51 protein-coding genes (1 of these 51 only partly in view) are annotated in these 57,671 nt (G+C 64.7%); 36 read left to right on the forward strand and 15 right to left on the reverse strand.

Features of this window, described 5'->3' with window-relative positions:
* Positions 1–111 precede the first annotated feature (111 nt).
* The 5 genes from PE061_RS09600 (at position 112) to PE061_RS09620 (ending at position 7,507) form a co-directional block, all read left to right on the forward strand.
* Positions 112–999: an enoyl-CoA hydratase gene (locus tag PE061_RS09600; protein ID WP_271258857.1), complete on the forward strand. Its 888-nt coding sequence runs from the start codon at positions 112–114 to the stop codon at positions 997–999.
* Positions 1,000–1,057: 58 nt separating this feature from the next.
* Positions 1,058–2,563, forward strand: coding sequence for an amidohydrolase family protein (locus tag PE061_RS09605; protein ID WP_271258858.1), 1,506 nt, complete (start codon positions 1,058–1,060; stop codon positions 2,561–2,563).
* 100 nt (positions 2,564–2,663) lie between these two features.
* A complete protein-coding gene (locus tag PE061_RS09610) occupies positions 2,664–4,919 on the forward strand; it encodes a TonB-dependent receptor (protein ID WP_271258859.1) in 2,256 nt (751 codons plus the stop codon).
* Positions 4,920–4,961: 42 nt separating this feature from the next.
* Complete coding sequence (locus PE061_RS09615) at positions 4,962–5,849, forward strand: SMP-30/gluconolactonase/LRE family protein (RefSeq protein WP_271258860.1); 888 nt, start codon at positions 4,962–4,964, stop codon at positions 5,847–5,849.
* On the forward strand, positions 5,846–7,507 hold the full coding sequence (locus PE061_RS09620; protein ID WP_271258861.1) for an AMP-binding protein: 1,662 nt from the start codon (positions 5,846–5,848) through the stop codon (positions 7,505–7,507). Before PE061_RS09615 ends, PE061_RS09620 begins: the two co-directional genes overlap by 4 nt.
* 68 nt (positions 7,508–7,575) lie before the next feature.
* On the opposite strand, the gene PE061_RS09625 is transcribed toward PE061_RS09620, so the two are convergent.
* Positions 7,576–8,031, reverse strand: coding sequence for a hypothetical protein (locus PE061_RS09625; protein WP_336297024.1), 456 nt, complete (start codon positions 8,029–8,031; stop codon positions 7,576–7,578).
* A 378-nt stretch (positions 8,032–8,409) separates the two neighbouring features.
* On the opposite strand from PE061_RS09625, the gene PE061_RS09630 reads away from it, so the two are divergent.
* The 13 genes from PE061_RS09630 (at position 8,410) to PE061_RS09690 (ending at position 23,844) form a co-directional block, all read left to right on the forward strand.
* Positions 8,410–10,671 carry a TonB-dependent receptor gene (locus tag PE061_RS09630; protein ID WP_271258863.1) on the forward strand — a complete coding sequence of 754 codons (2,262 nt, stop codon included), beginning with the start codon at positions 8,410–8,412 and terminating at the stop codon, positions 10,669–10,671.
* 55 nt (positions 10,672–10,726) lie between these two features.
* The gene (locus tag PE061_RS09635) at positions 10,727–12,049 is read left to right on the forward strand and encodes an acyl-CoA dehydrogenase family protein (RefSeq protein ID WP_271258864.1); all 1,323 of its coding nucleotides are present in this window, start codon (positions 10,727–10,729) and stop codon (positions 12,047–12,049) included.
* Positions 12,049–12,825 (forward strand): SDR family NAD(P)-dependent oxidoreductase, encoded by a 777-nt coding sequence (locus PE061_RS09640; RefSeq protein ID WP_271258865.1) that lies wholly within the window; start codon positions 12,049–12,051, stop codon positions 12,823–12,825. The genes PE061_RS09635 and PE061_RS09640 overlap by 1 nt, the downstream gene beginning before the upstream one ends.
* Before the next feature lie 13 nt (positions 12,826–12,838).
* Positions 12,839–13,579, forward strand: a complete 741-nt coding sequence (locus PE061_RS09645; protein WP_271258866.1) for a 2-oxo acid dehydrogenase subunit E2 — start codon at positions 12,839–12,841, stop codon at positions 13,577–13,579.
* 159 nt (positions 13,580–13,738) lie between these two features.
* A complete protein-coding gene (locus PE061_RS09650) occupies positions 13,739–14,734 on the forward strand; it encodes a thiamine pyrophosphate-dependent dehydrogenase E1 component subunit alpha (RefSeq protein WP_271258867.1) in 996 nt (331 codons plus the stop codon).
* Complete coding sequence (locus PE061_RS09655; RefSeq protein WP_271258868.1) at positions 14,731–15,759, forward strand: alpha-ketoacid dehydrogenase subunit beta; 1,029 nt, start codon at positions 14,731–14,733, stop codon at positions 15,757–15,759. Before PE061_RS09650 ends, PE061_RS09655 begins: the two co-directional genes overlap by 4 nt.
* Entirely contained in the window at positions 15,749–15,991 is a 243-nt protein-coding gene (locus tag PE061_RS09660) for a lipoyl domain-containing protein (protein ID WP_271258869.1), read from the forward strand. The genes PE061_RS09655 and PE061_RS09660 overlap by 11 nt, the downstream gene beginning before the upstream one ends.
* Positions 15,988–17,382 (forward strand): aromatic ring-hydroxylating oxygenase subunit alpha, encoded by a 1,395-nt coding sequence (locus PE061_RS09665; protein ID WP_271258870.1) that lies wholly within the window; start codon positions 15,988–15,990, stop codon positions 17,380–17,382. The genes PE061_RS09660 and PE061_RS09665 overlap by 4 nt, the downstream gene beginning before the upstream one ends.
* 11 nt (positions 17,383–17,393) lie before the next feature.
* A complete protein-coding gene (locus PE061_RS09670) occupies positions 17,394–17,753 on the forward strand; it encodes a Rieske (2Fe-2S) protein (protein ID WP_271258871.1) in 360 nt (119 codons plus the stop codon).
* A gap of 21 nt (positions 17,754–17,774) precedes the next feature.
* On the forward strand, positions 17,775–19,370 hold the full coding sequence (locus PE061_RS09675) for a class I adenylate-forming enzyme family protein (protein WP_271258872.1): 1,596 nt from the start codon (positions 17,775–17,777) through the stop codon (positions 19,368–19,370).
* A gap of 203 nt (positions 19,371–19,573) precedes the next feature.
* Entirely contained in the window at positions 19,574–21,775 is a 2,202-nt protein-coding gene (locus PE061_RS09680; protein WP_271258873.1) for a TonB-dependent receptor, read from the forward strand.
* Positions 21,772–23,070 carry a cytochrome P450 gene (locus PE061_RS09685; RefSeq protein ID WP_271258874.1) on the forward strand — a complete coding sequence of 433 codons (1,299 nt, stop codon included), beginning with the start codon at positions 21,772–21,774 and terminating at the stop codon, positions 23,068–23,070. The genes PE061_RS09680 and PE061_RS09685 overlap by 4 nt, the downstream gene beginning before the upstream one ends.
* A gap of 15 nt (positions 23,071–23,085) precedes the next feature.
* Positions 23,086–23,844 carry an SDR family NAD(P)-dependent oxidoreductase gene (locus PE061_RS09690; protein WP_271258875.1) on the forward strand — a complete coding sequence of 253 codons (759 nt, stop codon included), beginning with the start codon at positions 23,086–23,088 and terminating at the stop codon, positions 23,842–23,844.
* An 8-nt stretch (positions 23,845–23,852) separates the two neighbouring features.
* Here PE061_RS09690 and PE061_RS09695 read toward each other — a convergent pair whose 3' ends face one another.
* Entirely contained in the window at positions 23,853–24,749 is an 897-nt protein-coding gene (locus tag PE061_RS09695; protein WP_271258876.1) for a LysR family transcriptional regulator, read from the reverse strand.
* Positions 24,750–24,923: 174 nt separating this feature from the next.
* Here PE061_RS09695 and PE061_RS09700 point away from each other — a divergent pair, with 174 nt between their 5' ends.
* The 4 genes from PE061_RS09700 to PE061_RS09715 all read left to right on the forward strand — a co-directional run bounded on the left by PE061_RS09700 (position 24,924) and on the right by PE061_RS09715 (position 28,594).
* Positions 24,924–25,898, forward strand: a complete 975-nt coding sequence (locus tag PE061_RS09700) for a helix-turn-helix domain-containing protein (protein WP_271258877.1) — start codon at positions 24,924–24,926, stop codon at positions 25,896–25,898.
* An 83-nt stretch (positions 25,899–25,981) separates the two neighbouring features.
* Entirely contained in the window at positions 25,982–26,524 is a 543-nt protein-coding gene (locus tag PE061_RS09705; RefSeq protein ID WP_271258878.1) for a nuclear transport factor 2 family protein, read from the forward strand.
* Between the two features lie 4 nt (positions 26,525–26,528).
* On the forward strand, positions 26,529–27,335 hold the full coding sequence (locus PE061_RS09710) for an SDR family NAD(P)-dependent oxidoreductase (protein ID WP_271258879.1): 807 nt from the start codon (positions 26,529–26,531) through the stop codon (positions 27,333–27,335).
* A gap of 65 nt (positions 27,336–27,400) precedes the next feature.
* The gene (locus PE061_RS09715; protein ID WP_271258880.1) at positions 27,401–28,594 is read left to right on the forward strand and encodes an MFS transporter; all 1,194 of its coding nucleotides are present in this window, start codon (positions 27,401–27,403) and stop codon (positions 28,592–28,594) included.
* A 35-nt stretch (positions 28,595–28,629) separates the two neighbouring features.
* Here PE061_RS09715 and PE061_RS09720 read toward each other — a convergent pair whose 3' ends face one another.
* Together PE061_RS09720 and PE061_RS09725 are read right to left on the reverse strand one after the other, a co-directional pair.
* The gene (locus PE061_RS09720) at positions 28,630–29,274 is read right to left on the reverse strand and encodes a peroxiredoxin-like family protein (RefSeq protein WP_271258881.1); all 645 of its coding nucleotides are present in this window, start codon (positions 29,272–29,274) and stop codon (positions 28,630–28,632) included.
* Between the two features lie 148 nt (positions 29,275–29,422).
* A complete protein-coding gene (locus PE061_RS09725; protein WP_271258882.1) occupies positions 29,423–30,259 on the reverse strand; it encodes a LysR substrate-binding domain-containing protein in 837 nt (278 codons plus the stop codon).
* Positions 30,260–30,544: 285 nt separating this feature from the next.
* Here PE061_RS09725 and PE061_RS09730 point away from each other — a divergent pair, with 285 nt between their 5' ends.
* Genes PE061_RS09730 through PE061_RS09755 form a run of 6 tightly spaced genes read left to right on the forward strand, consistent with a single transcriptional unit; the run spans position 30,545 to position 36,090 of the window.
* Entirely contained in the window at positions 30,545–31,327 is a 783-nt protein-coding gene (locus PE061_RS09730; protein ID WP_271258883.1) for an ABC transporter permease, read from the forward strand.
* 2 nt (positions 31,328–31,329) lie between these two features.
* Positions 31,330–32,133, forward strand: coding sequence for an ABC transporter ATP-binding protein (locus PE061_RS09735; protein WP_271258884.1), 804 nt, complete (start codon positions 31,330–31,332; stop codon positions 32,131–32,133).
* Positions 32,130–32,744 carry a cysteine dioxygenase gene (locus PE061_RS09740; RefSeq protein WP_271258885.1) on the forward strand — a complete coding sequence of 205 codons (615 nt, stop codon included), beginning with the start codon at positions 32,130–32,132 and terminating at the stop codon, positions 32,742–32,744. The genes PE061_RS09735 and PE061_RS09740 overlap by 4 nt, the downstream gene beginning before the upstream one ends.
* Positions 32,741–33,973 carry a rhodanese-like domain-containing protein gene (locus PE061_RS09745; RefSeq protein ID WP_271258886.1) on the forward strand — a complete coding sequence of 411 codons (1,233 nt, stop codon included), beginning with the start codon at positions 32,741–32,743 and terminating at the stop codon, positions 33,971–33,973. Before PE061_RS09740 ends, PE061_RS09745 begins: the two co-directional genes overlap by 4 nt.
* Positions 33,974–33,995: 22 nt before the next feature.
* Positions 33,996–35,084 (forward strand): LLM class flavin-dependent oxidoreductase, encoded by a 1,089-nt coding sequence (locus PE061_RS09750; protein WP_271258887.1) that lies wholly within the window; start codon positions 33,996–33,998, stop codon positions 35,082–35,084.
* A gap of 1 nt (position 35,085) precedes the next feature.
* Positions 35,086–36,090 (forward strand): ABC transporter substrate-binding protein, encoded by a 1,005-nt coding sequence (locus tag PE061_RS09755; RefSeq protein ID WP_271258888.1) that lies wholly within the window; start codon positions 35,086–35,088, stop codon positions 36,088–36,090.
* A gap of 45 nt (positions 36,091–36,135) precedes the next feature.
* Here the strand turns inward: PE061_RS09755 and PE061_RS09760 are convergent, their stop codons facing one another.
* Positions 36,136–36,996, reverse strand: a complete 861-nt coding sequence (locus PE061_RS09760; RefSeq protein WP_271258889.1) for a TauD/TfdA dioxygenase family protein — start codon at positions 36,994–36,996, stop codon at positions 36,136–36,138.
* A gap of 227 nt (positions 36,997–37,223) precedes the next feature.
* Between PE061_RS09760 and PE061_RS09765 the strand changes: the two genes are divergently transcribed.
* The 4 genes from PE061_RS09765 (at position 37,224) to PE061_RS09780 (ending at position 43,427) form a co-directional block, all read left to right on the forward strand.
* The gene (locus PE061_RS09765) at positions 37,224–38,276 is read left to right on the forward strand and encodes an aldo/keto reductase (protein WP_271258890.1); all 1,053 of its coding nucleotides are present in this window, start codon (positions 37,224–37,226) and stop codon (positions 38,274–38,276) included.
* A 118-nt stretch (positions 38,277–38,394) separates the two neighbouring features.
* On the forward strand, positions 38,395–39,732 hold the full coding sequence (locus PE061_RS09770) for an LLM class flavin-dependent oxidoreductase (RefSeq protein ID WP_271258891.1): 1,338 nt from the start codon (positions 38,395–38,397) through the stop codon (positions 39,730–39,732).
* A gap of 203 nt (positions 39,733–39,935) precedes the next feature.
* Entirely contained in the window at positions 39,936–40,607 is a 672-nt protein-coding gene (locus tag PE061_RS09775) for an RBBP9/YdeN family alpha/beta hydrolase (protein WP_271258892.1), read from the forward strand.
* Positions 40,608–40,883: 276 nt separating this feature from the next.
* Positions 40,884–43,427, forward strand: a complete 2,544-nt coding sequence (locus PE061_RS09780) for a TonB-dependent receptor plug domain-containing protein (protein WP_271258893.1) — start codon at positions 40,884–40,886, stop codon at positions 43,425–43,427.
* Positions 43,428–43,449: 22 nt separating this feature from the next.
* Here the strand turns inward: PE061_RS09780 and PE061_RS09785 are convergent, their stop codons facing one another.
* The 9 genes from PE061_RS09785 to PE061_RS09825 all read right to left on the reverse strand — a co-directional run bounded on the left by PE061_RS09785 (position 43,450) and on the right by PE061_RS09825 (position 53,622).
* Entirely contained in the window at positions 43,450–44,235 is a 786-nt protein-coding gene (locus PE061_RS09785; RefSeq protein ID WP_271258894.1) for a sulfite exporter TauE/SafE family protein, read from the reverse strand.
* Positions 44,232–45,608, reverse strand: coding sequence for an ATP-grasp domain-containing protein (locus PE061_RS09790; protein WP_271258895.1), 1,377 nt, complete (start codon positions 45,606–45,608; stop codon positions 44,232–44,234). Before PE061_RS09790 ends, PE061_RS09785 begins: the two co-directional genes overlap by 4 nt.
* A gap of 132 nt (positions 45,609–45,740) precedes the next feature.
* Positions 45,741–48,185 (reverse strand): TonB-dependent receptor, encoded by a 2,445-nt coding sequence (locus tag PE061_RS09795; protein ID WP_271258896.1) that lies wholly within the window; start codon positions 48,183–48,185, stop codon positions 45,741–45,743.
* Between the two features lie 81 nt (positions 48,186–48,266).
* Positions 48,267–48,431, reverse strand: a complete 165-nt coding sequence (locus tag PE061_RS09800; protein ID WP_271258897.1) for a YezD family protein — start codon at positions 48,429–48,431, stop codon at positions 48,267–48,269.
* Positions 48,428–49,480 carry a sulfate/molybdate ABC transporter ATP-binding protein gene (locus tag PE061_RS09805; RefSeq protein ID WP_271258898.1) on the reverse strand — a complete coding sequence of 351 codons (1,053 nt, stop codon included), beginning with the start codon at positions 49,478–49,480 and terminating at the stop codon, positions 48,428–48,430. Before PE061_RS09805 ends, PE061_RS09800 begins: the two co-directional genes overlap by 4 nt.
* Positions 49,477–50,310: a sulfate ABC transporter permease subunit CysW gene (gene cysW / locus PE061_RS09810; protein ID WP_271258899.1), complete on the reverse strand. Its 834-nt coding sequence runs from the start codon at positions 50,308–50,310 to the stop codon at positions 49,477–49,479. Before cysW ends, PE061_RS09805 begins: the two co-directional genes overlap by 4 nt.
* A complete protein-coding gene (cysT, locus tag PE061_RS09815) occupies positions 50,307–51,176 on the reverse strand; it encodes a sulfate ABC transporter permease subunit CysT (RefSeq protein WP_271258900.1) in 870 nt (289 codons plus the stop codon). Before cysT ends, cysW begins: the two co-directional genes overlap by 4 nt.
* A gap of 4 nt (positions 51,177–51,180) precedes the next feature.
* On the reverse strand, positions 51,181–52,203 hold the full coding sequence (locus PE061_RS09820) for a sulfate ABC transporter substrate-binding protein (protein ID WP_271258901.1): 1,023 nt from the start codon (positions 52,201–52,203) through the stop codon (positions 51,181–51,183).
* A gap of 384 nt (positions 52,204–52,587) precedes the next feature.
* Positions 52,588–53,622: a YeiH family protein gene (locus PE061_RS09825; RefSeq protein ID WP_271258902.1), complete on the reverse strand. Its 1,035-nt coding sequence runs from the start codon at positions 53,620–53,622 to the stop codon at positions 52,588–52,590.
* Positions 53,623–53,694: 72 nt separating this feature from the next.
* Here PE061_RS09825 and PE061_RS09830 point away from each other — a divergent pair, with 72 nt between their 5' ends.
* Complete coding sequence (locus PE061_RS09830; protein ID WP_271258903.1) at positions 53,695–54,600, forward strand: LysR family transcriptional regulator; 906 nt, start codon at positions 53,695–53,697, stop codon at positions 54,598–54,600.
* Positions 54,601–54,608: 8 nt separating this feature from the next.
* On the opposite strand, the gene PE061_RS09835 is transcribed toward PE061_RS09830, so the two are convergent.
* Positions 54,609–55,232, reverse strand: coding sequence for a TetR/AcrR family transcriptional regulator (locus PE061_RS09835; RefSeq protein ID WP_271258904.1), 624 nt, complete (start codon positions 55,230–55,232; stop codon positions 54,609–54,611).
* A 94-nt stretch (positions 55,233–55,326) separates the two neighbouring features.
* Between PE061_RS09835 and PE061_RS09840 the strand changes: the two genes are divergently transcribed.
* The 3 genes in view from PE061_RS09840 to PE061_RS09850 are tightly spaced (each overlapping or abutting the next) and all read left to right on the forward strand, a layout consistent with a single transcriptional unit that may run on beyond the window.
* Positions 55,327–56,088, forward strand: a complete 762-nt coding sequence (locus tag PE061_RS09840) for an SDR family NAD(P)-dependent oxidoreductase (protein ID WP_271258905.1) — start codon at positions 55,327–55,329, stop codon at positions 56,086–56,088.
* On the forward strand, positions 56,085–57,266 hold the full coding sequence (locus tag PE061_RS09845; RefSeq protein ID WP_271258906.1) for an acyl-CoA dehydrogenase family protein: 1,182 nt from the start codon (positions 56,085–56,087) through the stop codon (positions 57,264–57,266). Before PE061_RS09840 ends, PE061_RS09845 begins: the two co-directional genes overlap by 4 nt.
* Positions 57,256–57,671, forward strand: partial view of a phosphotransferase family protein gene (locus PE061_RS09850; RefSeq protein WP_271258907.1) — the start only. Its footprint extends 643 nt past the window's final position; only the first 416 of its 1,059 coding nucleotides appear in the window; its start codon is at positions 57,256–57,258; its stop codon lies beyond the right edge, outside the window. The genes PE061_RS09845 and PE061_RS09850 overlap by 11 nt, the downstream gene beginning before the upstream one ends.

Raw genomic sequence — 57,671 nt, forward strand, 5'->3', positions numbered from 1 at the left:
TTCCGATGTGTGGAAGGCGTGAAAATTTCGGTAGCAACGGGCTTATTTTTGATCTATGAATCATAAATCAAAAATATCAAGATCAAGACAATCCGGGTGAGGGGAATATTGGTGCAAAGCGAGTCGTCTCCCGTTGTTTATGCCGTGGACAGCGCCGGTATCGCGCGCATCACGCTCAATCGGCCCGAAACCGGCAATGCCCAGAATGTCGCGATGACCTATGCGCTGAACGCTGCGTTCATGCGTGCCGCGCACGACAATGCGGTTCGGGTGATCATCCTCCGCGGCGCCGGAAAGCATTTCTCCACCGGGCACGATCTCAAGGACCAGACTTTCGATGCCGTGGGGCGCGACTATCCGCTGACATCGACGTGGGCCGACATTGATCTCGACAGCATCGAGGGCTGGTACGGCTGGGAACGCGAGGCCTTCCTCGACATGTGCAGGCGCTGGCGGTCCATCCCCAAGCCGGTCATCGCCGAGGTGCGCGGCGCCTGCATCGGCGGCGGCCTGATGCTGGCGTGGGTCTGCGACCTGATCGTCGCGGCGGAGAACGCGTTTTTTCAGGACCCCGTGGTCGCGTTCGGCATCGGCGGTGTCGAGTACCTGTCCCACGCCTGGGAACTGGGCGCGCGGCAGGCCAAGGAAAAGCTCTTCACGACGGACCGGTGGACTGCCGAAGACGCGCTTGCGTGGGGCATGGTGAACCGCGTGGTGCCGCTGGACGCGCTAGAGCAGACGACGCTGGAACTGGCGCAGAAGATCGCAGCGAAACCCGCCTTTGCGCTGAAGATGGCCAAGGAGGCGATCAACGGCTCGCTGGACGCGCAAGGTATGCAGCAGGCGATCGATCGGGGCTTTGCCCTGCATCAGCTCGCCCACGCGCAGAATCGTCTGAAGTTCGGCGGATTGCTCGACCCCACCGGATTGCCCGAAGCGATCAAGGCGTCGGGCGAGGTGTGCGAGCTCGTCATCGGAAAGTCGACCGGCGAGGCTTGAGGGAAGCGTCGGCCGTGCGTCGGCCGGCCTGCCGAAGCGTGGAAATGGAGGCGTTGGCATGTGGCTCAGTGAGAAGCAGAAAAAGGCGCTTGTGGGTGCGGATGAAGTCGCGTCCGGATACCCGATCCCCACGCGCATGATCACCAACGGCGAGTTCATGCCGATCGAGCAGACCGAGGACCAGAAGCGTGTCGAGCGGGAAATCGAATCGCTGAGCGAAACCTTCGCTTCGAAGAACCATATGCCGCGGCGCTCCTTCCTCGTCAGCGCGGCGGGCATGGCGGCCTCGTTTCTGGCGATGAACCGCGTGTTCGGCGATTTCTTCAATGTTTCGACGGCGGAAGCCGCCGATCTGGGCGAGGCGCTCCAGGTGCGCGACCGCTACCGCGACCAGATGATCGTCGATTCGCAGCTCCATTTCGTCCGCAGCGATTTCAGGCCTTCCGAATCCCTGATTGCGCTCGGCGAATACGCGAAGAGATGGAATCCGATTCTCGAAAAGGAAGGGATCACGAACGATCGCTTCAAGCTCGACAACTTCGCCAAGGAAGTCTTCTTCGACAGCGATACCAAGATCGGCCTGATCAGCGCCGCGCCGGCCGAGCATGGCGACAACGTGTTTCTGGACAATGCGGCGCTGGCGGCGACGCGCCATGCCTTCAACCGCGTTTCGGAATCGCGCCGGATGCTCTGCCATTCGGTGATCTGGCCGGGGCAGGACGGTTGGCTGGACGCGATCGACGAGGCCATCGAGATCCACAAGCCGGACGGCTGGAAGGGGTACACGCTCGGCGATCCGTTCGTGAATTCCAAGTACCCGTGGCGGATGGACGACGAGAAGATGATGTATCCGGCCTATGAAAAGATGGTCCGGTCCGGCATCCGCACGGTCTGCGTCCACAAGGGGCTCCTGCCGGACAACTACAAGGACATTTTCGATCACTGGCACCACGCCAAGGTCGACGACGTCGGCAAGGCCGCGAAGGACTGGCCGGAGCTGACGTTCGTCATCTTCCATTCGGGCTTCCGGCCGCTGCTGAGTTCGCCGGAGCCGGAGCTTCAACGCTTCGAAAAGGAACAGCGCATCGACTGGATCACCGATCTGGCGGAGATTCCCGAGACATACGGCGTCAACAATGTCTATGCCGAACTCGGGACCACGTTCGGCAGCTGCGCCATCACCCATCCGCGGCTCGCCGCCGCGATCCTCGGCCAGCTCATCCAGAAAATGGGCTCCGACCGCGTCATCTGGGGCACGGATTCGGTCTGGTACGGTTCGCCGCAATGGCAGATCGAGGCGCTGCGCCGCATCGAGATTCCGGACGACATGCAGAACGCCCACGGCTTCGCGCCGCTGGGCGCGGCGGACGGGCCGGTGAAGCAGGCGATTTTCAGCGGCAATGCGGCGCGTGTCTTCAGGCTGGAGAACGATATTGCCGCGGACGGCGCGTGGCGGAAGGACAGGCTGAGCGCCGTCAAGGCCGACTATCTCGCGAACGGCGGAACGCCGTCCAACACGTTCTACGGATTCGTTCAGAAGCTGAGGAGCGAAGGCGCCCGCTGATCCGTATCGGGCGCTTTCGGGAATTATGGAAACGGTCGACCGGCAAGGCCGGTGAATGAAGGGCCTGACCTGCCCGAAAACCAGAGTTGGGGGAGAGACCATGAAGACTGGAACCATGCTCAAGTCCGTCGGGTATGCGGCGCTGCTCGCCGGCAGCGCCCTGTCTGCCGCCGGGCAAAGCCTCGCGCAGACGCCTGATGCCGCCGACACGGTGGGTATCGAGGATATCGTCATCACGGCGCAGCGCCGCGAGTCGAGCCTTCAGGAGACCGCCATGTCGGTGGCCTCGCTTTCCGGCGACGATCTTGCGCGGCGCTCGATTGCCGACATCGAGGCGCTCGGCCAGCTGTCGCCGAGCATGAACGTCGCCTTCTATCAGGGTGAAGCGCAGATCTTCATCCGGGGCATCGGCTATGCCGGCGTCATCGGCGGCACCGACAGTTCGACGGCGCTTCATGTGAACGGCGTGTATCTGTCCCGGTCCTCGGCCGCCGTGCCGGGCTTTTTCGATGTCGAGCGCGTGGAGACCGTGCGCGGGCCGCAGGGCACGCTCTACGGGCGGAACGCCACCGGCGGCTCGGTCAACGTGATCTCGAAGATGCCGACCGACGAATTCAGCATGGACGCATCGCTGCTGGTGGGCAATTACGACCGCTATCAGGTCTTCGCCGCGGCGGGCGGGCCGATCGTCGAGGACAGGCTGCGGGTCAGGGCCGCGGTCCAGCTCGAAGACCGCGACGGCTACACCGTCGTCACCCGCCCCGGCGGCTCGAAGGACCGGATCGAGGACAAGAGCGACCTCACCGCGCGGCTGACGATCGACTACAAGGCGTCGGACACGCTCGATTTCCTCCTGATCGGCGATTATTACAGGGCCGACGATTCCGCGATCGTGTGGTTCTACAACGGGCCGGGCGCCGCCAACAATCCGTTCTACCGCGACTATCTCGCCGACAACGGCGGCGCGCTTCCGGCGCCGAGGTCACGCCATGTCTCATCCGACATAACGCCTTTCAACAAGCTGGAAATCTGGGGTGTCAGCCTCAAGGGAACGTTGCAGCTGGGCGACTACACGCTGACGTCGCTGACGGCCTACAAGAAGACCAACCCGTACAATTTCAACGACACCGACCTGACCACGGTGAACGCCTTCACGCAGCTGAAGGAGGAAGACCACCGGCAATGGAGCCAGGAGTTCCAGCTGGTTTCTCCCGATACCGGAAACTTCAGCTGGATACTCGGTCTCTACTATTTCCATGAGAAGAACGATATCCGGAACGAGTACTTCCTGAACCACGTCGACGCCCTGTTCGAGTTCCCCGACGATCCGGAGTGCTGCCTGCTGCGCCTCAACGGCGCGACCAAGACCGATGCGTTCGCCGTGTTCGGAGAGGCCGAGTACGGCTTGACGGACCGGTTGAAGCTGGTGCTCGGCGGCCGGTACAGCACGGAGAAGCGCGACGGCAGCAACGACCTCGTCTTCGTGGACTTCCTGACGCCGGTCCTCGACAACGTGGCGCCGTTCGACGCGAAGACGTTCAATGCCTTCACGCCGAAAATCGGCCTCAACTTCCAGGCGACCGACGACGTGTTCCTCTATGCCTCGGCATCGCGCGGCTTCAAGAGCGGCGGTTTCAATGCGGGCAGCTATCAGAACACGCCGTTCGATCCCGAGAAGATCTGGGCCTACGAGGCCGGTATCAAGAGCGACCTGTTCGACCGGCGGCTGCGGATCAACGCCTCCGCCTTCTATTACGACTATACCGATCTCCAGGTGCTCGACGTCGAAGGTCAGAACACGGTGCTGCGCAATGCCGCGAAGTCGGTCATCAAGGGGGTCGAGGTGGAAGGCAAGGCGCTGCTCACGCCTGAATTCGAAATCGATTTCGGCGCGACCTATCTCGACAGCGCGTTCAAGGATACCTGCCTTGCGGATCCCAAGTATCCGCTCCCCGCGCCGCAGCCGGGATGCACGGGTCCGAACCAGCGGAATCTCGACGACTTTCCGCTGCCGCGCGCGCCGAAGTTCAAGATGGTGCTCGGGGCGCAATACACGGCCGACCTCGGCGATGCGGGCCGTGTCATCCTGCGCGGCGACTACAGCCTGCAGTCGCGCCAGTACTTCAATGCCTTCAAGCTCGAGGAAATGTCGCAGAAGAAGTTCGGCTGGCTGAAGGCGAGAGTAACCTATGTCGCCCCGTCGGAGACATGGAAGATCGCAGCCTTCGTGGACAACATCACCGATGAGAAGGTGATGACCAGCATGACCTATTGGGCCGATCTCGCCGACGGCATCACGGCGGGCGTCATGGCGCCGCCGCGGACCTACGGCGTGCAGGCGAGCCTTTCGTTCTGATCGGGCGAGCGGCGGGCAAGAGGCATCCGGAAGGGAGACTCCGTGCGGGCGGATGAAGCGATCGGCGATGAATGCGAGGGGTCGCTTCGGAGTCTGGTCGGGAATCTGGTTTTCCCTGAAGGGCCGCGCTGGCATTCGGGGCGGCTGTGGTTTTCCGACATGGAGGACATGCGCGTCAAGTCGGTCGGCCCCGGCGGCGATGTTCGCGACGAACTCGTGCTGGACGACTATCCGTCCGGCCTCGGCTGGCTGCCCGACGGCACATTGCTCATCGTGTCGGTGAAGCGCCGACAGGTGCTGGCACTGGCGAACGGTGAGGTCCGCGTCCATGCGGACCTCACCCGACATGCGCTGTCCCATGCGAACGACATGGTCGTCGACAGCAAAGGCCGCGCCTATGTCGGCAGCATGGGCTTCGACATCTGGGCCGACCCGGAATTCAAGCCCGGCAATATCTGCCTCACCGATCCGGACGGATCGGTAAGGGTCGTCGCCGACCGGTTGGCCTTTCCCAACGGAAGCGTCATCACGCCGGACGGCCGGACGCTGATCGTTGCGGAGAGTCTGGGCGGGAAGCTGACCGCCTTTCCGATCGCGGAAGACGGAACCCTCGGCGAGGCACGCGTCTGGGCCGGGATGGAAGGGGAAACGCCCGACGGCATCTGTCTGGATGCGGCCGGCGGAATCTGGGTGGCGAGCGCGATTCCCGGGCGTGTGCTGCGCTACGAGGCCAGCGGGCGGGTGACGCACCATGTCCGCTTGCCGGAAGGACGAAGCGCCTTCGCCCTCGCGCTCGGCGGGGCCGATGGGCGCGACCTGTTCCTCGCTGTATCGTCCGTCTACGGCGACACGCGCGAAGCGCGCCTGTCGAGCCGGCCGGGTGGTATCATGGTCGCTCGTGCGCCTTATCCGGGGGCGCGGCCGGAATGATTGATCCGGGCTTGAGCCATGTTGTCGGTGCTGTTGAGCCGTCGTTGATCGAGCGTCCGATCGGTGTGCTTTTGGCGGAGGCTGCGGCGCGCGATCCGGACGGCGAGGCGCTGGTGGTGCGGCACCAGGGCGTGCGGCTGACGTGGGCGGAGCTGAAGCGGCGCGCGGACGCGGTGGCGTGCGGGCTGCTGGCGGCGGGCGTGCGGCCCGGCGACCGGGTCGGCATCTGGGCGCCCAACTGCGCCGAGTGGACGATCCTCCAGTTCGCCACCGCGACCGCGGGCATGATCCTCGTGACGATCAACCCGGCCTACCGCACCAGAGAGGTCGAGTACGCGCTGAGGAAGGTCGGCTGCCGCGCGCTGGTGACGGCGGTGCGCCACAAGACGAGCGACTATGTCGCCATGCTGCGCGAACTGATGCCGGAGCTTGCGGAGGCCACGCCCGGCACGCTCCGGGCGCGGGCGCTGCCCGACCTCAGGCTCGTCGCTACCATCGGCGAGGAGACGCACGCGGGCTGCCTGCGCTTCGGCGCGCTTGAAGCCGAGGTTGATGCCGCGGCACTGGATGCGATCCCCATCGACGCGAACGACGCCGTCAACATCCAGTTCACCAGCGGCACCACGGGCTTCCCCAAGGGGGCGACGCTCACCCACCGGAACATCCTCAACAACGGCTACTTCGTCGGCGCGGGCATCGGGCTCACGAAGGCCGACCGCGTGTGCATCCCGGTGCCGCTCTACCACTGCTTCGGCATGGTGATGGGCAACCTCGCCTGCCTCGCGCACGGCGCGACGATGGTCTACCCGGCCGAGAGCTTCGACCCGATGGCGGTGCTGGAGACGGTGGCGGCGGAGCGCTGCACGGCGCTCTACGGCGTGCCCACCATGTTCATCGCCGTGCTCGGGCGGCCGGAGTTCGAGAGCTTCGACGTGTCGTCCTTGCGGACCGGCATCATGGCGGGCTCGCCGTGCCCGATCGCGACGATGCGCGAGGTGATCGCGCGGCTCGGGATGAGCCAGGTGACGATCGCCTACGGCATGACCGAGACGAGCCCGGTGAGCTTCCAGAGCGCGATGGACGACCCCATCGAGGAGCGGGTCTCGACGGTGGGCCGCGTGCAGCCGCACCTCGAGGTGAAGATCGTCGGGCCGGACGGGGAGACGCTGCCGCGGGGCGAGGCGGGCGAGCTGTGCACGCGCGGCTACTCGGTGATGCAGGGCTACTGGGACGACGCGGAGCGCACGGCCGAAGCCATCGACGAAGACGGCTGGATGCACACCGGCGACGTCGCGACGATCGACGCGAACGGCTATTGCCGGATCACGGGCCGGATCAAGGACATGGTGATCCGCGGCGGCGAGAACATCTACCCGCGCGAGATCGAGGAGTTCCTGCTCACCCATCCGCTGATCGCCGACGCGCAGGTGATCGGGGTTCCCGACGACCGCTACGGCGAGGAGCTGTGCGCGTGGATCATGACGCGCGGCGGCGCGGCGCTCAGCGAGGAGGACGTGCGCGACCACTGCCGCGGACGCATCGCCCACTACAAGGTCCCGCGCTACGTCCGCGTCGTCGAAACCTTCCCAATGACCGTCACGGGCAAGGTCCAGAAATTCGTCATGCGCAAGACAATGATCGCTGAACTCGGAAAGTAGGCTGACGGACCCGCCGCGTGTCCCTCGAATCCGCTCAGAATAGTGCTCCTGTCATCCCGAACGGCGGGTCAGCGGTGGCTCCTGCCTTTCAGGAGCGCCTGCCGCGCGAGGTCTTCCGAGGTTCGTGTGATTTCCTCATCCGTTGCGCCAGCGAACTGCATGAGTGCGAGCGTGTGGCCGCCTCCGACATAGAGCTTGGCTCTTATCGAGATGTCCTGCGCCGAGAGCGTCTTGCCGAGGTCCTCGTGCAGAACGGCCTCGACGGAGCGATGCAGCTTGTCGAGGCGGAACAGATACCGGTCCCACACGGGCGAGCGCACGCCCGTGCTCCAGTCCAGCCAGACGAGTATCAGGTCGGCGCGGTCCCTGGCGTCCTGCCCGAAGCGCAGGGCCAGCCGAAACAGCCGTTCATACACGCTTGTCCCGGAGAGAAAACACGCATCGGTGATCGTGGTCAGATGCTCGTCGACCTCCTTGAGCACGATGTCGACGAGGTCCGACCGCGTCCGGAAATAGGCGTGCACCGTGGGTATGGAGACGCCCGATATGGCGGCGACATGGGAATGCGTGACCCGCGCTATGCCGTTTTCTGCCGTTGCCTTTATCGCGCATTCAACAAGCTGGCTGCGTCTTTGATCGGGCTGTAGTCTCTTCCGCGATTTTTCCGCCTTCTTCACCGCAGTGGTGTTCCTTCTGTCGCGTTCAGCCGAGCAAGCCGACCGGTTCTCCTAGCCCAACACCGCCTCACCGTGCCAGCAAGAATACTATTGACAAAATACTCATTAACAGATGAGTATAAACTCAATAAGGTGGTTCGGTACAGGAAACGCCCCCGGCTCAATGGGCTTGGGAACAGAAAGCTTCCTGCCGTGCCGCCACGGGTTTCAGCCTTGGGGGGAGTCATGTCGTCAAAGCCCGTTCGCGGCAGCCGCTGCTGCTCTGTCGTTGTTTCGGTCCTGATCACCACGTCGGTTCTGGCCTGCAACGCCGCCTACGCTCAAAGTGCGGCGCCGTTTCCGGACAGCGCTGCAAAGCCCGCTGACGACAGCAGCCGCGATATTCCGGAGATCATCGTTACAGCGCAGCGGCGCGAGCAGGCGCTGAGCGACGTGGCGCTCTCCATTCAGGCGTTCAGCGGAGAGGCTTTGTCCAACGCGGGCATCTCGAACGCGGCCGACCTCGTCAAGCTGACGCCCGGCATCAATATCGCGGGCGCCTATGGCGGCAATGTCGTTTCCTATTCGATCCGCGGTGTCGTGCAGCAGGATTTCTCGGCGCAGGCCGAGGGGCCGATCGCGCTCTATGTTGACAACGGCTACCTCGCCCTCAACAACGTCGCGGTCGTCGGGCTGTTCGATCTCGATCGCGTGGAGGTGCTGCGGGGGCCGCAGGGCACGCTGTTCGGGCGCAACGCCACGGGCGGTCTCGTCCATGTCGTTACGCGCAAGCCGTCGCAGACGCCGAACGGCTACGTCGCACTGGAATACGGTTCGCACAATACGGTGAGGGTCGAGGCGGCCGCCGGCGCGCCGCTGGCGCCGACGGCTGCGTTTCGTGTTGCGGGCATGGTGAAGCGCAACGACGCCTACATCAAGAATCTGGCGCCCGAGGGCGACGATCTCGGCAATCTCGAATATTACGGCTTGCGGGCGCACCTGCTCGTCGAGCCTTCCGACACCTTCAACATGCTGATCTCGGGCTACCGCTCGGAAAGCCGCACATCGACATCGCCTTATTATTCCGCGTCGACGCGGGTGGTGACGAATGCGGACGGGGCTCAGGTCAACTCCGTCCGCGTCGCCGGGCCGACACTGCTCGGGACAGTCCCGACGAAGGGCGGCGGCCTCGTCGTCAATCAGGACGAGGGCTTCGACAATCTCGGCCGGAGCGCATTCTCGGGCGCGACATTGCAGCTCGAATGGGACATCGGCCCAGAGCTGACCGCGATTTCCGACTATCATGACGTGAACGTGCGCTACGACGTCGACATCGACGGCACGGAATTCCCGTTTGCCAATTCGGTGGCATCCTCGGCCGTGCGCAACTATTCGCAAGAACTGAGGCTGTCGGATTCGGGAGAGCGGGTCCGCTGGACGGCGGGCCTGTTCTACCTGCACATAGATGCGAAGATCGACCCCAACAGGACGCCCTTTCCTGCGGTGGGGCCGATCCTGATCGACGACCGCGCTTTCCTCGATACCGATTCCTATTCCGCATTCGGCCAGATCGAATTCGATCTGAGCGATCAATGGACGCTCGTCGGCGGTTTCCGTTATACGCGAGAAGAAAAGGATTATTTCTATTCAGCCGAAATCTTCGCTTCCGATGACGGCATACCGGGTCCGTTCATAGGAAAGGCGCGGCCCGACTACACGGGCGCTCGCAAGAACGACCTCGTCACGGCGCGCGCACAGGTGGAGTTCAGGCCGTCCGACGGCATGTTGTGGTATCTCGGATGGAACAGGGGCACCAAGGCGGGCAGCTTCAATGCACCCTACGCCGGGAGCACGATCATTCCCGACAGCGAGATCGCCTACAAGCCGGAAACGCTGGACGCATTCGAAACCGGGCTTCGCACGGAACTTCTCGGCGGCAGGGCGCAGATCAACGGGGCGCTGTTCTACTACGACTACAAGAACTATCAGGCTTTTCGCGTCACCGGGTTCAACACGCAGGTCTTCAACCGCGATGCGCGAACCTATGGCTTCGAGCTTGGCGGGAACGTGCGCCTTTCGGAGGCCCTGCACGTCTCGGCGGGCATAAGCTACCTCGACAACACGGTTTACGACGTAGACGTGTCCGGCGTCATCGCCGATCGCAGGGCGCCCTCCACATCCAAGTGGTCCGGGAATGCGTCCGTAACCCATCATACGTCCTTGCTGGACGGGGATCTCGCGGTGCAGGGCGATCTCCGCTACTCCGGTGCCTCATTCTATTCGATCAGCAATTTCGACAGCACGCGGATCGGATCCTTCGTCGTTGTGGATTTCAACGTGTCGTGGACCGACGGCAGCGGCGACTGGACGCTCTCGGCGATTGCCGAGAATATCCTCGACCGGAAGTACAAGACCGTCGGGTTCGATTTCAGCACGCTGTGCGGCTGTTCGGTGGAGGCCTACGGCAGGCCGCAATGGTTCGGTGCTTCGGTGAAGCGTCGTTTCTAGATCAGGCTCGCGGCACGAAACGAAAATCACGAGCTGGATAGCCGGGGACGCGGGCATGGATTTCGAACTGAACGACCGTCAGCTGCACTATCGCGACCGGGTGCGGGATTTCATGAACCGTGAAATCCGCCCCCGATACGCCGAGTATCTGGCGCAGGCCTCGTCCGAACCGCGCTGGAAGATATTGCCGGTTGTCGAAGAGCTGAAGGCATCGGCCAGGGCGGCGGGGCTTTGGAACCTGTTCATGCCGCCGTCGGATCGCAGCGATCATGCGGAAGACACGTTCGTTTTCGAAGGCGAGCAGCTCACGAACCTCGAATATGCGCTGTGCGCCGAGGAGATGGGCCGCGTCCACTGGGCATCGGAAGTTTTCAATTGCTCGGCGCCGGATACGGGCAACATGGAGGTTCTGCACCGGTACGGCACGATCGGGCAGAAGGAGCAATGGCTGCGGCCGCTGATGGACGGCCGGGTTCGTTCCGCCTTCCTGATGACCGAGCCGGACGTCGCCTCGTCGGACGCCACGAACATCGGGACGACGATCGAGCGGGACGGTGACACCTATGTCATCAACGGCAGGAAATGGTGGTCCTCCGGTGCGGGCGATCCGCGGTGCTCGCTTGCGATCCTGCTCGGCCGGACGGCCGCGGACACGGGAGTGCATCGCCGGCACAGCATGGTGATCGTGCCGATGGACGCGCAGGGCCTGACCGTCCGGCGGATGCTGTCCGTGTACGGCTACGACCATGCGCCGCACGGCCACGCGGAGATCACGCTCGACAACGTGCGCGTGCCGGTGTCGAACATGCTGCTCGGCGAGGGGCGCGGCTTCGAGATCGCGCAGGGGCGGCTCGGACCCGGCCGCATCCATCACTGTATGCGGACGATCGGGGTCGCGGAGGAGGCGCTCGACGCCATGACACGGCGCCTGCTTTCGCGGAGCGCTTTCGGCAAGCGGCTTTCCGAGCAGGGCGTGTGGGAGGAGCGTATCGCCCGCGCGCGCATTGATATCGAGATGACCCGCCTGCTTTGCCTGAAAGCGGCCGACATGATGGATCGGGCGGGCAACAAGGCGGCCCGCAACGAAATCGCGATGATCAAGGTGCAGGCGCCGTCGATGGCGCTGAGGATCATCGACGATGCCATACAGGCGCATGGCGGTGCCGGTGTGTGCGAGGATTTCAGCCTCGCCGGAGATTGGGCGAACACGCGCGCGCTGCGGCTGGCCGACGGTCCGGATGAAGTGCATCGCCGTGCGATCGCGCGCGCGGAGTTCCGCCGTCATGCCGAACTGAACCAGGGCATGGTCGCCTGCGCCAGTACGCCAGCGTCCATATTCCGGCGTGGCGGCAATCTGCCCGCAGGGGAGAGAAGATAATGGGTTTCTTTGATCTTACGGGCAAGGTCGCTGTGATCACCGGGTCATCCAGGGGGATCGGGCGTGCGATTGCCGAAAGCATGGCGACGGCAGGCGCCCGTGTCGTCATCTCGAGCCGCAGGCAGGAGGCGTGCGACGAGGCCGCGGCGGGCATCAATGCGGTTCACGGCGCCGGGACGGCGACCGGAATCGCGGCAAGCATCTCGTCCAGGACGGCTTTGCAGGAACTGGTCGAGCGGGCCCGCGCGGCCTGCGGTCATATTGATATTCTGGTCTGCAACGCGGCGTCCAATCCCTATTACGGTCCGCTTGCCGGCATCAGCGATGATCAGTTTCGCAAGACGCTGGAGAACAACATCCTCTCCAATCACTGGCTGATCCAGATGGTTGCGCCGGAAATGATCGCGCGCAGGGATGGCGCGATCATTATCGTGTCTTCGGTCGGCGGGTTCCTCGGCTCGGCCAACATCGGCGCCTACTGCATCTCGAAAGCCGCCGATTTCCAGCTTGTCCGCAATCTGGCAACGGAGCTGGGCCCGCACAACATTCGCGTGAACGCGATCGCGCCCGGCACCATTCGAACCGATTTCGCCAAGGCGCTCTGGGAGGACCCTGCGGCGGAAACGGCGCTGTGCGAAGCCACGCCCCTCGGCCGCATAGGAGAGCCCGAGGACGTTGCCGGCACGGCGGTGTTCCTCGCATCGCGTGCGGGTGCCTACATCACCGGCCAGGCGATCGTCGTCGACGGCGGCTGGACGATCGTGAAGGGAATCTGAAGGAAGCGCAACAATGCCGCTTGATCTGACGGGGCTTCCTCCGTGGCCGGAGGATGACTTCTCACAATACGGAGACGTGGAGCAGGCCACGATCGGGAAGTATCAGGCCGTCGCCGCCAGCCAGTTGCATCGCAACTGGCTGGCGATCCCGCACGTGACGCATCATGATGATCTGGATGTCACCGAGGCCGAGCAAAGACGCAGCGCGTGGAATACGCAAAACGCGCTCCGGGTCAGCCCGCTCGTACCGCTCGTCCGGGCCGTGGCGGCTGCAATTGATCGCTTCCCGATCTTCGGCAGTTCGTTGGGCACTGACGGGAAGACCCTGATCTACAAGAAATACCGTCACATCGGCATAGCGGTCGAAACGCCGAGGGGACTGCTGGTACCGGTGCTGCGGAATGTCGATGTCCGATCCCTTTCCGGGCTGGCGACGGAGATCGCATCGCTTGCAGAGAAGGCGCGAAGCCGGGGCCTGTCGATGTCCGAAATGGCCGGGGGCGTGATCACGCTCTCCTCGCTCGGCCATATCGGAGGAACCGGGTTCACGCCCATCATCAATGCCCCGCAGGTCGCGATCGTGGGTGTGACGAAACTCGTCGAGCGGCCCGTCTTCGGGAACGGGAATTCAGTGCTTCGCCGCAGTTTCCTTCCCGTTTCGCTGTCCTACGACCACCGCGTGATCAACGGCGCGGACGCGGCCCGTTTCGTGCGGGCCATCGGTGAGGAACTGAACGGGGTCACCTACGCGTGATGGGCATTTCGGTGCAAAGCACATTGATGAGCAAACACTCAATAGTGTTGACAGTCACGACGGATGCAGCCATCATTCTCGGGCAGACAACAAAAATGATTCGGGCGCGAACGGCTCGAAATATGCCTTTCCCCTTGTGGGAGAGCGGGAGGGTTTATTGTGCAAAACGCATTGCGCAAAATTGACGGCTGCGTGCTCTCGTCAATTCTGGAAAGCGCGCTCAGGATCAGATGCAATGATGAGCTCATACGGGAATCGGCGCGTTCCGGCCGCCTGAACATCATCTATTATTCGCCGCGTGGTCAGGAAATCATTCCTTCGGCGATCTCCGAGCTTTTGACCGACGACGACTACATCTGCACCATTTATCGCGGAATACATGACCAGATCGCGAAGGGCGTGCCGCCGAAGCTGATCTGGGCGGAGTATGCGGGAAGGCTGACCGGCAGCTGCAAGGGCAAGGGCGGGCCGATGCATATCACCTATCCCGAAAAAGGCGTGATGGTGACGACGGGGATCGTCGGTTCCAGCCTGCCTATTGCCAACGGCCTCGCACTGGCCTCGCAGCTGCGCGGCGATGGCCGCGTGACCGTGGCCTATTTCGGCGACGGCGCCTCCAACATCGGTGCCTTCCACGAATCCCTGAACATGGCGTCCGTGTGGAAGCTGCCGGTGATATTCGTCTGCCAGAACAATCGCTATGCCGAGCATTCCAGATTCGACGAATTCACCGCGGGCGAAAGCGTGGCGCGGCGCGGGGATGCCTATGGAATGCACGCCGTCGCGGTCGACGGCAACGATGCCGAGGCAACCTGGCACACCGCCAGAGCTGCGATCGACCGGGCAAGGAGCGGCGACGGACCGACGCTGATCGAGGCCAACACCTTTCGGTTCGAAGGGCATCTGCTCGGGGACGACAGCGCCTACATCCCGCGTCAGGAAATGGAAGCGGCGAAAGCGGCCGACCCGGTGCCGAGGCTCCGGGCGGACGTGATCGGCCGGGGCATCCTGACCGAAGCGCAGGTCGTCGAACTCGAGCGGAAGATAAGGCGCGAGGCGGAGGAAGCGCGGGAGTTCGCCCTGACGAGCGACTGGCCGTCTCTCGATGAACTTTCGTGCGACGTTCTGGCGAACAGCAGTGAGGTCGTACAATGAGCGGCGGAAGCGAAACCTCCGGGATGCCGGCGGAAATCACCGTGGGGGAGGCGCTCAATCTGGCGCTTCATGATGCGCTCGCGGCCGATCCGAACGTCTTCCTGCTGGGAGAGGACATCGGCGACGAGCAGGGGGGCGGCATTCTCGGTGTCACGCGGGGCCTGTCTACGACCTTCGGAAAGGCGCGGGTCCGCGCCACGCCGATTTCGGAGCAGGCGATCATCGGCGCGGGCATAGGCGCCGCGCTCGCCGGGTTCCGCCCCGTTGCGGAAATCATGCTGATGAACTTCGTGACCGTCGCCATGGACATGCTGGTCAACCATGCGGCGAAGCTGCGCTTCATGTCGGGCGGGCAGACCGGTGTTCCGCTCGTGGTCCGCACGATGACCGGCTCCGGCTTCGGCAATGGTGGACAGCATTCGGATTACCTGGAGGCGTGGTTCGCCCATGTTCCGGGAATGAAGGTCGTGAGCTATTCGAACCCTGCGGACGCCTATGGGCTGCTGCTTGCGTCGATCCGGGATGACGATCCCACGCTCTTCATCGAGAACCTCGGAAGCTACGCGCTGAAGGGGCCGGCGCCGCAGCGCGGTGTGCCGACGCCGCTCGGCAAGGCCGCGATCGTGAGGCCGGGCGACGATGTCACCATCATCAGCTACAGCACGATGGTTCTGCGTGCGCTCGCTGCCGCCGACTCGCTGGCCCGGCAGAATATCTCCTGCGAGGTCATCGACCTCAGGACCATCGCGCCCTACGACCTGCCGACGCTTGTCGCATCTGTCGGCCGCACAAGGCGCGCCGTGATCGTGCACGAGGCCGTCAGGAAATTCGGCGTGGGCGCCGAAATCGCCGCCGATCTCGCCGGCCGGTTTCACGGCGAACTCAAGGCGCCGATCGTGCGGCTGGGCGGAAACTACAGTGCGGTGCCGTTCTCGAAGCCGCTGGAAAGCGCCTATGCGCCCGGTCCCAAGCAGATCGAGGAGGCAGTCCTTGCAATGATCGCGGAGCATTCCGATGGCCTTTGATGTCCTGTTGCCGAAGCTCGGGTTTTCCATGGAATCCGCCGAGCTGGCGGAATGGCTCGCGCCGGACGGCGCGCTCGTCGAGGCGGGCCAGCCCCTGTTCGCGATCGAGAGCGACAAGTCCGTGAACGAGATCGAAGCGCCGGTTTCTGGGCGCCTCGCTGTCCTGGCCCAGCCGGGCGAGACCTATCCCGTTGGAACCGTGCTTGCCACGATAACCGAAGAGAACGCATGATGACGATCCATATCAAACGCCCAGCCGTCGACTATCGCTCGGGAATTCGGTCCTACAAGGATGCCGTGCCGGGTTCGCTCGCGGACAAGGCGCCCTATGTCGATCATGGCACGGGCCTGATCGACCCCGCACGCTACCGGGATCCGGCAGTCGCGGTGGTCGAATGGGAAAAGCTCTGGACGAAGGTGTGGACATTTGCAGGGTTCGCGGCGGATATCCCGAATGCCGGCGACTGGTTCAAATACGACCTTGGCGCCGAGAGCTTCGTCGTCGTCCGCGGGGATGATCTGAAGATCCGGGCCTTCTACAATGTCTGCCCGCACAGGGGAAACCAGCTGGTCCGGACGGACTTCGGAACTGCGCTCGATTGCTTCCGCTGCGCGTTTCACAGCTGGGAATTCGATACGCAAGGGCAGCTGAGAACGGTCAAGGAAGCGGAAACCTTCCGAAAGGAAGCGCTGTCGTTCGCGACCGGCCTCACCGAAGTGCGCTGCGATGTATGGGCCGGCTTCGTGTTCATAAACATGGATTCTCATTGCGAGGACCTTCAGGAATTCCTCGGGATTCTTCCCGAGCATCTGGATCGCTTCCGCCTCGACAGGATGCGGGTGCTGGAGGATTTCATTGTTCCGGTCGACTGCAACTGGAAAACGCTCGAGGAAGCCTTCCTCGAATTCTACCACGGCGATACCGTGCATCCGGAACTCGCGGCGTGCATGGAAACCTATCATTGCCAATACGACCTGTATCCGTGCGGCGTCAGCCGCATGATCCTGCCCTACGGCTATGCACCCGACAAGCTGGACGATCCGGCGGTCGTGAACGACATGCTGAAGAGCGCGCTGCGTCAGTACAAAGGGAACCCGGACGATTGGGCCGGTCTCAAGGGCTATGAATACAAGAAAGCGCTTGTCGATGCCAAGCGCAAGCTCGGCAGGACTTCCGGGTGGGATCATTTCGAGCAGCTGACCGACGACCAGCTGGTGGATGACTGGAACTATTCCTTCTTCCCGAACGTGACCCTCAACATCATGGGCGAGAACTGCCTCGTGCAGGTGTTCACGCCGCACGAAACGGACCCGATGAAGTCCTACTGGCGGAGCGTCATGATCAATCTGCCGTCGGAAGACCCGACGTTCGCGCCCATTGCGATCTCCTCGATGGGGCAGAACAAGTTCGGCGACAAGGGCTGGGACGGGACGCCGCGTCCGCCGATCGTCAGGACCTCGAACTACGAGGAAACCGGCTTCATTCTGGCGCAGGACGGGGTGCTCGTTCCGGCGGTTCAGAGGGGGATCAATTCGCGTGCGTTCAAGGGCGCGATCCTGTCCGAGCAGGAGCTGCGGATTCGGCACTATCTGGCCGAGATCGACCGATACCTCGACGCGTAAGCAACGAGGCCGTGTCTGCCTATCAGGTAGCGGCGAGGTGTGAGGAGATACGGCCGGGCACCTACCGGGCCTGTCGGCTGGATTTCACGGAGGTCCTGATCTTCAATATCGCGGGCGCGTATTTCGCTGTCGAGAATCTCTGCTCGCATCTCGGCAAACCGCTCGCCGGTGGGCGCTTCATCGGGACGCAGATCACGTGCCCGTTCCATTCGGGTGCGTTTGACGTGAGAACGGGCGCACATATGTGCTTCCCTGCGACAAAGCCGATCAGGACCTTTCCTGTGCGGACTGTCGACGGTGTGGTGGAGGTCTGTATCGACGGCGTAATTCCCGCGTCGTGTTCTGGTGCGGGCGGCGACGTTCTGGAATAGGATGGACGGATACAGCGCGAAATGGCTGAGGATATCAGGCAAACTTTCAGCATGTCCCGGCGGCTTCAGTATGGAGACCGCGTTGTAAAGGTCTTCACGGATCGTCCGCAGACGGTTTACCGGCTTCTGGCGGACAGCGCGGCACGAACGCCCGATGCGCCGGCCGTGTTCGATGCCGCGATCATCACGACATACGGTGAACTCGATCGACTGGCCGGGGCATTCGCCGGTGTTCTCGACAAGCATGGCATCCGGGCCGGGGACCGGTGTGCGATCTATCTGGGGAACTCGCTGGAATTCGTGATTGCGGTCCTCGGATGCGCTTTCGCCGGCGTGGTGTCCGTGCCGGTCGGCGCGCGGCTGCGCGCACCGGAGATCGCCTACGTCATGGAGAACTCCGGGGCGTCCGCCCTGATCCACGATGCCGCGCTGTCCGATCAGCTTCCCGATTCGTCCGCCACGCCTTCGCTGCTCGTCCTCGACGTGGGCGCCGGGCGGACAGGGCGCTTCTGGGCCGAACTGAACGCGGCCGGGTGCGATGTCTCTCCGGCTGCGGTATCCGAGGAGGATACGGCGGTTCTGATCTATACGTCGGGTACGACCGGGCGGCCCAAGGGCGTGATGCTTTCGCACGCGGGGCTTGTCCATTCGGCCCTGCACTTTGCGGAGCACCTCGGCTTCCGGTTCGGAGAACGGTTCCTCCTTGCCGTGCCCGGATCGCACATCACAGGTCTGGCGGCCGTTGTTCTCGAGGCGCTCTACCTCGGCGGTGCGATCGTGATCCAGCGCCACTTCAAGGTCGACAGGCTGCTGGACCTGATCGCCGGGTACAAGGTCAACAGCACGGTTCTGGTTCCGGCGATGTACAACCTTCTGCTCCTTCAGCCGGATTTCGGGGAGAGGGACTTGAGTTCGTGGCATACCGGCATTTTCGGTGGCGCGCCGATGCCGCCGGCGACGATTTCGGAACTCGCCCGCCGGCTTCCCCGGCTGCAGCTCGTCAATGGTTATGGCGCGACGGAGGCCAGTTCCGCGATTTCGCTCACGACGCATGAGCAGATCCGGGACAAGCCCGAGTGCGTCGGCTTTCCTGTCGCGTGTGCCGATGTGGTGATCCTCGATGACGCCGGCTGTGAGGTCCTGCCCGGCGAGGTCGGGCAACTCCACGTGGGCGGTCCGATGGTCGCGAAGGGGTACTGGAACGATGCCGCCGCAACGACGCGCGAGTTCGCGGGTGGGTACTGGCGGTCGGGCGACCTCGCGAGTGTCGATGACGAGGGCGCCATCTTCCTGCGCGGCCGTGTCAAGGACATGATCAACAGAGGCGGATACAAGATCTATCCGGTCGAGGTCGAGAACGTGATCTCGGCAATTCCGGGCGTGATCGAGTGCGCTGTCTTCGGTTATGCGGATTCGGTCCTCGGGGAGAAATCCGCGGCCGTCGTGGTGGTCGGCGACGAGGAAGAGTCGTGGAGCGAAATCGTGCGCGATCACTGCCTGAAAGTGCTTGCCGATTACAAGTGCCCGGACAACTTCCGGTTCACGGCCGAGCCGCTGCCGAAGAATGCAAACGGGAAGACCGACAAGGGAGCACTGAAGGGCCTGCACACCGCCTGATTTCCCGGCCGGCTCCGCGAACATGAAGAATGCTCCGGGGAAGGACGCACGGACATTAAAAGTGTACGCTCGCGCATTGTGATCTTTGGGTTCTCCGAGCATTCTTAGCCCACATGAAAGCCTTCAGTATGGCGGATGCCGTATTGCAAGAACACGCTTCTGTCGTGGAAGCGAAAGACATGGCTTGCTTGTGGGGAGGGACAATGATTGATCGTACGCGGGCACTGCTCCTTGGAACATTATCTTTAGCGGCACTGGTCGGCCCTGTCGCCGGTGGCTATGCCGCCGCCAACGCGCAGGAAGCGAGCGGGGAGAGGGAGACGGCAGGCACTCTCGCTGCCGTCGACAAGATCGTCGTCACTGCGACCAAGCGTGCCGAGGCATCGACCATCTACGAGACACCAATCGCCGTTTCCGCATTCGGGGCGCGTCAGCTGGAGGATGCGCATGTCGGCTCGCTGTCCGATCTTACGACGATGATACCCAATGTCGTGCTGAACGGAACGGCGGTCGTCCCCGGATTGAACAACTTCTCGATCCGGGGCATGGGCGTTTACAGCAGCATCCCTTCGACGACGCCGACGGTCGGCGTGTTCATCGACGGCGTGTATGTCGGCGCGAACGCCGGCACGGTTCTCGACAACGTATTCGATCTCGAAGGGATCGAGGTCCTGCGCGGTCCGCAGGGGCTATTGTTCGGCCGCAACGTTACGGCCGGCGCGGTTCTCGTGCGCACGACGGAACCGAAGGACGACCTCTATATCCGTGCACAGGCCGGGATCGAATCCGGGCCGAACTATACGTTCTCGACGGTGATCTCCGGGCCACTCACCGAGAACGGAGCGCTTTCGGCCAAGATCGCTGGGTACTACAACCACGATCGCGGCTATTTCCACAATCTCGGCGACGGGAACAAGAACTTCGGAAGGTCCACGACCGGCATCGTCCGTGCGGCGGTATCCTGGCGAGCCAGCGAGAATTTCCGTCATGTGCTGCGGTTCGAGGACGGGTCGCTGCGCAGCGACGGTCCGGCCGGGCAGGATCATGCTGTCTACAGTACGAAATCGTTGAAATTCGCGATCGACGAAACGGGTTTCAACAATATCGACTGGCAGAATGCCACGCTCGAAAGCCGCCTCGATGTCGGCTTCGGCGATGGACAGGTCGTCAACATCTTCGGATGGCGTGACGTCAATGCCCGCAGCCTGACGGACGTCGACGCCAGCGTCCTCACGAACTTCCATGTCGGTGAGTTCGTGAAGCAGCATCAGTTTTCCAACGAGCTCCGATACTCGGGAACATTCGGTATCATTGATGCCACGGTCGGCGCGTTCTACTATTGGGACAAGCTCAAGTACGTCGAGACGCGCGACCTCGCGCTCGGTACGGTGTTCCGGATCGGCGGCGGTGAGCAAACGTCCTCTACATGGGCGATATTCTCGAACTTCGACATTCACCTGATGGATGCGCTGACCCTGAATCTCGGTGCCCGCTATTCCGCTGAAGACAAGGAGGCATCCGTAAGAGCGCTGGCAGCGGCGAGCCCGTGCTCCGTGGTGAGCAACAGTTGCAGCAGCTTCAACTTCAACGATTCCGCGGACTGGTCCGCATTCACGCCGAAGATCGGCGTGCAGTGGAATCCTTCGGACAGCAGCCATCTCTATGCCTACTGGACGAAGGGCTTTCGCAGCGGTGGCTTCAACCTGCGCCAGACCAATCCGCTGGCGCCGCCGGGGCCATACGACCAGGAAGTCGAAAATACCTACGAGGTCGGCTGGAAGCAGAAGGCGTTCGGGAACCGGCTCCAATTCGGTGTCGCCGCGTTCCGGAACATCTACAAGAAGCTCCAGCGCGACGTTCTGTTCACGGACCCGCTGCTCGGCGCCGTGCAGACGACGCTCAACACGGCCGACGTCACGATCAATGGCGTGGAGCTGGAGGCCACGGTGCGGCCGACCGAGTCGCTGACCCTGCAGGCGAACGCCGGCTACCTCGATTCGAAGATCGACAAGCTGCGCCGGGCCTTGTCGCCCACCGGTATCATCACGCCGGACCAGTACAGGCTCGAGCTGCCGTTCCTCGCGGAATGGTCCTATGGCGGGTCCATCCGGTATGAGCGCAGCGTCGGCACCGGCCTGCTTTCTGCAAGTGTTTCTTATCAGCATGTCGATTCATCGTTCAGCGAGGATCTCAACAACCGGCCGCTGAACCCGATCAACAACGTCGACGCGGATCTCACCTACACGTTCGGAGGGACGGGTGTGACGGCATCACTTTACGGGAAGAACCTTCTCGACAAGACGACGTTCGGCCTGAACACGCTTCTCCCGTTCGCGCCGGACCAGACCTTCTCTCCGCTCAACAAGGGCCGCATTCTGGGAATCGAATTGAGGTACAGACATTGACGAACCCAGATCATGAGCATGGCGGAACGGTTCCGCCGACGATCGACATCGACCTGACCTCGATGGAGGTCATGACCTGCCCGTATGCGACATACGAAAAGCTGCGCGAGGATGCGCCTATCCATCGCACGGAGGCGGGGAAATATGTCGTGACGCGCTATGCCGAGGTGGTGGAGGTATTCACCGATCACGAGCATTTTTCGCGCGATATGGTGGGATTCTTCGATCCGGAGAGGCCCACGCGGACGGAGATTATCTGGCATTCCGCCGAGGCGCGCCGGATTTTCAGGGAAGAGGGCTGGGAATCCTGGCCGCAGGGAGCGGTTCTGTTCAGCGACCCGCCGCTTCACACCCGTTATCGCAAGTTCGTCGAACCGATGTTTTCGGTGAAGCGCATCAATGCGATGAAGCCGGAGATACAGTCCCTGATCGACACGCTGATCGACAGCTTCATTGCGCGCGGTGAAGCGGAGTTCGTGTCGGAATTCGCCGTGCCGCTTCCGATGAAAGTGATTTGCCGGATTCTGGGCTTTCCGGATGAGGACCTCGAAAAGCTCAAGTCGCTGTCGAACGCGATGGGCGATGCCATGAGTTACCTCCAGACGGAGGAAGAGCAAATCAATTGCGCGCGCAAGCTCGTCGAAGGTCAGCACTACTTTGTCGAGCAGCTTCATCGAAAGCGCAGGGAACCGGCGGATGACGTTCTTTCCGAGCTGGCGAAAGTCGCTTTCGGCGAAGAGGATGGTTTCGAGCTCCCGGAGATCCTGTCGCTGATTTCATCCATGCTGATCGGAGGAAACGAGTCGACAACCAATGCCTTGTCGTCCGGACTATGGCTGATGCTGGAGAAGCCGGATGTTCTGAACGCGCTGCGGTCGGACCCGTCGCTAATCCGGACCTTCGTTGAGGAAACGCTGCGGCTGGAATCGCCGTTCCAGTTCTTCACGCGCGCAACGCGGCACGTGTGCACCTTCGCCGGGGTCCGGTTGGAGCCCGGCGACCTCGTGGACGTCTGCCTGGGTTCGGCGAACCGCGATCCCAGGCAGTTTCCGGACCCGGATCGCCTGGACCTGAACCGGAAAGGGAGTGCAACGCATGTCGCCTTCGGCGCGGGGATTCACCGCTGCCTCGGCAACGTGCTGGCCCGTTTCGAGCTGGCGCTTGCCTTCGAGACGCTGCTCCGCAGGCTGGACAATCCCCGGCTCGCAGAACGCAATACGTTCGAGCGTATGCGGCACCCGATCTTCCGCGGGCTGAAGGAACTGCACATCACGTTCGATCCGCGGACGATGTGATCGGATAACGGTATCATGCAACGCTTCATCGGGAAAACGGTCTGGATTTCCGGGGCAGGTTCGGGGATCGGGGAGGCGACGGCGCAGCGGTTCGCCAGCGAGGGGGCGGCTGTCGTTGCCGCCGATATCGACGGTGGGCAGGCGAGGCGCGTTGCAGACGCGTTCCCGAATGCGCTTGCGCTTGCGCTGGACGTCGGCGACGGACGGCAGGTCGAGGCGGCATTTGCCGCGGCGGAGGAGCGGTTCAGACACGTCGATATTGTTTTCAACAACGCGGGCATCACGGGCGCGTTGCGGCCCGTTCATGAGCTCTCTCTCGACGAATGGGATGAAGTGGCGCGCGTGAACGGCGCCGGCATGTTTCTCGTATTGAAGCACGGCGTTGCCGCGCTGCTCCGCGCTGGCGGAGGGTCGATCATCAACACCGCATCCATTTCGGGCCTCGTCGCTTCCGCGAACAACGCCGTGCCCTACATCTACAGCAAGACCGGGATCGTCGGGATGACGCGCGCCGCTGCGTGCGACTATGCGTCCCGCAACATTCGTGTGAACGCGGTCGCGCCCGGTCAGGTGCTCACGCCTCTGGTCGAACGGCTGATCAGGGAAGCCCCGGACCCCGAAGCGGAAAGGGCGTATCGCTCCGCCCGGCACGCCATGCCCGGTTTCATCGCGCCCGAAGACATCGCGGCGGCGGTCGCCTTTCTGGCTTCGGACGACGCGCGCTGGATCACCGGCGTCACCTTGCCGGTCGACGGCGGCTATACGGCGCGCTAGCCGGGCGCTCAATCCGGCATGAAGATCTGGCGGTTTTCCGAAACGAGCTTGCGCAGCCAGCGATAGACGGCGCGGACGCGTGCTGTCTGGCTGACATCCTTGTGTGCCGCGATCCACAGCGTGCGGCGGATGCGGATGCGTTCGGGCAGCACCCGCACCAGATCGGTGCCGGCCGTCATCGCGAGGAAACAGGGCAACACGCCGATGGCGCCGCCCGCGCGTATGATTTCGAGCTGGGCGCGGACCGAGGAACTCGTGACGGCGGGCTCGAGTTCGGGATGAATATCCGGCAGGTAGCGAAGCTCCGGCGGATACAGAAGATCGTCGATATAGCCGACGAAAGGCACGTCGAGCAGTTGGGGCAGCTGCTCTATCGGGTCGTGCCGTGCGAGAAGCGCGGGTGATGCGTAAATTCCGAGCTCGCACTCGCTCAGCATTTCTCCCACGACCCGGAGCGTCTCCGGCGGGCTCAGGCTGATCCCGATATCCACCTCGCGAATGGACGGCGACAGGAAACCGGCATTCGCGATGAGTTCGACGCGAAGGCCGGGGTGGATAGCCATCAGCGCCGGGATCGCCGGCGCCACCACGCCCGAGCCCAGCCCTTCGAATGCGCTTATGCGCACGGTGCCGCGCACGGCGCTGGGCTCGTTCACGGCTTCCGTCGATTCCATCGCGGATTCGACCTTCGTGCTCGCGTCGAACAGGCGTGCGCCCGCAGCCGTCAGTTTCAGGCCTTGCGGTGAGCGGGTCATCAGCGTGGCGCGGAGCGAGGTTTCCAGCCTTGCGATGCGCCTTGCGACGGTGCTGGCATCCATGGTGAGCCGCGATGCGGCCTGTGCGAACGACCCTGCGCGTGCCGCCGCCATGAAGATGCGCAAGTCGTCCCAGTTGGCGATGCTCATCGCTCGTCCTGCAATAATGCTGTTCTGATCTTGCATTTTTGCATCACAATTTACCCCGCTCAAGTGGTAACTGTGGCGAAGTGGTAGGGCGAAATTCCAAATAAATTACAGAATCTTTTTGAGGTCTGTAAAATAAAAACAAATAAAAATCTCTGTAAGTCCAGGAGGGGGTTTATGGTAAAAGCGCCATCCTTGCATTATGACGACATAAGTTTCGAGATTTTTCAGTCTGCTCAAGGCTGGTCTGGAAAGGTCCTTGCGGGAGATGAATTCAAGTTTGCAGTGGTCCGATCCGGTAACTATTGGCTGGAATGTGCGGAGTACTTGTCAGGGCCGCTGTTTCTTACCGCCGGCGCGATCATTGGCGTCGCGGGGCGCGGGGAGATGCTTTGGCGCGACGCCGGCTCTTCGGGGCAGGAGCCGGTCGCGATGCTGGAGGCCTGTCCCCTGTCCGCCGCGGCGCCAGCCTGCGGGCTCTCCACGCGGTTGCTGTTCGGGACAGCGAGGCTTCGTGCCAATCCGCTGCTGCTGGCGTTTCCCCGTTTCTTCTATGTGTCCCCAAGCGACGCCGACACCAGCGCCTGCATAGGTTCGCTCGTCGATGTCATCGAGCGCGAGGCAGGCCATGACGCGAGCGATCAGCATGACGTCGTCCGGCGCGCGGCGGAGATCCTCCTCATCGTGCTCGCCCGGCAGGTGGCCGGGCAGCCTCATGCAGGCGCCTTGTTCCGCAACGCGGCCGCAGACCCGAAGGTGCTGCGCGCGATACGCCTCATAGAGGCGGAGGCGGCGCGCAGCTGGACCGTGGAATCGCTGGCGGCGGAGGTCGGAATGGGCCGCTCCGCGTTTGCCCTGCGCTTTCGCGAGCTGGTGGGCGACACGCCTGTGAGCTGGCTGTTCAAGACCAGGATGCGGGTCGCTTCCGATCTGATCTGTTCGCGGAAAACCTCCCTTGCGGCGGTGGCCGAGGCGATCGGCTATCAATCGGAGTCTGCATTCAGCAAGGCGTTCGTTCGCCATTTCGGCGTTACGCCCGGGCAATATCGTGCCGCGGCGAACGACAGCGGGCAGACGCGGGACCGGCCATATCGGCATTCTGCCCACCCGCTGCGCGGACGGCGCGATTTCGTGAACGCCGAAGCCAGATAGCCGGGTGGGAGCCCATCGCTTCGCAGGCCCGTCCGCTGCGGTGCCGGGTGAAACCGCCGCCCCGGAAACAAAGGAGAGAGATATTGGACAATGAACTTCGATCTTTGGCCAGCCGCGTGCAGCGGCTGGAGGACATAGAGGGCATCCGCACGCTCAAGAATGTCTACCATCTCTACATAAACGATTGTCGGTTCGAAGAGATCGGCGACCTCTTCACGGACGATGCGATCGTGGACATGGGATACATGCATCCATCGGCCGAGCCGTGCCGGGGGCAGGCCGCGATCGCGGAGTGGTATTCCACGCTCACGGGCGCGGTCGGGCTCAGCCAGCTGAAGCAGTTCACCCACAATCACACGATCGAAACCGATGGAGACGAGGCCTCCGGCTGGTCCTTTCTCGAGGCCCGATACGGCCAGGGAACGGCCAGCTACAACGTGGCGGCGAAGTATGAGGAGACCTACCGGAAGGTCGATGGACGCTGGCTCTTCAGCGCGATACGCCTGAAAATCTATTTCACGGTTCCGATGGAACTCGGCTGGGCCGCGGAGCAACGCCACCATCTCGTGCTTCGGCCGGGCGCGGAGCCGCCGGAGCCGACCGGGACGGCGAACGGACCGGTCTGAGATCATGCAGGAGACTGTTTCCGCAGGCGAAGCCGCGGCGCCGCAATCGGATTTCCGCGGTCGAACCGTTCTGATAACAGGTGCCGGCAGCGGGATCGGTCGTGCGATGGCGTTTCGCTTCGCCGGGCTGGGCGCGTCCGTCGCGGTGGTCGATGTGAATGCCGAGGCGGCGCAGCAGGTCAGCGACGAAATTGGCCATGGGGGCGGCACGACGGCGCCGTGGCAGGCCGATGTCCGCGATGCCGATACGACCGACGGTGTCTTCCGAGGCATCGAGAGTCGTTTCGGCCCGGTGGACGTTCTGGTCAACAACGCGGCAATTCGCGATCTGTCGCCTTGCCTCGATCTGCCGCTTGCCGAATGGAGCGCCGTTCTCGATATCAACCTGACCGGCGCATTTCTCTATGCGCAGGCGGCGGCGAAAAGTATGCGGCGAGGCGGGCGTGGCGGCGTTCTGTTGTCCATTGCGTCCGTCGCGGGATTGACCGCGCTGCCGAACCGCATCGCATACGTGTCGTCGAAACACGCGCTGATCGGGCTCACCAGGGCCCTCGCCTGGGAACTCGGCGCATACGGCATCCGCGCCAATGCGATCGCGCCGGGAGGCGTCGAAACGCCGATGGCTGCCGAGGTTTTCCGGCGCTTCCCGGAAAAGGCGGAAGCCATACGCAAGAGCTGCCCGGCCGGTCGGCTCGCGCAGGCAGAGGAGATCGCGGACCTGGCCGTGTTCCTCGCGTCGGACCGGGCCCGCTTCATCAACGGTGCGATCCTTCCCATCGACGGCGGCTTCACCGCGGGCAAGGACCTGTGACGACGGAGCACGCGGCGGATAGATCGGCGCTCCGACACGGCCGCCGCTTGGCGCGCCGTCACAAGATGGTCGTGCTGTGCTTCGTGGCTGTCCTCGTCTGCTATCTGGACCGGGTCAGCATATCGGTCGCGGTGGTGCCGCTACAGGCCGAGTTCGGATGGTCGGCGACGCGCACCGGCGCGGTGCTTTCCGTCTTCTTCCTCGGCTATCTGCTGTGCCAGATTCCGGCGGGCTGGGCGGCGCGGCGATACGGGGCGCGCCTCCTTCTCGGGATTTCGCTCCTGCTCTGGTCGCTGTTCACGCTCGCGACGCCCTTGGCCGCGGGCTTTTCCTTTGCCGCACTGATCGGAGTCCGCCTGCTGATGGGCATGGGCGAGGCGACGATGTTTCCGGGAGCCTACGCCCTGTTCGCCTCGTGGCTTCCGGCGACAGAAAGGTCGCGCGCCGTGGGATTGCTGTTCAGTGCAATTCCGCTCGGGACGCTGCTGGCTCTCGTCAGCTCGGGCTGGATCGCCGCGCGTTTCGGGTGGCCGTGGATTTTCTACGCTTTCGGTCTACTGGGCCTGCTCTTTGCCGCCGTCTGGTCCCGCGAAGTTGAAGACGGGCCGGGGATCAATCGCGATGACGGCGCAGCCGGCGGGTCTCCGCTTCCTATTCCGTGGCGAAGGCTGCTCGTTCAGCCTCCCGTGTGGGCCCTGATCATCAATTCCTTCTGCACGAGCTGGACGATCTATGTTCTGCTCTCGTGGACGCCGCTGTACCTGCGCGAGCAGCACGGCGTGAGCCTCGCAAACGCTGGCTTCCTTTCGGCCGCGCCCTGGCTCGTCATGTTCGTGATGATGAACGTCGCGGCATGGAGCGCGGATTCCCTGATCAACCGGGGCGTGAATGTCACGCGTGTACGCAAGCTGATGCAGGCCGGCGGTTTGTCGGGTGCCGCCATTTTCCTGCTCATGATACCAGGTGCCGACTCAATGGTGGAGGCCACGCTGCTGCTCTGCGGCGCTCTGGGCGCCAATGCCTTCACCACGGCCGGCTTCGCGCCGAATCACCTCGACCTCGCGCCGGATCATGCGCCGGTGCTGATCGGTATCACGAACACCGCGGGCACCCTGCCGGGCGTGGTCGGCGTTTTCATAACCGGCTGGTTCGTGGATACGACGGGCGGGTACGATGCCGCCTTCATTATCGCGGCACTGATCAGCATTCTGGGGAGCGTGGTATGGCTCAGGTATGCGACGGCAGAACGGATTCTCTGAGGTGCCGCCCATCGCACGTGCCCATTCGAAACCGATCAGGCGGCGATTGACTGCAATGCGAGGCGGGACAGAATCGTATCGGCTTCCGTCCTTTGCAGCCAGTCGGGGCTGACATCGACGAAAAGCACGTTTGCGTGCCGGTCGAGCAGCAGCACCGCAGGCTGCGGCAATTCCCACGTGCCCGTGCCGGTCGCGGCGCCGATCCAGTTGTCGCCCGGTTTTACGGCAGGCTTGTCCTCCGGTTCGAAGGTGATGCCGAGGCGTCGGCCGAGCGCGTTGTCGCGATCGGATGCGACGGTGAAGCCGAGATCGTGGCGCTTTCCGATGTCGAGGCGTTCCGGGACCTGCGGGCTGATGGCGACGAGGCGCACACCGTTCGCCTTCAGCGCGGGCCAGAGTTGCCGGTCGTAGTACGGAAGCGCCAGGTTGCAGGCCGGGCAGCCGGAGTAGCGGAAGAAGACGAGAACGGCGGGGCCATTTTCGAGCAAGGCGTCGCGCGTCAGGATCGTGCCGTCGGGTTCGACGAGTTCGAAGGGTGCGACGGTGTCGCCGGGCCGGACGTGGCGTGCCGGATCGTACTTGCGGACGAGCGTCTCGCGCTGGGCGATGTTGCGCTGCAATTGTTCAGGCGGCCACTCCCTTTCGCGCTGGGCGTGGAGGGCGGCAAACTGTGCGTTCAAACTTTCCGTTGTCACTTCCCGTTCCGATCGGCTCGTTGTGTCCTGGCCTGCCGGGGCCGGAGGCTGACGGGAACGCTATCGGCGAACGGCGCGCACGAGAAACGAGTAGCGGTCGCGGACCCATGATGATTTTCAATAGAAGCCGCTTTCAAAGCTGGCTGATGGTTTCCCTTGCAAGGTCCGCCAGCCGCTGCGTGACGGCATCGAGGCCGTCGGATGTCTGGAGTATGCAGGCGACCTTGGGGAGCGCGGGCATCGCGGCGTCAAGCGTCGGCAGGCTGTCGTTGATGAACAGGTGCGTGCGGCACGTGACGCCCAGCCCCGCCTTCACCGCTGCGCGGAGGGACGACAGATTGGGCGTCTCCACGGTGATGCGATACGGCCGGCCTTCGTCCTCGAGGCTCCGGATCGCGGCTTCGCGAAAGCGGCAGGGCTTTTCCAGAACGGCCAGCGGGACGACATTGCGGCGGGCGAGATCGGCGTCGCCGTACCACTGCATGGGTGCGACGGCGATGGCGTTGGGATCGTTTCCGGCGGAGAAGCCGAGCAGGATGTCGAGCTGGCGGCGCTCCATCAGCGTCTGCAATTCAGCGGTGCCTGCAACGCGCGCGAAGATCTGCGCGTCCGGGTGCAGCTCGGCAAAGCGGGCGAGGAGGCCGGTCAGCAACGTGTCGGCGAAATCCTGGACCATGCCGACGCGCGCGGGGCCCGCGAACCGCCCGGCGCTGACCGCCGCGACGGCTTCGTCGTGCAGGACCAGCACGCGGCGCGCATAGTCGAGGAGCAGTTCGCCCGCCGCCGTCAGGCTCAGCCGCCGGCCTTCGCGCAGGAACAGCGTCTGCTGCACGAGTTCCTCGAGCCGCTTGATCTGGAGGCTGAGCGCGGACTGCGTGACGAAGACCTGCTCGGAGGCATTCAGCATGGAGCCGGTGTCCACGATCGCCACGAAGCTGCGGAGCAGGTTGGTAGGCAGGTTGACCGGCATCTGGCTGGCGATTTCCGTGGCAGGGGGCGCATTTTGCGGGGGCGTATATCCCGGCCTGATCGGCAAATGTCAAGTTTTTTAGTAGAGATTTTGTCGGCCATGACAAGAGTGAATCGGGATTCATGGTAACAAGCTGTAAGACAAGGAAGAATTCTTGGATTGAGGATATCTTCCATCCCTTATGAGTTCTTCCAATAGATGGTTTTCCTGAATTCAATTGAATCAGTAGACAATATCTGGCTCCCTTCGGCTCGAATACGGAATCGTTGAGGAAGAGGTCGAAGAATGTCCCTTTTGCCGCAGGTCGGGCGGCTGATCAGCCGGGCGCGATGGCTGTCGCCTTTGCTCCTCCTCCTCCTTTGGGAAGCGGGGTCGCAGACCGGCCTGATTCCGGAGCGCACGCTGGCGGCGCCGTCAGCGGTGATCGGTACGATGTTCGATCTCGTGCGGTCCGGCGAGCTGCCTGCGAACCTGTTGGTGTCGTTCGGGCGCGCGGCGCTCGGGCTGCTGATCGGCGTCGCGCTCGGCATCGTGCTGGGCCTCGTCGCAGGGCTTTCCCGTTCCGGGGAGGTGGCGATTGATCCGCTGATGCAGATCAAGCGCACGATCCCCGCGCTGGCGCTGACGCCCCTGTTCATCGTCTGGTTCGGCATCGGGGAGACGCCGAAGATCGCGCTCATCGCGTTCGCGACGGTGTTCCCGGTCTATCTCAATCTCTACAGCGGGATTCGCAGCGTCGATGTCAGGCTGCTCGACGCGGCGCGCAGCTTCGGGCTCAGCCGCCTCGAGCAGGTCTGGCATGTCGTCCTGCCCGGCGCCTTGCCGTCGCTGCTCGTCGGGCTGCGCTACGCCCTGTCGGTTTCCATCCTGGTGCTCGTGGTGGCGGAGCAGATCAATGCCTCCGCCGGTCTCGGGTTCCTCATCAACAATGCGCGCGATTTCCTGCGCACCGACATCATCGTCGTGTGCCTGATGGTCTACGCGCTGCTCGGACTCGGAGCCGATTGGCTCGTGCGGACCCTTGAAAGCCGGGCGCTGGTCTGGCGGCCCAGTATCGTGGAGCGATGATCATGGATGCACGTCTCGGACTCGTTGCAGGCAGTTCGCTTCCCGCCGCCGATGCGGCCGCGCCGGTCGTCCGGCTCCGGAATTTCGAACGCCGTTTCGGCGAGAACACGATCATCAGCGGGCTCGATCTCGATATTGCGCCCGGTGAGTTCGTGGCGCTGCTCGGCCGCTCGGGCAGCGGGAAGACCACGCTGCTGAGGACGCTGGCGGGGCTTGACGATGTGCGGTTGCAGGACGTGAACGTACCCGCATCGCGCGCCGTCGTCTTTCAGGATGCCCGTCTGCTGCCGTGGAAACGGGTCTGGCAGAACGTCGCGCTCGGGCTGGGCGGGAAGGATGTCCGCAGTCGGGCGGAGACGGCGCTGAAGGAGGTCGACCTCGGGCACCGGCTGGATGCGTGGCCGCTCACGCTTTCGGGCGGCGAGGCGCAGCGCACGGCGCTTGCGCGCGCGCTGGTCCGGGAGCCGAAGCTGCTCCTCCTCGACGAACCGTTCGCCGCGCTCGACGCGCTCACGCGGCACAGGATGCACGACCTCGTCCTGTCGCTCTGGCGCGCGCACCAGCCCGCCGTGCTGCTCGTCACGCACGATGTCGACGAGGCGATCGCGCTCGCCGACCGTATTCTCGTCCTCGACGGCGGGCGCATCGTGGCGGCGGAGCGCATCGCCACGCCGCGCGGCGAGCGTGCGGGGCTGACGCGGGGCCTGCGCGAGCAACTGCTCGGCAAGCTCGGCAATGGAAGCCATGAAGACGGAGTGGTCCCGTTCGGCAAGGCGGCCGCGCGCGCGGCGGAGGCGCGTCGGTGAACGCCGTCACGACCATAGCGCCGGCCGTCGACATCACGCCGCTCAGGGGGTTCGTCACGAGCTTCGCCGAGCTCCTCTCCGGAACGCGCGACGAGCGGGCCATTCTCGATTCCGGGCACGCGCTCCTGCAGCGGCTCGTCTCGCGCGACGACTGGCTGCCGCCCGCCTACGCCCGGCCGAGCGCGGAACGCTATCAGCAGTATCTCCTGCACTGCGACAGCCGCGAGCGGTTCTCCGTGGTGAGCTTCGTGTGGGGGCCGGGGCAATCGACGCCGGTCCACGACCATCGCGTATGGGGCCTCGTCGGCGTGCTGCGCGGCAGCGAACGCGTGGAGCCGTTCGAACGGGACGGTACAGGGCGGCTGCGGCATCGGGGAGAAGCGGAAATCCTGAAGGCCGGATCGGTGGACAGCTTCAGCCCGAGGACCGGGGATATCCACCGCGTTTCCAACGCGCTCGCCGATCAGGTTTCCATCAGCATCCACGTGTACGGCGCCAATATCGGCGCGGTCGAGCGCGCGACCTATGCCGAGGACGGCACGGAGAAGCCGTTCATTTCCGGATACGCGAACACGACGCTTCCAAACCTCTGGGACCGTTCGCGCGGATGAGCGTGGAGCCTGTTTCGGTTCGCCGCGCGCTGCTTGCGCGGCAGGAGATCGCGATCCTCGACGTGCGCGAGGAAGCGGCCTTCGCGCGCGGGCATCCCCTGTTCGCCGCGCAGATTCCGCTCGCGCGCATCGAGGCGGAGGCGCGCTGGCGGATCCCGAAGCCCGATACGCGGATCGTCGTCTACGATGACGGCGAAGGTCTCGCGGACGAAGCGGCGGAGCGCCTGCGCGCGTTCGGCTTCGGCAATGTCGCGCGGCTTGCGGGCGGGCTCGGCGGCTGGCGCCGCGCGGGCTACGAGCTGTTCGAGGACGTCAACAGCTATTCCAAGGCGTTCGGCGAACTCGTCGAGCACCGGCGGCATACCCCGTCGCTGATCGCCGAGGAGGTGCAGGCGCTGATCCGCGAGAAGGCGGACATCGCCATCCTCGACGCGCGCCGCTTCGATGAATACCGCACGATGAGCATCCCGACCGGAGTCAGCGTGCCCGGCGCGGAGCTGGTGCTCGCCGCGGCGGCCGTGGCGCCCGATCCCGACACGACGATCATCGTCAATTGCGCCGGGCGCACGCGCAGCATCATCGGCACGCAGTCGCTGATCAACGCCGGCGTGCCGAACCCGGTCTATGCGCTCCGGAACGGCACCATCGGCTGGACGCTCGCCGGGCAGGGCCTCGAGGCCGGGCAGGAGAGGCGCGCGCCCGAAATCGACATCGCCGGCGCGGAGCAGGCGCGGATCAAGGCGCGCAACGTCGCCTACCGGGCGGGCGTGAAACGGCTGACGCCGGACGATCTCGATGCGCTGAAGGCGGATACGTCGCGAACGCTTTATCTCTACGACGTGCGCCAGCCTGCCGCCTATGAAGCCGGGCACCTGCCGGGATTCCGCAATGCGCAGGGCGGCCAGCTCGTGCAGGAGACCGATCACTACGCGCCCGTGCGCGGCGCGCGCATCGTGCTGTCCGACGATCGCGGCGCGCGCGCCGACATGACCGCCTCGTGGCTCGCGCAAATGGGGTGGGAAGTCTACGTCCTCGACGCCGACTTCGCGAATGCGACCCAGACCGGCCCGGACGGTGCGCCGCCGCCGCGCGGCCCGGAGGGGCGCTACAAGCGGCCCTACGAAGGCACGGACAACAAGGCCGCCGCGATGCAGGCCTATCTCGATTGGGAATTCGGCCTCGTCGATCAGCTCGCGCGCGACGGCACGCACGGTTTCTTCGTCATCTAGCGGACTGAAAAGGACACAGGACATGAGCGTGAAATTCATCGGCTACATCGGTTTCAACGACAGCTCGGAGCTGCACGCGGGCGTGCGCAGCCGCGTGCTCGACCGCAGCTACGTGGAAGCTGCGGCAAAGGCGCAGGAAGAGGGCGGCTTCGACCGCGTGCTGATCCCGTTCGGCTCCAACACGCCGGAAAGCCAGATCGTCGCGGCCTACGCCTCGGCGATCACGACGAAGCTCGGATTCCTCGTCGCGCACCGCCCCGGCTTCACGCAGCCGACCGTGGCGGCGCGGCAGCTCGCGACGCTCGACCAGTTGAGCGGCGGGCGCGTCGCCGTCCACATCATCACCGGCGGCGCCGACGAGGAGATGGCGCGGGACGGCGATACCGGCACCACCAAGGCGGAGCGCTACGCGCGCACGGACGAATATATCGACATCCTGCGGCAGGAATGGACGGCGGCGAAGCCGTTCGATCACAAGGGCCGCTTCTACGACGTGAAGGGCGCGTTCAGTTCGGTGAAGCCGGACAATCTGCCCGTGTTCTTCGGCGGGTCCTCGGACGAGGCGATCGACGTCGCCGGCCGCCATGCGGACGTCTATGCGCTGTGGGGCGAAACGCTGGAGCAGGTCGGCGAGATCGTCCGCCGCGTGCGGACCTCGGCGGCGCGGCACGGGCGTCATCCGGGCTTCTCGCTGTCGCTGCGGCCGGTGATCGCCGACACCGAGGAAGCGGCGTGGAAGAAGGCGCGCGAGATCGAGGACCGGGTGCGCGCCAACCGGGAGGCCGCCAGCCTGCCGACGAGCGGACACCGCCCGCCCAATGCCGGGTCGCTCAGGCTTCTGGAAACCGCGACGGGCAATCGCCGCGACGCGCGGCTCTGGACCGGCGTCGCGGCGCTGACCGGCGCGGCCGGGAACAGCACGGGCCTCGTCGGCACGCCGGAGCAGGTCGCCGATGCGCTACTCGATTATTACGACATCGGCATCGACCATTTCCTCATCCGCGGTTTCGAGCCGCTCAAGGATTCGATCCAGTACGGCCGGGACCTGATCCCGCTGGTGCGCGAGCGCGTTGCGGCGCGGGCCGCGTCGCAGACGGCCATCGCGAGCTGAGATGGCGGACGCAAGGAGCGTGAAGGGCTGGATTGTCGCTGCTGTCGCCGCGGCGCTCGTCGTCGCGGCGGGCGCGGCATTCCTGCTGCGCGGCGACGCCTCCGGCGACGTGCTGCGCGTCGCCAACCAGCGCGGCTCGACGAAATCCATGATGATCGCCGCGGGCGTGCTCCGGGATGCGCCCTACCGTGTCGAATGGTCGGAGTTCCCCGCGGCCCAGCATCTTCTGGAAGCGCTCGGAAGCGGGGCGGTCGATCTCGGTCTCGCGGGCGATGCGCCGTTCATCTTCGCCTATCAGAGCGGCAGCCCGATCAAGGCCGTCGGCGCCCAGGTCACGCAGGCGCGTCTGCCGGGCGGGCTGGCGATCGTGGTACGGAAGGAGTCGCCCGTAAACAGCTTCCGCGACCTTGCCGGCAAGCGGATCGCGACGACGCGCGGTTCCGTGGGGCATCATCTGGTGCTGGAGGCGCTCGAGCGGGAAGGGCTGGAGGCGGACGATGTGGTCACGGTCTTCCTGCCGCCCGGCGACGCCAAGGCGGCTTTCGATCGGGGCTCCATCGACGCGTGGGCGACGTGGGCGCCCTACACGACGCTCGCGATCGCCGAAGGCGCGCGCATTGTCGCGGACGGCAGCGCGTTCGGCCTCTCCGCGAGCTTCGAGATCGCCCATGTTTCGGCGATCGAACCGAAGCAGACCCTGATCGAAGATTTCCTGCGGCGCGAGGGGCAAGCGCTCGCCTGGGTGCAGGCCAATCCGGAAACCTATGCCAAGGTGCTTTCCCGGGAAACGGGCCTGCCGATCGAGATCGCCCGCGAGGTCGTGGTGCGCAACAGGCGCGCCGCGGCGCCGATCGACGCGGCGATCATACGCCATGAACAGGCCATCGCCGACCGCTTCGCGCGAAACGGTATCCTGAAGGTCGGCCGTCCCGTATCGGAGGCTTTCGACACCCGGTTCTCCGACCGGATTTTCGCGGCCGGCGAAGAGGACGCCGCACGCGACTGAGGCGTTGCGGCGGCGCGGCCGATACCGCGCCGCCGGATGCCGGCCTCAAAGGTCCGCGTAGAGCGGTTCGTCGGCGATCAGCACGCGTTCGAGAAGGCGCGGGAAGTCGCCGTAGTTGCGGACCGCGTAGTGCACGGCGGCGCGGTTGTCCCAGAACGCGACCGAATCGGGCTTCCACGAGAAGCGCACCTGGAATTCCGGGCGCTTGTACTGGCGCAGGACCTCATCCAGAAGCTCGCGGCTCTCCGAAAGTTCGAGGCCGAGGATCTGCGGCTTCTGCGTGTAATTCACCCAGAGGACCTTCTGCCCGGTTTCGCGGTGCGTGCGCACGACGGGATGCGCGACGACCGGATAGTCGTGCCCCTTCGCGTTGAGCGCGGCGCGGAAATCGTGCGTGACGTGGAGCCCTTCGAGACGGGCCTTCAGATCGTCCGGCAACGCCTCGTAAGCGAGATTGGCATCCACCCAGATCGTGTCGCCGCCCGTTTCCGGCAACGTGACGGCACGCAGCACCGCGCCCCATGTCGGGACGAGGCGCCAGCTCGTATCGGTGTGATACGCGTCTCCGGGCTTCACGTCGCGGGCGCGTTCCTTTTCGTATTTCGCGGCCTCGATCGCCGAGATCTGGTGAAGCGGCGCGATCTTCGGATCGCGCTTCGTGCTCGGGTGCGTGTAGAGTGGGCCGAATCGCGCCGCGAACGCGGCCTGGCTGGCGTTGTCGAGGCTCTGGTCGCGGAAGAAAACGACCTTGTGTTTCAGAACGGCGGCGCGAATCGCATCGCGCACCGCGTCGCTGATCGGGCGGCTGAGGTCGATGCCGCCGATCTCCGCGCCGATGGTCGGCTGGAGCGGGCGAATATCGAGTTCGACATGGGATGACGGGGGAATGGCGAGTGCTTCAGTCATGGGTTTCACCTTGCTGTGGATAGGGACGATTTCGAAGTCCATCGGCAAGGCTACGGAAGGAATTCACGGCCGTGTTATGAATAGTGGGTGGCGATCTATCAGTTTATCTGAAAGGCGCGCCATATTGGCTTTCGCGATAGGTTCATTTGCAGAATTGATACCGGCCGGTTTGCCTTTTCCGCCGCGACCTGCTTTTTCGGGGCGAACGACAGGAGCGCAGGAACCGGATGCAATATCGCCGCCTTGGAAATACCGACATCGACGTGAGTGCCATTTGTCTCGGCACGATGACATGGGGCTCCCAGAACACCGAGGCCGAGGCGCACGCGCAGATTGATCTGGCGCTCGATCGCGGCGTCAATTTCATCGACACGGCGGAGGCCTATCCGGTGACGCCGGTGAGCCGGGAAACGCAGGGGCGCACCGAGGAATTCATCGGCAGCTGGATCGCGGGCCGGAAGCGCCGCGATTCGATCGTCCTCGCGACGAAGGTTGCGGGTCCCGGACGCCCCGGCGATCCCCGCCGGTTCCGCGACGGCAACAACCGGCTCGACCGCCGCAATATCGAAGAGGCCGTGGACGCGAGCCTGCGGCGGCTGCAGACCGACTATATCGACCTCTACCAGCTGCACTGGCCGGATCGCGCGGTTCCGAGTTTCGGCCGCCGGGGCCTTGCGACGCTCGCGGATCATCCGGATACCGTCCCGATCGCGGAAACGCTCGCCGTGCTGGGCGACCTGATCAAGGCAGGCAAGATCCGCCATGTCGGCGTTTCGAACGAAACCGCGTGGGGCGTCGGCGAATACCTTCGTATCGCGCGCGAGACGGGATTGCCGCGGATCGTCTCGATCCAGAACCCGTACAATCTGCTGAACCGCCTTTTCGAAATCGGGCTTTCGGAGTTCGCGCTGCGCGAGCAGGTCGGCCTGCTCGCCTACTCCCCGCTCGCAGGCGGCCATCTCACCGGGAAATATCTCGGCGGCACGATTCCGGAAGGCTCGCGCCGCGCGGTTGCCGGGCAGTTCGTTCGCTATGAGAACGCCGCGCAGCCGGTCGCCAGCGCGCGCTACGTGGCGACGGCGCACGCGCACGGAATCGATCCGGCGCAGTTCGCGCTTGCGTTCGTGAACAGCAGGCCGTTCGTCACCTCCACGATCGTCGGCGCCACGTCGCTCGCGCAACTGGAAACCGACATCGGCAGCATCGACGTCACGCTCGATGAAAGCGCCTTCGCCGCGATCGACGCCGTGCAGCGGGATATTCCGGACCCGTGCCCCTGAGCGCTGGATGAGCGCCATATAAGGCGGCTTCATAAGCGTATCAGACATACGCGTTCGCCTTGCTCCGTGCGTGGGCATAGGCTCCGGGCAATCTTCCTCAATCCACGGAAATCGCCCCATGAGCACGTCCCGCAAGATCAAACTCGGCTTCATCCTTCACGGCGTCGGACGCACGTGGAACGACTGGCGCCACCCCGACCGCGACGTCAATGCCAGCACGAGCTTCCGCTTCTACAAGCAGCAGGCGCAGCTCGCCGAGAAAGGCAGGTTCGATTTCCTGTTCGTGGCGGACAGCCTGTCGATCAACGAGAAATCGAGCCCGCACTATCTGAACCGGATCGAACCGATCACGATCCTGTCCGCGCTCGCCGCCGTCACCGATCACATCGGCCTCGTCGGCACGCTCACGGTCAGCTATTCCGAGCCTTTCAACGTCGCGCGCCAGTTCGCCTCGCTCGATCACATCTCGGGCGGGCGCGCGGCGTGGAACGTCGTGACCTCGTGGCTCGGCGACACGGCGGCGAACTTCAGCAAGGCGGAGCACCCTGCGCACAATGTCCGCTACCGGATCGCCGCCGAATATCTCGATGTCGTGCAGGGGTTGTGGGACAGTTGGGAGGATGACGCCCACGTCGGCGACAAGGAAAGCGGCGTCTTCGTCGATCCGGACAAGCTGCACAGGCTGGACCACAAGGGCGAATTCTTCCAGGTGCGGGGACCGCTCAACATCAAGCGCTCGCCGCAGGGGCAGCCGGTGATCTTCCAGGCGGGCGCGTCCGACGACGGCCGCAACTTCGCGGCGAAGCGCGCCGAGGCGATCTTCACCCATGCGCCGACCTTCGAGGACGGCGTCGCCTACTACGGCGACGTGAAGGCGCGCGCGAAGGGCTTCGGCCGCGATCCGGAGGCGCTCTACGTCCTGCCCGGCATTTCCCCGATCATCGGCGAGACCGACGCGGATGCGGAAGCGAAATATCGGGAGCTTGCCGCGCTCGAATCGCTCGATACCGGCTTCGGGTTCCTGTCCCGCACCTTCAACGATCACGATTTCCGCCAGTACGATCTCGACGCGCCGTTCCCGGACGTGGAGCATATCGGGCTCAACAGCCAGCAGAGCGGCACCAGGCGCATTCTCGCCGAGGTCCGCGCCGGGAACCTGACGCTGCGGCAGGTGGTGGAGCGTCTTGCGACGCCGCGCGGTGCATTCGTCGGATCGCCGGAAACGGTCGCGGATACGCTCCAGCACTGGTTCGAGAACGGCGCGGCGGACGGTTTCGTCGTCTTCGAGCCGCTGCCGGGACAGCTCGACCTGTTCGTGGAGAAGGTCATCCCGATCCTTCAGCAGCGCGGGCTGTTCAGGACCGAGTACGAGGGCGCGACATTCCGGGAAAACCTCGGCCTGCCGTTTCCCGGGAACCGCTACACGCTCGCGCGCGCCGAACGCTCGGTCGCCTGATTCAAACGGCCGTACCCTGGGGCGCGCATCGCCTGCGCCCGACTTCAGGCGGGTCTTCCGGTACAGGAAGACCCGCCTTTTTTCGTGGGCTTGACCCTCTTCCGCTTGAGAAAGGCTGATGGGTTCGGATTTGTAAAATCAAATTGTCAACTATATTGATAGAGTATAGCTTTCCCGTATCAACGCAGCACGGGAGAAAGCCGATGAGCAGCAACGAACCCCATATCCTGAACGTGCCGGGGCTGAACAACTCGGGCGAGCGGCATTGGCAGACCCTTTGGGAGCGGACGCGCACGGATACGTCGCGCGCCGAGCTCGGCCTCTGGGACCAGCCGCACCGCAACAGCTGGGTGACGCGGCTCAACGCCGCGATCGAGGCTTCGCCCAAGCCGGTGATTCTCGTCGCGCACAGTCTCGGCTGCCATGCGGTCGCGTGGTGGGTGGCGTTGCAGGGGCAGAGCTACGGCTGGCCCGTGGCCGGCGCATTGCTCGTCGCGCCGCCGGATATCGAGCGCGGAAAGGAGGGGCGCTTCGCCACCTTCCGCAACCTTCCCGATGTGTTCCTGCCGTTTCCCTCGATCGTCGTGGCGAGCCGCAACGATCATTATGCGGATTTCGCCCATGCGGCCGGCCTTGCGCGCGGCTGGGGCAGCTTCCTCGTCGATGCCGGAAACTGCGGGCACATCAACGCCGATTCCGACATCGGCGAATGGCAATTCGGGCAGCGCCTTCTGGACCGGCTGATCGTGGCCGCGAAAGGCCGCGATCGGCCGGACGCACCCGTGGAGCGCCGCGCCGCCGAACGCTTCCTCGCCGCCCGGCCCCTTCGCGGGTCCGATCCGGCAGGACAGGAGACCGCGACGGTTTCCCATTAGAGCATTTTCAGGTCGGATGGAGACATCCGACGGCTCGGCAAAACGCGTCGAGGCAAAGCGACGGAGCGCCGGTTTCGAGTCCATCGGAACCGGCGCTCCGTCGTTCCCGGTGCGGGCCGCGCGGCGGTCACGGGAACCTATCAGCAACAGTCATAAAGGTTGCAGATAAACTCTATTGAATAAGTAGACTTTAAGTCTCTAGATCGGCCCGTCCTTGCGGGGCTTCGGCGGCGTGCCGCCTTTTTTCTCGACATCAATCAGGAACGTGATCCGACCATGAGACTTGTAGCTGGACTTTTGATTTCCACGGCCGTTGCCGCTGCGACGGCCGCGCAGGCGGAAGCGGCCGACAGCGGAAGCGAAGCCGAAGCGGCCGCGGCATTCGATGCGGCGGACGCCGCCGATGCCGCCGCCGAGACGATCATCGTCACGGGCACGCGCGGCTCGCGTCCGCGCACCGTGGCGGACAGCCCCGTGCCGATCGACGTCATCACCAGCGAACAGCTCATCAACACGGGCCGGACAGGCCTCAAGGACATCCTCGGGAACATCATCCCGTCGCTCACCATGCCCGCGCTCGGCGGCGGCGGCACATCGTCGAGCGCGAAGCCGATCTCGATCCGGGGCCTCAGCGGCGATTACGTGCTGGTCCTCGTCAACGGCAAGCGGCGTCACACGACCTCGCTGATCAACAACCTGTCGCGTATTTCCGGCGGCAGCACGCCGGTCGACATCGACCTCATTCCGGCGAACGCCATCGGCCGCCTCGAGGTTCTGCGCGACGGCGCGGCGGCACAATACGGCTCGGATGCGATTTCGGGCGTCATCAACTTCATCCTCGATTCGAATCCCGAAGGCGGTGAATTCACCACCACGGCCGGCAGCCACTACGAGAAGGGCGGCGAGCTGTTCCAGCAGGCGCTCAGCTACGGCACGCGCCTTGGCGGCGACGGCGGCTTCGTCCGCTTCGCGGTGGAGGCCAAGTATCACGACCGCGCCGATTCCTCGGCCGCCTACGTGCCGCACACGGTCAACCTCTATCCGCTGCTCGCCGACGGCTCCCGCGATCCGCGCGAATACACGATCGACCGTGTCCGCGCCGGGAACTACGGCCGCACCAACCGCGACTACATCGTCAACTCTTCGTACAACGCGGAATTGCCGCTGAGCGATGTCACGACGCTCTACAGCTTCTCGACGCTCAGCTACCGCGACGTGAAGGACGGGCGCGGCCAGTTCAACGCCAACAACGTCAATTCGCTGCCGGAGCTTTATCCCAACGGCTTCCTCGCCAAGCGCCGCATCTGGGAGACCGATTTCCAGGCGACGGCGGGCGTGCGCTCCGTGCTGTGGGGGCTCGATGTCGATTTCAGCTCGAGCTTCGGCAAGGATCACGTGAAGCTCGGCGCCATTGACACGCTCAATCCGTCGCTCGGGCCGAGCAGCAAGACCAGCTTCTTCATGGGCAAGCAGAAATCGAGCCTGTGGGTGAACAATCTCGATTTCAGCCGGCCGGTCGAGATCGGCCTTGCAGAACCGATCACGCTTTCGTTCGGCCTCGAGCATCGCTGGGAGCGCTTCCAGAATGTCGCCGGCGAGCCCGACAGCTACCGCGACGGCGGCTATATCATCCCGACCGGAACCACGCCGTTCGAGCTGGCCTTCGGCGGACAGCGGCCGCAGGCGAGCCTCGTCTCCTTCACGGGAACGACGCCGGCGGACGCTTTCGTGCTCACCCGCAACAATTTCGCTGGCTATGTCGACATCGAGGCGAACCTGACGAAGGACTGGTTCGTCGGCCTCGCCGGGCGTGCCGAGCATTACACGGACAGCGCGGGCGACACCGTCAGCGGCAAGGTCTCGACGCGCTACGAGATCGTGCCGGGCCTTGCGATCCGCGGCGGCGTGAACACGGGCTTCCGTGCGCCGTCGCTTGCGCAGCAGGGCTTCTCGACCTCCCAGAACACCAGCATCATCATCGACGGCGACCGCGTTCCGCAGCTCGTCAAGTTCCTGGCGCCGAACGATCCGATCGCGGGCTTCCTCGGCGCGAAACCGCTGAAGCCTGAAAAGTCGCTGAACTTCACGGCGGGCCTGACGTTCGAATCCGGTCCGTTCCGGTTCACCGTGGACGGCTACCAGATCGACATCGACGACCGTATCGTGAAGACGGAAGTGCTGAACAGCGCCGAGGCGCGCGCGATCCTGACCAGCCCCGAAGTGGTCGCGATCCTTGCTGCGCGCGGCGTGCCCGGCATCAGCAGCGGCCAGTTCTTCATCAACGGCGTCGACACGCGCACGCGCGGCGTGGATCTCGTCGGCGAATACACGTTGCAGACAGGGGCGCTCGGCACGTTCCGCTTCAACGCGGCCTACAGCTACAACAAGACGAAGATCCTGAGCGTTGCCGAGAACCCGGCGAACCTCTCCAACACGATCCTGTTCGGACGGCAGGCGCGGGCCGACCTCGTGAAGGCGACGCCGCGCGACAAGCTGGTGCTGAATACGGACTGGACCATCGGCGCCTTCCGGAGCGCGCTGCGCATAACCCGCTTCGGGAAATATACCGAGACGAGCGCCAGCCAGACATCGACGGTCGACGACCGCACCTTCGGCGCGAAGTGGATCGCCGACATCGACGTTGCCGCAGATGTCGGCAAGAACCTGACCGTGGCTGTCGGCGCCAACAACCTGTTCGACGTGTATCCGGACGCGATCGGCGTCGTGCAGGCGAATACCGGCGCCGGCCAGTACGGAAACTTCGCGCCGTTCGGTCTCAGCGGCGGCTTCTACTATGGCCGCGTCTCGGTGCGCTTCTGAGCAGGGCGCGACGCGCGTTGCCTTACAGAGGGGGAAACGCGGGCACCGGTTCGAACATCAGGGCAATGAGGCCATAGAGGCTGATCGCGATCAGGATCGCGCCGACGAGCATCAGAAGCCGTCTCGGCGCGATCCGTCCGGTGAGCCACGCCCCGATCGGGGCGGCGATGACGCCGCCGATGAGGAGGCCGGATGCGGCGGTCGTGAAGGCTGCAAGGCCGAGCGCGCCGACGAACGCCGACAGGACGGTGACGGTGACGAAGAACTCCGCGGCATTGACGGTTCCGATCGCCATGCGCGGCGTCATGCCCTGCGCGAGGAGATTGCCGGTCACAACGGGTCCCCAGCCGCCGCCCGCCGATGCGTCGAGGAAGCCGCCGACGGCGCCCAGCGGGCCGACGAAGCGCATACGGCGGAAGGTCTGCGGCCGCCGCGGCGCGCGCCAGATCAGGTACACGCCGATCGCCGCCATGTAGACGAGCATGACCGGGCGAGTGAGATGGCCGTCGACCGCGGAGAGAAACCAGACTCCGGCGAGTCCGCCGAGGATGCCGGGGATGACGAGCCGCGCGAACAGCGGCCAATCGACGTTTCGCTGGACGGCGTGGCTGAGGCCGGACACGCCGCTGACGAAACTTTCGACCGTGCGCGTGGTTGCCGATGCCGCGGCAGGCGGGAACCCCAGAAGCGTCAGGAGGGCATTCGACACCAGCCCGAACGCCATGCCGAGCGCGCTGTCCACGAGCTGCGCGACGAAACCGATGAACAGGAACGGCGCGAGGTCCGCCCAGGGAATGGCAAGACTCATCGCTCGCTCCGGCCTTTCAGCAGTTCCGAGGCGGACCTGCGGATACGGCCCGACGGCGAGGTGAGCAGGAACAGGACCGGGAAGGCGAGGGCAAGCACCGACAGGCCGCCGCTCAGCATTGCCTGCGTGCCCGCGAGCCAGGGAAGCATGGCCGCCCAGATGGAGACCGCGAGCACGACGACGAGCGTCCGTTCCTGTTCCCATTCGTCGACCGCGGCGAGATTGGTGCGGACGCGGCCTTCGAACAGGGTCCTGAGGCCGCGGTGCGTGCGGCCTTTCGCATCGACGAGCGCGGAGGGCATGGCGGCCTGCGCAAGCGACACGACGCCGGCGCCGATCAGCCGGATGCCGACCGCGCTTGCGAAGCGCCGGTAGCCCTTGCTGCGATCGCTGATGGCGCGCAGGCCGCTTCGCCCGCCGAACGCCAGCTCGGCAAGCGCCGTGCTTTCCGCGACGGGGGGCGCGGGCGAGGGCGCGCTTTGCGTGGACAGGATCCAGTCGAGCATCGCGGACGGCACATCGAGCCCGGACGCGCGTTCCAGCCCCTGGAAACCGGGGGCCGAGTTCGCCTCGCAGATGCGATAGCCGTCTTCGTCGAACAGGATGTCGATGCCCGCGATGTCGAGTTCGAGAATGTCGGCGGCCTGCACGGCGAGGTCCGCCATTTCGGGGGGCGGATTGTACGCGACGCCGACGCCGCCCAGAGAGACGTTGGACTTGAAATTGCCCGTGAGGGACCGCCGTTCCATCGCGGCGATCACGCGGCCGCCGACGACCAGAACGCGGACATCGCGGCCGTGGCTGGCGCGCACGTAATGCTGCAGGATGAAGTCGGCCTTCGCGTCCGCACTTTCGAGAAGCCCCGCCAGATCCTCGAACTGGCTGCGGTCCTCGCATTTGAGGACGCCCGCGCCGCGCGTGCCCTTCAACGTCTTCACGATGACGGGAAAGCCGAGTTCCCGTTCGACGAGGCCGATGTCCATCGGAAACGTGCCGAGGATGGTGCGCGGGATCGGGAGGCCCGCCCGGATCAGGAGCTGGAGCGAGTGGAGCTTGTCGGCAACGCGCTCGATGGCGGCGGGGCCGTTGACGAGGCGGACACTGCGCCGCTCGAAATGCCGGAGCAGGGCAAGCGTGAAATAGTCGGTCTCCGCGCCTGTGCGGCAGATGATGAAATCGGGCCGCGCCAACGGACGGTCCTGATACTTCGCCGCCCAGTCGTCGTCGGCGCCGACGACAAGCTCGAACTTGTGGGGATGCAGGATCTCGAGGCCCACATCCATCGCGTTGGCGGCTTCCTGGAAGCGGAAGATCTCCGGCACTTCCGGCAGCGCGGGATCGAGTTCACGATGGAAGAGAATCCAGCCTCGCATGTCTTTCCCTAACACGTGGCGGATCGCGCGGCCACCTGTGCCGAATGACACAACCGGCCATCGGTTCCATCACGTGGCGACGGCGCCGGAAATGCGCCTGTCCGACATGGTGCCGGACAGGCGCGGTCTTCCTCAGAATGAGACCTTGATCGTCCCGCCCCAGGTACGCGGATCGCCGGGCAGGCCGGTGATCAGGCCGGTGCTGCCGGGGCCGACGAACAACTGGTCGATATAGTCCTTGTCGAACAGGTTGCGGACCCAGACATAGGCCTCGAACCCTTCGTCGGCGCGGAAACCGGCGCGCACGTTCGACAGCAAATAGCCCTTCACCCAAGTGTAGGCCGAAGGCGTCGCGTTCGACGAGAAGTTCGAACGATAGCTGCCGTCATAGCCGAGATAAAATTCGCCATCCCGGCCGAACAGCGATGAGGGTGCGTTGACCTCCGCGCCGAAGGAGAACGCCCATTTCGACACGCCCGGCAGGCGCTGGCCAGAAATGTCGCAGTTGGCGGGGCTGAGGCCACTCGGCGTTCCCGGCGGGCTCGGTGTCTGGCCCTCACCCACGGTCGTGCCGCCCGACAACTCCGGCGCGCAGGGCGCATCGACGAACTTCACATATTTGGCGTCGGTATAGGCGCTGTTGAGATAGGCGTTGAACCGCTCGCTCGGACGGATCGAGAAATCGGCTTCGACGCCTTGGGTGCGGACCTTGCCGGCATTGGCGAGATAGCCGCGCAGCACGCCGAACTGACCGTTGTTCACATTGGCTTGATAGTCCTTGATGTCGGTGCGGAAGATCGACAGGTTGAACGTCGCCCTCCGGTCCCAGAACTCCGTCTTCAGGCCCGCTTCATAATGGTTGACCGATTCGGGCCTGATCGTCTGTGCTCCGAGTGCGGGTTGGCCGGTCGAGTCGTTGGGCACGCCATTCTGGTTGATGCCGCCCGATTTGAAGGTCTTGGCATAGGTGGCATAGACGAGGATGTCCGGCGTCACCTTGTAATTGGCGGTCAGGTCGTAGCTGAAATTCCAGTCGCTGAAGCTCGGCGCATATTCCTGCGGCCCGAAGACGTCGAGCCGCGCCCGCGACACAGGGTCGGTGAGCGCACGCGTGACGGCCGACCCGTCGCCCGCGAAGACGAGGCGCTGATAAAAGCCGTCCTTCTTGTCGTAGTTGATACGGGCGCCCGGCTGGATCGTGAACTGGTCGGTGACCTTCCAGCTGAGCTGGCCGAAGGCGGCGACGCTGGTGTTCTTCAGATACTGCGTGTTGCGGGCGGTCAGGCCGTCAAGCACCGTCGGATCGTTCGACAGTTCATTCGTCGGGTTGATCGTCCAGCGGCTGGATGCCGGGCCGTGCTGCTCGGTTCCCTGCGTGTCGATGCGCTGATGGAAGGCGAAGCCGCCGAGCACGAAGTCGAAACGATCCCCGGAATAATTGTAGCGCAGTTCCTGCGTGTACTGGTTCTGCTGCGAGGGGTTCTGCGACTTGGTGACGACCGGCAGACCGGTGAAGTCGCGGTCGTTCTCGGGCAGCCAGTCCCAATAGCGCCACGCGGTGACCGAGGTCAGCGTGCCGGGGCCGATGTCCCACTTCACCCGTAGCGCGACGCCGCCGAGTTCGTTGCCCGCGTTGAGATTGGCGTCGGTGTCGCTGAGCCGGTCGTAGGGATTTGTGCTGACCGGAACATAGTTCTGCGCCGCGGCGAGCGCATCGAACTGGCGGGCAAGCGGGCGCTGGGTCGCGCCGGTGCGGACGAAGACCGAGCCGCAGCACACCGCGTCCTGCTTGTTCCAGTCGCCCACCAGCGTCACCGACAGGGCGTCGGTGGGTTTCCACAGCAACTGGCCGCGCAGGCCGATATTGTCCTGGCTCTGGATCCAGCGGTTGGTGGTGACGTTGTAGATGGTGCCGCGACGGCTGGTCGCCGAAATGGCGACGCGCGCCGCCAGCGTGTCGGACAGCGGCCCGGAAATCGCGGCCTTGGCCTGCTTGAAATCGAGGTTGCCGATGCTGAGTTCGGCCTTACCCTCGAAATCGAAGGTCGGCTGGTTGGTCGTGATATTGAGCGCGCCGGCCGTGGTGTTCTTGCCGTAGAGCGTGCCCTGCGGACCGCGCAGGATCTCGATCTGCGCGACGTCGAGGAAGTCGAGCGTTGCCGATGCGACGCGGGCGTAATAGACGTCGTCGACATAGATGCCGACGCCCTGCTCGATCCCGTCGTTGGTCAGCCCGTAGGGCGCGCCGAGGCCGCGGATGTTGACCGCCGAGTTGCGCGGGTTCGACGAATAGAATTGCACGGTCGGCGCGAGCTGCTGAAGCCGGCCGACGTTGAAGGCACCCGTATTGTCGATCTGGTCGCCGCCTACGACCGAGATGGCGATCGGCACATCCTGCGCGGTTTCGGCGCGGCGGCGCGCAGTAACGACGATGGCGCCGTCCGCCGTCGGTTCGGCTTCAGCTTCGGCTGCCGCCGCGACGGCCTCTTCAGCGGTCCCGGCGTAGGAAGGTGCCGCGAAAGACGCGATCAGGACCGGCGCGAGCGCGGTTGAAACAAGCAATAGTCGTGTAGACATGTCGAGATTCCTCTTTTCTGGAACGTGAGAGAAACCTCCGGTTGTCCGGTCGGATTCGTTGGAACGGTTGCGGATGGATCGTCAGGCCCGGAAGCGATGCTTCTCCGTGATGTCGAGCTGGACGATCCTGGCGTCGTGCACGGTCAGCGTGATGCTGCCGTACCGGATTTGCGCGAGCGCATCGCGAATGGCCTGCAAGGCATTGTCGCCGGTGGCCACGGCCTGCCGGATCGGGTTCGTACTCATGCGTGACCCTCTCTGCTGATTGGAAAAATACGGGGGTGGCCGGGCTTCAGTGCAATCACCCGGCCGGGTTCCGGAGCTTCATCTACCGCAACATCAATCTCGAACGGGCGGTCGACCCCGATGAGTTTGCCTTCGACGCGAACGCCGGCGCCCTTGGGCCGCACCTGCACGACGAGCGCGGGAATTGCGCCAGCCTCGCTTTTCACGATGGCCGCGTCATGCGGACGGAAAAAGAGCTCGGAAGGGCCGTCGGCCCCGATCACGGGCGCATCGAGAGGCTGGCCGAGGTAGAACAGCTTGCCGTCGCGGACCTGCACGGGAACCCGGTTGGATTCTCCGACGAAATCGAAGACGAATGCCGAGGCCGGCTCATTGTAGACGTGGAGGGGCGTCGCGACCTGTTCGATGACGCCGTGGTCCATCACGACGACACGGTCGGCGAGCTCGAGCGCTTCCTCCTGATCATGCGTCACGAAGATCGACGTGAGGCCCACGCGGTCGTGCAGCTCGCGCAGCCAGCGGCGCAGGTCCTTGCGCACGCGTGCGTCGAGCGCGCCGAACGGCTCATCGAGAAGCAGCAGCTTGGGATCGACGGCGAGCGCGCGGGCGAGCGCGACGCGCTGACGCTGGCCGCCCGAAAGCTGGGCGGGATAGCGCTGCCCGAGCGATCCGAGCTGGACGAGGTCGAGAAGCTCCTGAACGCGCGCCGCGATCGCGGCCCGGCCCGGTCGCTCCCGGCGCGGCCGCACGTTCAGCCCGAACGCGATGTTCTCCGCGACGGTCATGTGCCGGAACAGCGCATAGTGCTGGAACACGAAGCCGACGTTGCGCTGCGCGACGGTGAGGCCGGTGACGTCCTCGCCGTCGAAGCACACGCGTCCGCGATCCGGGAATTCGAGCCCGGCCATGATGCGCAGCAGCGTGGTCTTGCCGGAACCCGAAGGGCCGAGCAGAGCAAGGAACTCGCCCGGGCGCGCTTCGAGGCTGACGTCGCCGAGGGCGGTGAAAGCGCCGAAGCGCTTGTGGATGTTTTCGAGCCGGATGCTCAATGCCCGGTCCCCCTGTGATGATAGTTGAAGCGCCATTCGAGCAGGCTCTTCAGCACGAGTGTGGCGAGTGCGAGCAGCGCGAGCAGCGAGGCGACGGCGAAGGCCGCGACGAAATTATATTCGTTGTAGAGAATCTCGACGTGCAGCGGCATCGTGTTGGTGAGGCCGCGGATGTGGCCCGACACGACGGATACCGCCCCGAATTCGCCCATCGCGCGGGCGTTGCAGAGCAGCACGCCGTAGAGCAGGCCCCAGCGGATGTTGGGAAGCGTGACGCGCCAGAACGTCTGCCAGCCCGATGCGCCGAGCGACAGCGCCGCCTCTTCGTCGTCGCGGCCCTGCTCGGTCATCAGCGGGATGAGTTCGCGCGCGACGAACGGGAACGTCACGAAAATGGTGGCGAGAACGATTCCCGGCACCGCGAAAACGATCTGGATGTCGTGCTCCTGGAGCCACGGCCCGAGCCAGCCGTGCGCGCCGAACAGCAGCACGAAGACGAGGCCGGAGACGACCGGAGATACCGAGAACGGCAGGTCGATGAGCGTGATCAGCAGGCTTTTGCCGGGAAAGTCGAACTTGGTGATCGCCCACGCGGCGGCGATGCCGAACACGATGTTCACCGGCACGCTGATCGCCGCGACGAGAAGCGTCAACCGGATCGCGGCGATCGCATCGGGTTCGGCGATACCGGCGAGATAGGCTGAAAAGCCCTTCTCCAACGCCTCCGCGAACACGGAGACGAGCGGCAGCAGCAGGAAAAGGCTGAGGAAGGCGAGCGCGATGCCGATCAGCAGCAGCCGCGCGGCGGGCGATTCCGTGCTGGCGGTCATGGCGCCATCCTCCGGCGGCTCCAGACCTGAAGCGCATTGATGAAGAGCAGCAGCAGGAACGAGGCGATCAGCATCACCGCCGCGATCGCCGTGGCGCCGGCGTAATTGTATTGCTCGAGCTGCGTGATGATGAGGAGCGGCGCGATCTCGGACACGAACGGCATGTTGCCGGCGATGAAGATCACGGAGCCATACTCGCCCACACCCCGCGCGAAGGCGAGCGCGAAGCCGGTGAGCAGCGCGGGAAGGATCGCGGGCAGGATGACGCGCCGGAAGGTCTGCCACCTGTCGGCGCCGAGCGATGCCGCCGCTTCCTCCACGTCGTGTCCGAGATCGGCAAGCACGGGCTCCACCGAACGCACCACGAAGGGCAGGCCGATGAAGATGAGCGCGATGACGACGCCGGCCGGCGTATAGGCGACCTTCACGCCGTAGGGCTCCAGAAACTGGCCGATCCAGCCGTTCCCGGCGTAGAGCGCCGTCAGCGCGATGCCGGCCACGGCCGTGGGCAGCGCGAACGGCAGATCGACGAGGGCGTTGACGACGCGCTTGCCCGGGAAGTCATAGCGCACGAGAATCCACGCCACGAGCAGGCCGAACACGGCATTGACGAGCGCGGCCGCGAGCGAGGCGCCGAAACTCAGCCGATACGCCGCAAGCGCGCGCGGGGACAGGCCGACATCGACGAAGCCGTCGAGGCCGAGCCCGGCGCTGCGGATGAACACGGTGCTGAGCGGGATCAGCACGATGAGGCTCAGCCACGCGATCGTGAACCCGAACGTCAGTCCGAAGCCGGGAATGACCTCGGCCGCGCGCGGCGGCGGCCCGGCCGGCAGGGGAATGGCGGGAGACATCGTCGAAGACATGGGTTCAGCGCTTGATCTTCGCGAAGATCCGGTCGAACACACCGTCGTCCTTGAAATATCTGTCCTGCGCCGACTGCCAGCCGCCGAACGCCTCGTCGACAGTGACGAGGTTCAGCTTCGGGAAGACGTCCGCATACTTGGCGGCGGCCTGCGCATCGCGCGGCCGGTAGAAGTTCCTGCCGATCAGTTCCTGCGCCTCGGGCGTGTAGAGGAATTGCAGATAGGCCTCGGCGACCTCGGCCGTACCGTGCCGCTTCACGTTGCCGTCGAGCAGCGCGACCGAAGGCTCGGCCAGAATCGAGATCGACGGCACGACGATGTCGAACTTGCCCGCACCGAGTTCCTTCTGGGCGAGAAGCGCCTCGTTCTCCCAGGACAGCAGCACGTCGCCGATGCCGCGCTCGACGAACGTCGTCGTGGAGCCGCGGGCGCCGGAATCGAGCACCGGCACATGGCGGTAGAGGTCCGTCACATAGTCTTCCGCGGCGGCATCCGATCCGCCGGCCTTGCGGCCGTAGGCCCAGGCGGCGAGGAAATTCCAGCGCGCGCCGCCGCTCGTCTTCGGGTTGGGCGTGATGACCGAGATGCCCGGCCTCACGAGATCGCCCCAGTCCTTGATGCCCTTCGGATTGCCGGCGCGCACGAGAAAGACGATCGTCGACGTGTAGGGCGCGCTGTTGTTCGGAAGCCGTTGCTGCCAGGCCTTCGAAAGCACGTTGCTGCGGGCCGCAATCTCGTCGACGTCATACGCGAGCGCCAGCGTCACGACATCGGCCGCGAGCCCGTCGATCACGGCGCGCGCCTGCTTGCCGGAGCCGCCGTGGCTCATGTTGATCGTCACGTTCTTGCCGGTGTCTTCCTTCCATCGGCGCGCGAACGCCGCGTTGATGTCGCGGTAGAGTTCACGCGTGGGGTCGTAGGAGACGTTCAGGATCTCCGTGCCGCCTGCCGGTTTCTGCCCGCCGTTGCCGCAGGCGCCGAGCGCGAGCGCCGCCGCGGCGGCGAGCAAAAAGGCTCTGCTTTTCATGGATATGTCCCTCTTTCGCTATTCAGTCGGGTGCGGAATTTCAGTGCCTGCTCACGCCTGCCGGCGCCGGTGACGCCTGCAGCGTGAACAGGGCGGTTGCCGAGAGGCGTTCGCCGGGCACAAGCAGAATGCTCGGTTCCAGACCGTTCAAGGAATGCACCGGCGTCTCCTAATTTCAATCAATTGGGTAGACTATATAGTCAACAAATAGAGTAGACAATACGATTCGTGCAGCGGTGGACGGTCGCGATGACGGCGCGCGAGGATCACATGCCCTTTCGTCGCGAAGTGATGACGTCCGCGCCCGGCGGGCATGACGCGACGATATGGAGCGGGCACGCCTTGCAACCGCAGGACTTCGGGCGCGCGCATGTGGAAGCGCCGCTACATCAACCCGATCGTCCACAGCATCAGAAGCGCGAGCCCGCACAGCAGGCACAGCGACAGCACGACCACGGCGATGATCCGAAATCCCGCCTGTGCGATTTTGCCGAAATCGACGCCGAGCCCGAGGCCCGCCATCGCCAGTACCGCGAGGATGCCGGATGCCTCGTGCGCGGCGGCGGCGAGGGGTTCGGGCACGAAGCCCGCCGAACGCAGGGCCGCCAGCGACAGGAAGACGAGGATGAACCACGGCACATAGGGAAGGGGGCGCGCGTGACGTGCTGCGGTGCCATTGCATTTGCGCCTGCCGAGGACCGCGGCGATGGCCGCCACCGGCCCCAGCGTCAGGACGCGGACGAGCTTCACCAGCGCGCCGATTTCCACGGCCTCGCGGCCGAGCGGCGCGGCCGCCGCGATCACCTGCGGCACGGCGTAGACCGTGAGGCCCGCAAGCGTTCCGCCCGCGATCGGTGAAAGCTGCAGGAGATCGGCGATGATCGGCAGCGCGGCGACGAGGGCGATGCTGGGCACCGCCGTGAACGTGACGGCGGCGGCGACCTCGTCGTTGTCGGCGCCGATGGCCGGCGCGACTGACGCGATCGCGGAGTTGCCGCATATGGCGTTTCCGCAGGCGAGCAGCGCCGCCATCCTGTACGGCAGCCCGAAGAAAAGCCCGAGCAGGATCCCCGCCGCGATGGTGACGGAAACGATCAGCAGGGTTCCCAGGAGCAGGGGCAGGCCGATGCCCGCGATCATGCCAAGGCTGACGGTGACGCCGATCATCGCCACGGCGATTTCCAGCAGGGTTTTCGACGCGAATTGAATGCCGGACGCAAACGCCGGCGGCGGCGCCCAGACCATGCGCAGCAGCGCGCCGAGCACGATCGCGAGCACCAATGTCTCGAACCAGGCATGACCGAGGACGGCAATTTCGAGCTGCTCGCAAAGCATGGCGGCAAGGCCGATGCCGCTGCACAGGGCGAGACCCGGAAGCCGTCCGTTTATCCAAGAGAACAGAATTGCCTCGCCGCGCATGACAAAATGATGCAAGCGGGCATTTGAACAAGTCCAATTGATTGGTATATTGATTTCGATAAGGATAGGTTATTGATAACGCTCGATCAGTTTCGCATTTTCATCAAGGTCGCCGAGACCTTGAACATGACGCGCGCCGCGGAGGCGCTCAATCTCACGCAGCCCGCGGTGAGCGCCGCGATCTCCGTGATCGAGCAGCGCTACGGCATCCAGTTGTTCGATCGGGTGGGGCGCAGGCTGCAACTGACGATCGCCGGGCGGCTGCTGCTGCCGAGCGCCGAGGCCGTTCTCGTTCAGGCGAACGAGGCTTGCAGCGTGCTCGACGATCTGGCCGGGCTCAACCGGGGAGAAGTCCGTATCGCTTCAAGCCAGACCGTCGCGACAGCGTGGCTGCCCCGGCGCATGGCACGGTTCGCGTCCCGCCACCCGAACATCGCCCTCAGCCTTTCGGTCGGCAACACGGAACAGGCGGTTGCGGCGGTGCACGACGGGCTGGCCGATATCGGCGTCGTTGAGGGCGAGATTGAAGGTCATGCCGGGGCCGGGGCCTTGCAGACGAAGACTGTCGGCGCGGATACGCTTGGCCTCTATGTCGCTCCGGGCCATCCGTTCGCGGACCGGGCGATCGGCAAGAGGGAATTGACCGGGAGCCTGTGGGTCATGCGGGAAGCCGGGTCCGGGACGCGAACCCATGTCGCAAGGGCGCTTGCCGCCCGCGGCCTCAGTCTCGACGATCTCCGGGTCGGGCTGACGCTTCCGAGCAACGGCGCCGTTCTGGAAGCCGCCAGCGCGTCTGAAATGATTGCGCCGGTGTCTGATCTCGCGGCGGGGGCGAGGCTGGCGGCAGGTCTCGTGAAGCGGCTCGCCTTCGAGTTTCCGGAGCGGAAGTTCACGACGATCCGGCACAAGGCGCGATACGCCAATCGCGCCGCGCGCGCTTTCCTGGAAACATTGGAGGATCGGGGGGCCGTGCTCTAGTTTCGGCGCTATATGCGCGGCGCGAAACCGTTTCTGAGGGCATTCACCAGACGCCGCGCGACCGTTCCCGTGTCTTCGGGGCCGGACGGATCGAACCAGCGTGCCGGCCAGTTGAGCGCGCCGGCGAGCGCCAGGGCGAGCGCCTTGGGATCATCCGCCGCCACCGATTCGTCCGCGATGCCTTCGGCGATCAGTTCGCGCATGGCGTCGTCTATCTTGCGTTTGAGCGCCCGGAACCGGCGGGCGCTTTCCGGCGCGAGGGCCTCGTCCCCGGTTCGAATGACGCAGCGCCCGAAGTCGTCCATGTTGACCTCGGCGTAGCGTTCCAGAAACTTGCAGAGCCTGTCGATGCCGAGGCCGGACTCGCGCCGCGCTTCCGCGGCTGCCTCGAGGAGTTGCTGGAGGCCGATGGTCACGCACTCGAACAGCACCTGATCCTTGTTGCCGAGATAGTAATAGATGGTCGGCTTGGAGATGCCGAGACTGGCGGCGACGTCGTCCAGCGACGTGAGGTGGAAACCCTTCTCGTTGAACATCCTGACGGCCGCCCTCAGGACGGCATTGCGCTTCGTCTCGCGCTCGACGCGCCGCTGCGCTGCATCCGGAAAGGGAGAGGGAGATACGGTCTTCATGATCGTGCGTTCGAGGATTGACGGCATACATCAAAAATTGCAATCTACTATTCAGTAAATAACTTTCTTTCTGGTAGAAGAATGGGTCCGCTGCATGAACATTGAGGGTTTGGCCGCGATCGTGACGGGCGGCGCTTCGGGTCTTGGCGGCGCAACGGCGGCGCGGCTTTCGGCACGGGGCGCGAAGGTGGCGATCTTCGATCTGAACGCAGATCTCGGCGGGAAACATGCGTCGGAAATCGGCGGGGCCTTCTTCAAGGTGGATGTCACCGACGAAGCCGCGGTCGATGCGGCCATCGCCGAAGCCGAGGGGCTGCACGGCAAGGCGCGCATCCTCGTCAACTGCGCGGGTATCGGTCCGCCCGCGAAGGTCATCGGCCGCGACGGCAAGGCCATTCCACTCGCCGACTTCTCGAAAATCGTGAACATCAACCTCATCGGCAGCTTCAACGTCCTGTCGAAGTTCGCAGCGCGCATCCACGATGCCGAGCCGATCGGCGAGGAGCGCGGCGTCATCGTCAACACGGCGTCGGTCGCGGCGTTCGACGGCCAGATCGGGCAGGCCGCCTATGCGGCGTCGAAGGGCGGTGTCGTCGGCATGGCGCTGCCCGTCGCGCGCGAGTTCGCGCGCTACGGCATCCGCGTGATGACGATCGCGCCCGGCCTGTTCCTCACGCCGCTGCTCGCCTCGCTGCCGCAGGAGGCACAGGACTCGCTTGGGCGTCAGGTGCCGTTCCCGAGCCGCCTCGGCGACCCGGACGAATATGCGCTGATGGTGGAAAGCATCGTCCTCAATCCCATGCTGAACGGCGAGGTCATCCGTCTCGACGGTGCCATCCGGATGGCGCCGAGGTGAGCGCCCGCGCCCGGGAGATCGCGGACAGGGTCGAGCGCTTCGTTCGCGAGGTGGTCGTGCCCTACGAGTCCGACCCGCGCCGCGATCACCACCATTGCCCGACGGACGAGCTGATTGACGAGCTGAAGGCGAAGGCGCGCGCGGCCGGGGTGATGACGCCGCATATCCTGCCGGACGGCAGCCATCTGACGCAGCGGGAGACCGCCGCCATCCTCATCCGCTCCGGCCTTTCCCCGCTCGGCCCGCAAGCCTGCAACACGGCGGCGCCGGATGAAGGCAACATGTATCTTCTGGGACATGTCGGCAGCCCGGAATTGAAGGCGCGTTTCCTTGCGCCGCTGGTTTCGGGCGAGGCGCGCTCGGCGTTCTTTATGACCGAGCCCGCCGACGAGGGCGGCGCGGGTTCCGATCCCTCGATGATGCGGACAACCTGCCGGCAGGACGGCAACCACTGGGTGATAAACGGCCGCAAGGCGTTCATCACGGGCGCGAAGGGCGCCAAGGTCGGCATCGTCATGGCGAAGTCCGAAGCCACTGACGGAACCGGGGGCGCCTGCATGTTCCTCGTCGATCTCCCCGACCCTGCCATCCGCATCGACCATGTGCCGAACACGATCGACTCTTCGATGCCCGGCGGCCATCCTGTCGTGACGATCGACAATCTGCGCGTGCCCGCCGACCAGATGCTCGGGGCGAGCGGCGAGGGCTTCAAGTACGCGCAGGTGCGCCTCAGCCCCGCGCGGCTTTCGCACTGTATGCGCTGGCTCGGCGCCTGCATCCGCGCCAACGAGATTGCAACCGCCTATGCGTGCAGGCGGCAGGCGTTCGGCAAGCTGCTCGTCGACCACGAGGGCGTCGGCTTCATGCTCGCCGAGAACCTCATCGACCTGAAGCAGGCCGAGCTGATGATCGACTGGTGCGCCGATGTGCTCGACACCGGCGCGCTCGGCACGGTGGAAAGCTCGATGACGAAGGTCGCGGTGTCCGAGGCGCTGATGCGCGTCGCCGACCGCTCAGTGCAGGTGATGGGCGGCATGGGCGTGTCGGGCGACACCATCGTCGAGCAGGTGTTCCGCGAAATCCGCGCCTTCCGCATCTACGACGGCCCCACAGAAGTCCACAAATGGTCGCTTGCGAAGAAGGTGAAGCGCGACTGGATGGCGGCGCATGGCGGCTGAGACCGACGCGAATATCGGCGCCGGAGAAGTCCGCGTCGCGTTCGATGCGGATGCGCTCGAACGCTGGATGCGCGCGCATGTCGAAGGCTTCGCGGGGCCGCTCGACGTGGAGCAGTTCCGCGGCGGGCAATCCAACCCGACGTACCGGCTCACCACGCCCACGGCGCGCTATGTCCTGCGCCGGAAGCCGCCGGGGCCGCTCCTCAAGGGCGCGCACGACGTCCTGCGCGAAGCGCGCGTGCTTGCCGCGCTCTGGCCCACGCCGGTTCCCGTGCCGCAGGTGTTCGGCGTGTGCGAGGACGAAGGCGTGATCGGCACGCCCTTCTACGTCATGGCGCTCGTCGAGGGGCGCATCTTCTGGGATGCGGGTTTCGGCGAGGTGCCGAAGCCTGAGCGTGCGGCTTA

Source organism: Sphingosinicella microcystinivorans (assembly GCF_027941835.1).
Lineage (GTDB): Bacteria > Pseudomonadota > Alphaproteobacteria > Sphingomonadales > Sphingomonadaceae > Sphingosinicella.

Coding starts and splice junctions, on each gene's coding strand:
- PE061_RS09605 (WP_271258858.1), top strand. CDS start 1,058: ATGTGGCTCAGTGAGAAGCAGAAAAAGGCGCTTGTGGGTGCGGATGAA.
- PE061_RS09610 (WP_271258859.1), top strand. CDS start 2,664: ATGAAGACTGGAACCATGCTCAAGTCCGTCGGGTATGCGGCGCTGCTC.
- PE061_RS09620 (WP_271258861.1), top strand. CDS start 5,846: ATGATTGATCCGGGCTTGAGCCATGTTGTCGGTGCTGTTGAGCCGTCG.
- PE061_RS09630 (WP_271258863.1), top strand. CDS start 8,410: ATGTCGTCAAAGCCCGTTCGCGGCAGCCGCTGCTGCTCTGTCGTTGTT.
- PE061_RS09635 (WP_271258864.1), top strand. CDS start 10,727: ATGGATTTCGAACTGAACGACCGTCAGCTGCACTATCGCGACCGGGTG.
- PE061_RS09640 (WP_271258865.1), top strand. CDS start 12,049: ATGGGTTTCTTTGATCTTACGGGCAAGGTCGCTGTGATCACCGGGTCA.
- PE061_RS09645 (WP_271258866.1), top strand. CDS start 12,839: ATGCCGCTTGATCTGACGGGGCTTCCTCCGTGGCCGGAGGATGACTTC.
- PE061_RS09655 (WP_271258868.1), top strand. CDS start 14,731: ATGAGCGGCGGAAGCGAAACCTCCGGGATGCCGGCGGAAATCACCGTG.
- PE061_RS09660 (WP_271258869.1), top strand. CDS start 15,749: ATGGCCTTTGATGTCCTGTTGCCGAAGCTCGGGTTTTCCATGGAATCC.
- PE061_RS09665 (WP_271258870.1), top strand. CDS start 15,988: ATGATGACGATCCATATCAAACGCCCAGCCGTCGACTATCGCTCGGGA.
- PE061_RS09675 (WP_271258872.1), top strand. CDS start 17,775: ATGGCTGAGGATATCAGGCAAACTTTCAGCATGTCCCGGCGGCTTCAG.
- PE061_RS09680 (WP_271258873.1), top strand. CDS start 19,574: ATGATTGATCGTACGCGGGCACTGCTCCTTGGAACATTATCTTTAGCG.
- PE061_RS09690 (WP_271258875.1), top strand. CDS start 23,086: ATGCAACGCTTCATCGGGAAAACGGTCTGGATTTCCGGGGCAGGTTCG.
- PE061_RS09695 (WP_271258876.1), bottom strand. CDS start 24,749: ATGAGCATCGCCAACTGGGACGACTTGCGCATCTTCATGGCGGCGGCA.
- PE061_RS09700 (WP_271258877.1), top strand. CDS start 24,924: ATGGTAAAAGCGCCATCCTTGCATTATGACGACATAAGTTTCGAGATT.
- PE061_RS09710 (WP_271258879.1), top strand. CDS start 26,529: ATGCAGGAGACTGTTTCCGCAGGCGAAGCCGCGGCGCCGCAATCGGAT.
- PE061_RS09715 (WP_271258880.1), top strand. CDS start 27,401: ATGGTCGTGCTGTGCTTCGTGGCTGTCCTCGTCTGCTATCTGGACCGG.
- PE061_RS09725 (WP_271258882.1), bottom strand. CDS start 30,259: ATGCCGGTCAACCTGCCTACCAACCTGCTCCGCAGCTTCGTGGCGATC.
- PE061_RS09730 (WP_271258883.1), top strand. CDS start 30,545: ATGTCCCTTTTGCCGCAGGTCGGGCGGCTGATCAGCCGGGCGCGATGG.
- PE061_RS09735 (WP_271258884.1), top strand. CDS start 31,330: ATGGATGCACGTCTCGGACTCGTTGCAGGCAGTTCGCTTCCCGCCGCC.
- PE061_RS09745 (WP_271258886.1), top strand. CDS start 32,741: ATGAGCGTGGAGCCTGTTTCGGTTCGCCGCGCGCTGCTTGCGCGGCAG.
- PE061_RS09750 (WP_271258887.1), top strand. CDS start 33,996: ATGAGCGTGAAATTCATCGGCTACATCGGTTTCAACGACAGCTCGGAG.
- PE061_RS09755 (WP_271258888.1), top strand. CDS start 35,086: ATGGCGGACGCAAGGAGCGTGAAGGGCTGGATTGTCGCTGCTGTCGCC.
- PE061_RS09760 (WP_271258889.1), bottom strand. CDS start 36,996: ATGACTGAAGCACTCGCCATTCCCCCGTCATCCCATGTCGAACTCGAT.
- PE061_RS09765 (WP_271258890.1), top strand. CDS start 37,224: ATGCAATATCGCCGCCTTGGAAATACCGACATCGACGTGAGTGCCATT.
- PE061_RS09770 (WP_271258891.1), top strand. CDS start 38,395: ATGAGCACGTCCCGCAAGATCAAACTCGGCTTCATCCTTCACGGCGTC.
- PE061_RS09775 (WP_271258892.1), top strand. CDS start 39,936: ATGAGCAGCAACGAACCCCATATCCTGAACGTGCCGGGGCTGAACAAC.
- PE061_RS09780 (WP_271258893.1), top strand. CDS start 40,884: ATGAGACTTGTAGCTGGACTTTTGATTTCCACGGCCGTTGCCGCTGCG.
- PE061_RS09785 (WP_271258894.1), bottom strand. CDS start 44,235: ATGAGTCTTGCCATTCCCTGGGCGGACCTCGCGCCGTTCCTGTTCATC.
- PE061_RS09790 (WP_271258895.1), bottom strand. CDS start 45,608: ATGCGAGGCTGGATTCTCTTCCATCGTGAACTCGATCCCGCGCTGCCG.
- PE061_RS09795 (WP_271258896.1), bottom strand. CDS start 48,185: ATGTCTACACGACTATTGCTTGTTTCAACCGCGCTCGCGCCGGTCCTG.
- PE061_RS09800 (WP_271258897.1), bottom strand. CDS start 48,431: ATGAGTACGAACCCGATCCGGCAGGCCGTGGCCACCGGCGACAATGCC.
- cysW (WP_271258899.1), bottom strand. CDS start 50,310: ATGACCGCCAGCACGGAATCGCCCGCCGCGCGGCTGCTGCTGATCGGC.
- cysT (WP_271258900.1), bottom strand. CDS start 51,176: ATGTCTTCGACGATGTCTCCCGCCATTCCCCTGCCGGCCGGGCCGCCG.
- PE061_RS09820 (WP_271258901.1), bottom strand. CDS start 52,203: ATGAAAAGCAGAGCCTTTTTGCTCGCCGCCGCGGCGGCGCTCGCGCTC.
- PE061_RS09825 (WP_271258902.1), bottom strand. CDS start 53,622: ATGCGCGGCGAGGCAATTCTGTTCTCTTGGATAAACGGACGGCTTCCG.
- PE061_RS09835 (WP_271258904.1), bottom strand. CDS start 55,232: ATGAAGACCGTATCTCCCTCTCCCTTTCCGGATGCAGCGCAGCGGCGC.
- PE061_RS09840 (WP_271258905.1), top strand. CDS start 55,327: ATGAACATTGAGGGTTTGGCCGCGATCGTGACGGGCGGCGCTTCGGGT.